Genomic DNA, 57,671 nt, shown 5'->3' with positions numbered 1-57,671 from the left:
GGGATGGCCGCAGAAGTGGGCGCGGGACTTGTGTATGCACATTTTATCCGTCCAGACGAAAACACCGGTGTGGAAGCAGCCCGGTCCTACCGCGAGCAGTTCCAGCCGAGTAAGTTAAGCGACAAGCCGCATGTCATTGTTGCGGTTTTTGTGGTTGTCGGCGAAACGGAAGAAGAAGCGGAAGAAATGGCACAAGCATTCGACTTGTGGTATTTGTCTTCCGGCAGCCGCAAACGGGCCGCATACTACATGCCTGCACCGGAAAAAGCCTGTCAAGTGGACTATTCAGATGAAGAAAAAGAACTGATCCGCGAGAATCGAAAAAAAGTGCTGATCGGAGACGCCGCCTCCGTCAAACAGCAGTTGGAAGAACTGCAAGCTCGGTACAATGCGGACGAACTCTTGATAGTGCCCAATGTTTATTCCATTGAAAAACGCAAACAAGCCATCCGACTACTGGCGGATGAAATGGAACTGGATTGAAACACATCGGAAACGTTTCGTATACGGAACGTTTCTTTTTTGTGGGTAGATTGGCCAGCCGCTTTTTAGTGAAAGTCATCAAAAATTCAGAGTTTTTTGCTTCAGGTACTCTCTATTGTGTTATACTGGTGAATAAATTATTAGAAACTGATGAATAAACCAGGAGAAAGAAGGAAATGAGATGGAAGCACAAGCGATGAAACACCGATCAGAAGTCACAGAAGCGCTCACGTGGGATTTGACTGCGTTGTTTGAGAACAAAAGAGAGTTTGAAGAAACAGTCCAAGAGCTGCAGGCCAAAGCAGACACCTTCACTCAACAATATGACGGCAACATCAAAGATGCGGCCAGCATGATTGAAGCGATCAAAGACTATGAACAAATCCGGAAATTGGCAACGTGGATCGGTCAATACGCTACCCTGCCGACAAACACGGACATCACCGATGGGGAAGCGATGGAACGGGCGCGTTACATACGGAATGTGCTGGCAGGCGTCAGTGCCAAACTCAGTTTCTTTGATTCCCAATTAACGGCAAACGAAGAAGCGGTGCTGGATGAAGTGGCTCAACAGGCACCGGAATACGCTGCGTTTATCCGCCGTGTCAAGAAACAAAAAGCTGTACAATTGGAACCGGAAGTGGAAAAAGCTCTTGCCCAATTAAGTCCGGTCTTCGGTGCGCCGCAGCAAATATTTGAGCAGGCCCGGTCCAATGACATGGATTTTGGCACGTTCACAGCCAACGGAAAAGAATACCCGTTGAGTTTTGTATTGTACGAAGAGGTTTATATGTACCATCCGGACACTGAAGTGCGTCGGGCGGCCTTCGACCAGTTCTCGCAAGTGTTGGAAAAATACCAGAATGTGGTGGCGTCCGCTTACTACACGCAAGTCCAAAAAGAAAAAACAATGGCCACAATGCGCGGGTTTGATTCCGTGTTTGATTATCTATTGATGGATCAAGAAGTGGACCGTGAGCTGTATGACCGGCAGATTGACACGTTGATGAACGACTTTGCGCCGGTGATGCGCAAGTTCATCACCCACGTCAAAGAACTCAACGGCTTGGACAAAATGACGTATGCTGATTTGAAAATCGACCTGGACCCGGAGTATTCTCCGACCATCACCATTGAAGAATCAAAAGACTTGGTCAAAGAAACCTTGCAGCCGTTGGGACAGGAATATGTCGACATGATTTTGCGTGCCTATCCCGAGCGCTGGATTGATTTCCCGCAAAACAAAGGCAAACGCTCAGGTGCATTTTGCTCCACGACATACGAGAAACACCCGTATATCTTGGTTTCATGGACCAATCAACTGTCGGACGCATACACCTTGCTGCACGAATTGGGGCATGCAGGGCAAGGGTTATTGTCCAACGCCAATCGCTCGCTTCTTGCATCCCGTCCATCGTTGTATTTGATCGAAGCGCCATCGACTTTCCACGAATTGCTGTTGACGGATTACTTGAAGAAACATACCGAAGATCCACGCATGGAGCGGTCGGTGTTGAGCAAAATGATTTCCAAAACGTATTTCCACAACTTCGTGACCCACTTGTTGGAAGCGGCCTATCAGCGGGAGGTCTACAAACTGGTGGATGCCGGGAAAGGATTTGATGCCGCCAAATTGAGTGAGATCAAACGCAGCGTCCTGGAACAGTTTTGGGGAGACGCAGTGGAAATCAATCCTGGAGCCGAGCTCACATGGATGCGTCAAATCCACTACTACATGGGTTTATATCCATACACGTATTCAGCAGGATTAACCATCGCCACACAGGCATTCTTGAAAATGAAAGAAGAAGGGCCGTCCATGGTGGACAACTGGCATGAGTTCCTTGCACTGGGAGGCGAATTGATTCCTGTCGAAGCTGCAAAAGTGGCCGGTGTGGATATTACGACAGATAAACCGTTGTCTGACACTATCCATTATTTGGATAAATCCGTTGATAAAATTATTGAGTTGAGCGCCCAAATTTCCTGAACCTATTGAAATAAAAAGACGCTGAAGAACCTATAGTTGCACGTGTATCCGTGCGGCTATAGGTTTTTTCTGAAAATAGTGTTGACGAAAGCGTTTTTCATATGCCATAACTTGAAGGTTAATATTCGAAAGGGGAAGAGAAATTAGGTAAAGGAAAAGTTTTTTACAGTTGGTGGATTGTGGCAGGCGCAGCGATTATTTTGGCTGTGATGGGTTCGGCTTCTGTAGCAGTGGCAAATCTTTATCAAGCTCCTGTAACGGCAGAATTTGGCATCAGCAACAGTCAGTTTGCCATCAGCCATTCCCTCGTTTTAGGTGTGGGGATTTTTTTGTCTCCATTTATTTCACAGAAGTTTGCCACAGGCAACTTTAACCGCATTTATGCAATCAGTGTGTTGGTTTATGCCCTGGCGTATATCGGGTATGCCTTCACATCAAATATTTATGTATTTTATCTTCTATCTTTGTTGGTTGGATATGGATACATGAGCACCACTTTCATCCCGACCACTATGTTGATCAACAAATGGTTCGTTAAAAAACGTGGACTGGCATTGAGTTTAGCCCTCACCGGATTGGGTATCGGCGGAGTGGTCTTCAGCCAATTAGTGACAACCCTCATCGAAAATGTCGGTTGGCGTATGACGTATGTGGTCTATGGGCTCATCATGTTGGCGGTTGTCCTGCCGATTGTATTGTTTGTATATAAAGTGAACCCTGAAGACATGCAATTGAAAGCATACGGGACAGCAACGGATGACCTTGGCCAAGCTCGTGAACGCAATGAAGACGATGAAGGCGAAATGCAGCAAGTCCAAGCGGTTCGTATGTCTGTCTCTGAGTCAATGAAGAAACCTTTCTTCGTACTGCTGGTCGCAGGGTCTGTCTTGGTGGGAATCACCAATAATGGTGGATTAGGCCAATTTCCACCTGTGTTGACCGAGTTGCACGGCGCAACCGTGGCAGCAATGATCATTTCTGTTTATTCTGCTGTCGGGATTGTTGGAAAATTGATCCTGGGGAATCTCAATGACCGCTTCGGCATTATTGTCAGTATCCTCTATTCCTGCATCCTGTTGGCTTTATCGTATGTCTTGATGATGTTTGCCGGAAATCTTGCGGTGGCATTTGTGTCCGCAGTTTTGTTTGGATTGGGGAACGCCATCGGAACGGTATTGCCGCCGTTGATGACGTCATCGGTGTATTCTGCAGAACAGTATCCAAAAGTTTACGGATACGTTCCAAGCGGCGTCCAGCTGGGGATGACCGTGGGATCACTGTTTGCAGCAGGGATTGCGGATTTGACGGGGTCTTACAATGTATCGTGGATAGCCATTGCCGCGTTGTGGTCGCATTCGCATGGGGAGGTTCTTACCGCAACGCGCGGGCTTACATCGCATAGACGAGTGCACGTTGGAAAGAGGCTGTTTGTCTGACAAGACTGACAGCTTCTTTTCCTGTAAAGAAGTCTGTATAGAGTATAGGAAGCAGCGCAAAGACAGGAAAACAGGAATAACTAAATCGGTTTCTAAACGACGCCAAAAGGAGTTTTTTATGGAAAAGAAAAAAATATTTTATGATTGGTGGATTGTTTTAGGGGCCATCATTGTCTTGGGAACAACGGGGCCGGCTGCGGTAGCGGTGGCCAACATCTTCCAATCCTCCGTGACAGCGGAGTTTGGCATCAGCAACAGCCAATTTGCTCTTACGAATTCCATCGTATTGGGAGTAGGCATCTTCTTGTCGCCGTTCATTTCGCAAAAACTGGCATACGGCAACTTCAAACGCACCTTTGTCATCGGTGTCCTTCTCTACGCTTTGGGGTATGCAGGGTATGGACTGGCTCCAAACATCTGGGTGATTTATTTCTTGTCATTGTTGATTGGTATAGGAAACACCGCTTGCATCATCATTCCAACAGGGATTTTGATCAACAACTGGTTTGTCAAAAAACGAGGGTTGGCGATGAGTCTTGCGCTGACCGGTTTAGGATTTGGCGGAGCCATCTTGAGCCCACTGTTGACCGGGTTGATTGAGTCCATCGGCTGGCGCCAAACGTATTTGGTTTACGGGACAGTCATGTTGGCGGTCGGATTGTTCGTGGTCATGTTCGTGTTTAAACCGCGTCCAGAAGACATTGGGTTAAAACCATACGGTGTGGAAGAGGCATCCGACCTTCCCGCAGGCGCCCAAAAGAGCGGAGAAAACCAAGAACAAACGCAAGGCGTTCCAATGTCTGTAAGCGAAACAATGACCAAGCCGTTCTTCATCTTGTTGATTGTCGGTGGAGTGTTTGCGGGTATCATGAACAATGGTGGATTCGGTCAGTTTCCGCCGGTGCTTCAAAATGTGCACGGTGCAGGAACCGCGGTGACCATCGTGTCTCTCTATTCGGCTATCGGTATTGCGGGAAAGGTTATTCTCGGCAATTGACAGACCGTTTCGGAGTCATTGTCAGTACCATTTATTGTGCCGTTTTGTTGGCGTTGGCCTACATTTCCATGTTGTTTGCCGGAAATGTGATGTTTGCGTTCGTCATGGCTCTCTTCTTTGGATTGGGCAACGCAGTCGGCACCGTCCTGCCGCCGCTTATCACTTCGTCCATTTATAAAGGGCGTCAGTGAGAAAACCTACGATTTCAATCGTAGGATGAATCACGTCTCGGACGCCCATCGTTATATTCCGTTAATTGATTTTCAATATATTTTTTAACATGATTCTTTGACACGTTCCCAAGAGTTCCAGCGTAATAAGAGTTTGTCCATAAATGACCTCCCCATAACTCTTTTTTTGTTTCCGGATAATCCAAAAACCACTTCCTAGCAGAACTACCCTTTAGTTTTTTTACAATTTCTGTGATTGAATATTTCGGCTTGAATGTAACCATTAAATGTACATGGTCCTCGACCACTTCTATTTGTTCAATTTCAAAATCATGATTTTTTGATATTTCTTTCATGATTGAAATCATGTGTTGTCTTTTTTCATCGGTTGTAAAAATTTCTTTTCTGTATTTCGTTACAAACACAAAATGATAATGCGTTTCATAAACATTTGTCTGTGTTTTAACCACCATATAAGTACCTCCTATTACTTATATACTAGCATTGTTTGTTTGTTTAATCAAACCATGTATGTTAATATATAACTAGACAAGGGAGGTGAAAAGACAATGTTAAAAGGAATTAAAATAAAGATATATCCGAATCAGGAACAGATTCAATTCCTCGAACAAAATATCGGCAATGCCCGTTTTGTCTGGAACCAAATGTTGAACATGTGGAACACACGCTACCAGAACAATCCGAATCTGCCGGCTTTGGGAAAATATGACTTAAGTTCACTTCTCCCAACAATGAAAAAAGAATATGAGTTTCTTAAAAAAAGCGAATCGACCAGTCTACAGTTCGTATGCGAAACGCTTCATGGTTCTTTTGTTGAGTTTTTCAAAAAAGCACGCAGACATCCACGTTTCAAATCGAAGAAAAAGGCAACACCATCTTTTACAGTCAAAAACAATAAGAATATCGAGTTGAAAAAGAACGCCATCAAACTTCCGAAGATTGGTTGGATGAAAGCTCGATGGTCCGATAATGTTTCGTTCGATAAAATAAAGCAAGTAACAATCACCCGTACCCCTTCTGGTTATTACAAAGCATCTGTCTTAGTTGAAAGCGAAAGCCAAGTATTAGATAAGATAGGTAAGCAAATAGGACTAGATATGGGGCAATCGGACTTAATGATTGGTTCAGACGGAACTCGTGTCGAAACGCGTACTTACAAGAAATATGAAAGAAAGTTAAAACAATGGCAACGAAAAGCATCTAGACGTCTGCGTTTGGCGAAAGAAAAAGGGACTCCATTAGAAGAAGCGAAGAACTACCAAAAATCTAAACGAATGGTTGCTAAATACCACGAAAAGATACGCAACTGTCGACAAGATTATCTCCATAAAGCGACAAAGAAAATCGTCATAGAGTATGATTTCATCGCGGTTGAAGATTTACGCATCAAAGGAATGCTTAATAAAAAGAACAGTAAGTTAAACAACCATGCGATAGCCAATCAGTCTTGGTATGAACTTCGAACGATGTTTGAATACAAATCCGATTGGTATGGAAAAACGTTTGTCAAGGTAGACCCGAAATACACGAGTCAGGACTGCTCGAACTGTCAAAAACGCACCGGTCCTAAAAATGACCTAAGTGTTCGCCAATGGGTTTGTCCGAACTGTAAAACAAAGCATGACCGTGATATTAATGCAGGGCGAAATATTCTAAATAAAGCATTAATTCAAGTGGGTTAGTCCTACAAAACAATTGGCTTGGGACGAGCCTTAGTAACATAGACACGTAAGACGACCTGGCGGTTACCCGCCCTTTTGGGATGGATAACGTCCTGTCGCAATGTTGTTCCTAGAAACCACCGAATTCATTCGGTGTGTAGTTCATTCCACAGAAAATTATCCGAAAGCGTACGGATACATTCAAGGCGGTCTGCAATTGGGCATGACGTTGGGATCGCTGGTGGCGGCTTCCATCGCTGACCTCACAGGAACCTACACTGTCTCTTGGATGGTGTTGACCGTGGCGTCTCTCTTGTTGGGATTTTCTTGGGTGTTCGCCAACAAAAATGCACAAAAATACATGCCAAACAAAACAGCTTATTCTACAAAATAAAGAAAAGCGGTGCCTCGCTTCGAGGCGCCGCTTTTTATTTGAAAGGAGCTTCTCATTGACAAAGAATGGGAGGGTCCGGATATCTTTGTTGGGGAGAAAGCTCCTCTTTGACAAAGAAGCAACAAAAAAGTTTTCTTTGTCAAAGAGAAGCGGGATCACCGACAAAGAAAATTGAAAAAGCGATTCTTTGTGGCAGAGCGCATCTTTTTATCCGAAGATGTCAAAAAAGGCAGCTGGATTTCATTCCAGTGCCTTTTTTCTTTATAAAGGAGTGCCGAACAATTGGGTGGCATACAACATTTCACCATCGTAATGCACGCCGATGCCCACTTCTTCAAATCCTTCGTGAACCATGTTTTTGTAGTGGCCTTCGCTTTCAACCCAACCGTTGAACAACAACTCCGCCATCTGTTCTTCGTCCAACGCATACGTCGCCATCCCCAAGTTTTCTCCTGCCAGACGGTACGTGTACTCGTATTCCGGTTCTTTCAAAACGGTAAAGGCTTCACTGCCGTCCGGGCGGGTATGGGAAAACAATTCTTCTGTTTCCCGCGCGCGTTGATCGGCGGCTTTTTTCAGTTGTTCATTGTACGTCAATTCGGGAAGACCTTGTTCCACGCGCAGTTCATTTAACAACTCAAAAATCCGTTGTTCCACCAACTCATAATCCACTTCTCCCGACTGATCGGAAGAAGAGTCTTCCGCGGTTTGAGATTCGTCCATCACGTCGAGCGTGTACATGGAAGAAATGTCGTCCGCATTGTAGATTTCTGTTCCGTTGGAGTTTGAACGCCACGATTCAGGGGCCGGTATGGCTTGTGTAATCGAGACAAGGGCATCGCCGGCCCAAGTTCCCGCTAAAATCTGGGTCTCTGCCAACCAAAAACCCGCAACGATGGACACCACAATGGTAATCAAATAACTAAATAGTTTTTTCATATGGGAAGCCTCACTTGTCAAAAAATAAATGCTGTTTGTAACAAATTAACAATCCAGAGGCGAGTATATCAAAGAAACGTTAAAATTTCTATAACCATTCTGTGAAAACCGGTCCCTCTCCTTAAGTTGGAGGGATAAAAATCGGGAAATCAGGAGCGAAAAATGTGAACAGGAAAAACATACCGGCAAATACCACGAAGAACGCGCCGGCTAAAATCAAATAGATCATTCGTGGTTCCACAACCCGGTAAACATGGATGGCCACCAACTGACCGATCGGTACCGCAATGAATAATGAGCCGATGTCAATGACCGGGGACTCGATATGAAACCCGCCTGTCCATGTATAGTACCAGGCGACGATGACGGCCATGCTCAAAAATCAGATACCGCAGCTGCCGTAAACCATTTGTAGCGGGAGAGATTTTTGCTGTTTTTGAAAAGAACATACCCGATTCCCCACCACAACAGCAACGGCCAAAAGACAAGTTTCAAGTGCTCCCAGATACTTTCATTGATGGGAGCGAACAAGCCAGCAGCCGGGAGTTCGCCCGACCATTCATACAGAAAATGTAATGGAACAGAAACGATACACACAAACGCAATGCCAATCCAATGATAAATCTTGGCAAAGCGCGCGTCTCTGTTAGAAAAATTCGTCAACATTTATGTCTACCTCCAATGCAACTTTGTTCTCATCTTATACAAAAAAAGAAGAGGAACCTAACAAAAAGCACTCGTAGATAATTGGTTTTGAATCCGCTTTCTTGTATAATGAAGACGTAGGAGTTATCGGAACAGTCCACTGCAACGGGAGAAAGCGGACAGACAAAGGAGGAGAACCGCATGGCGAAAGAAAATAACACATACGACAAGAAGCCATATGTTGTTGATTTGAACGCGATGATCGAAAAAAACAAACATTACCGGACCACCATTTGGACCGGAGAGAACATGCAGTTGATCGCGATGTCCATCGCTCCACATGAAGAAGCGGGGCTGGAAGTGCACCGGCAGGCGGATCAGTTTATTTTGATTGAAGAAGGTATGGGATTGTGCCGGATGGGAGCGGAAAAAGACGAAATCAGTTTTGAACGGACCTTGATGAAAGACACAGCCATTTTTATTCCGATGAACACATGGCATAATATCATCAATACCGGAGATACCCCTTTGGACCTGTACACCATTTATTCAGGACCAGAATATGATCCGGGTACGATTCATAAAACAAAAGCAGAAGCTTTGGAAGAGCCGCTGCCGAAAGACACAGATAAAGAATGAATCGACCGCCGCTCATACTCTCTCAGACACCTCAAAAGAGAGTATGAGCGTTTTTTGCTGTAAAATCTGATTGACTGGCAGGGGAAAGAAGATTATAATATTCTGGACGCGTTGTAAACCGTTACACACCGCTTGCGGTGCTTTTTTTGTATCTAAAATGAAAAGAATGGAAGGAGACGGGAAAGCGATGACCGAAAACAAAATGGGAACACTCCCGATAAACAAACTCATCCTATCTATGTCGTTGCCGATGATGATTTCGATGGTGATTCAGTCTTTATATAACATTGTGGACAGTATGTTTGTGGCCCAGCTGGGTGAAGAAGCGCTGACGGCTGTTTCACTTGCCTTTCCGATTCAGAATTTGATGATTGCCGTCATGGTCGGTACAGGAGTGGGGATGAATGCACTGCTTTCCCGTAATCTCGGTGAAAAGAAATTTGTTGAAGCCAATAAAACAGCGCTCAATGGAGTGTTTCTGGCGGTTGTCCACTACATATTGTTCCTCGTATTGTCCTTGACAATTGTTCGTCCATTCTTTCTGGCTCAAACCAGTGACCCGGAAATTGTCCGCAGCGGCATCAGCTATTTGTCCATTGTCATGGCTTTTTCTCTCGGTCAATTTTTCCAAGTGACGTATGAACGGCTGCTGCAGTCGACCGGACGCACAATTTACTCAATGTGGACGCAAGGATTGGGCGCGGTCATCAATATTGTCCTCGACCCGATTTTGATTTTCGGATGGTTTGGGCTGCCGCGGATGGGGGTGGCCGGTGCCGCCTGGGCTACGGTCATCGGACAAGGTGTGGCTGCCGGTCTGGCGATGTACCTCAATGCGAAAAAGAACCCCGACCTACAGATGGATTTCCGCGGATTCCGCCCGCAAAAGTCCATCATCCGGGAAATCTATTCCGTAGGGGTCCCGTCCATTGTGATGACGTCCATTTCATCGGTGACGACGTTCTCCCTGAACATGATTCTCATCCAATTCAGTTCGACGGCGACAGCGGTATTCGGTGTCTATTACAAACTGCAAAGTTTCGTGTTTATGCCGGTTTTCGGATTGACGAACGGGATCATTCCGATTCTTTCGTACAATTACGGTGCCAAAAAGAAACAGCGGATACTGGAAGCAATGAAGTTGTCCATCATATACGCGATGGGAGTCATGCTGATGGGATTGGTGATTTTCCAAGTGTTCCCGGTTCAGCTGTTGTCCTTGTTCAACGCGTCGTCTGAGATGATGGCCATCGGCGTTCCGGCCATCCGAACCATCAGCCTCTGTTTTGTCCTGGCCGGCTTCAACATCCTGGCGAGCACGATCTACCAGGCTTTTGGAAAAGGGATGTTGAGTTTGTCGGTGTCCGTCACCCGTCAATTGGTGGTGTTGGTTCCTCTGGCGTATCTCTTCTCACTCACCGGGAACATCCAGGCGGTTTGGTGGTCGTATCCGGCAGCCGAACTGGTCGCAACCGCACTCTGTGTGTACTTCATCCGGATGCTCCATAAACGCGTCATCAGCCAGCTTCCTGAGGAGTTGAATGTGGAAATGCCTGTCACGATCAAAAAATAAATTTTCTTATCCGTCTTGCCTGCCCGTCAGGCCAGACGGATTTTTTGATGCCTCAAACAGAAGGGGTGCCGGGTGAAGGAAGAAAAACTTGTGGGAATACGCTATACTGAAAAGGAAAAACAAAAGAAAGGATGTTACATGATGACTGACAAAAAAGAAATCCGCGCTGAAAAAGCGCCCGCGGCTATCGGCCCGTATTCACAGGCCGTCAAAGCGGGGCGCACCGTTTATGTTTCGGGGCAGCTGCCGATTGACGCACAAGCAGGAAAGATCACCGGGGAGACCATCCGGGAACAAACCACCCAATCCTTGAAAAACCTCGAGTTTATTTTGAAGGAAGCGGGAATGGACTTGTCAAACGTGGTGAAAACAACGGTTTTGTTGAATGACATAAATGATTTTGCAGGAATGAACGAGGTGTACAGCACCTTTTTTGCCGAACCGTATCCCGCACGCGCGGCATACCAGGTGGCAGCTCTGCCGGCAGGAGCATTGGTGGAAATCGAAGCCGTCGCCGTTGAATAAACCAACCGAACAGGAGGAAACAGTGTGAATTACGACTTTGAAACACGTGTCAACCGCAAAAACACCGGGGCGGCTAAGTGGGAACAGATGTATGGATGGAATCCGGATGTTTCGGATGACGTCATTCCGTTGTCGGTGGCCGATATGGAGTTTAAGAATCCTCCGGAAGTCATGGAAGGGTTGAAGGCTTACTTGGACGAGGCTGTCCTGGGCTACACCATCCCATATGCCTCTTTTTTGGATGCGGTGGTGGAATGGCAGGAGAAGCGGCACGGCTGGCAGGTCGAAAAAGATTGGCTCGTCCACACGCCCGGAGTGGTGACCGCTATCTACAGCGTCATCCGCTCATTGACGAAACCGGGAGACGGTGTCATCGTTTTCCGTCCGGTCTACTATCCGTTTGGTCAAGCCATCTCTGACAACAAGCGGGAAGAAGTCAACGTGCCACTGCTCAATGACAACGGCTATTACACCATTGACTTTGAAGCGTTCGAACAGGCAGCGGCAGAACCTGAAAACAAACTGTTGATTTTCTGCAGCCCGCATAATCCGGTCGGCAGAGTGTGGACCGAAGAAGAATTGGAAAAGCTGGCAGAAATTTGCGTGAAACATGGCTTGTATGTCGTGTCCGATGAAGTGTGGTACGACTTGATCATGCCGGGATACGAGCACACCGTTCTGGCAACGGTAAACGAAGAGTTGTCCAAGCGGTTAATCACCTGCACGGCACCGTCCAAAACCTTTAACCTGGCCGGATTGGCAACCTCCAACATTTTTATTCAAGATGAAGGTCTGCGGGAAACGTTTGTCCAATCCCTGCAGGAAGTGCGCAACGACATGATTGGGGCGCTGGGGTATAAAGGCTGTGAATTGGCCTACACCAAATCAGAAGCCTGGCTGGATGAATTGCTGGTCGTGCTCGACCGGAACCAACGATTGGTCCACGAATTTTTCAAGAAAGAATACCCGAAAATCAAAGCGCCAAAAATTGAAGGAACGTATGTGCAGTGGTTGGATTTCAGAGAATTGGGTATGACGGACGAGGAATTAGAAGAATTCCTCCACATGGAAGCAGAGTTTTTCACCGATGAAGGCTACATTTTCGGAAAAGAAGGCAGCGGGTATGAACGCATTAATATCGCTCTTCCGACAGATGCCTTGGAAGAAGCGCTTGAACGCCTCGTGGCTGCGTTGAAGAAACGGGAGGCTCGCTAGGAAATCATCCGCCGGTTTTTCTCGGAAGAAATAAACTGTGTTATACTGGAAGAACCTTTCTAAAGCAAGCCATTTCAAGGAGGAAACAGGATGATCACCACCGCACAACTCACTGAACAGATTGTGGAAAAAGCAAACGCATTGGAACAAGAGACCATCGAACGCCGCGGCTATTTACACGAACGGCCGGAACTCAGCGGCGAAGAGGTGGAAACATCCAAGTACTTAAAAAATGAAACAGCCAAACTGGGCTTGGAAATTGAAGAAGTGCCGGGAAGCACCGGATTCACGGCCTTATTGGATACCGGGAAACCCGGAAAAACTTTGGGAATCCGGACGGACATCGACGCATTGCCGATTGAGGAGCAGCCGCGCAATCTGTCCAAAAAAAGAGCCTACATTTCCCAAAACCCAGGTGTGATGCATGCCTGTGGTCACGACGGCCATATGTCGATTGTATTGACCACCATAAAAATCTTGTCGGACTTGAAGGACCAACTCAGCGGAAAAATCTACTTCATTTTCGAAGAAGGCGAAGAAATCAATTCGGGCATCGATGCGATGGTGGACCACTTGAGGGATAAAGGGTTGGATGCCGTCTACGGCAACCACTTGGCTTCGTTTATGGAAACGGGGAAAATTTGTGTGGACGCCGGACCGCGTATGGCGGGGTCGACACGTGTAGATTTTTCGGTGCATGGAAAAGGCGGCCACGGCTCGCGTCCCGATTTGTCCGTCAACCCGATTTTTGCGGCCACTCAAATATTGAACGGCCTGACCAACGCGTGGGCCAACCAAGTGGATGTCACCAAAACGGTCACGTTGGGACTGACTAAATTCCAAGCCGGTTCCACGTGGAATGTGATTCCTGACAAAGTGGATATTGAAGGGTCTTTGCGGTACTTCGATGTTCCTGAAGGGGAAAAGTCGATGGAAATCGTCAAGTCGGTGGCGGAACACACTGCCAAAGCCCACGGATGCACCGTCACATTTGGGGAAAACTTTAAACCGTTGGCGCAGCCGGTCATCAATGACAACCGCTTGGCGGAAATCGCTCAAAACAGTATCCAGGAGGCGCTGCCGGGATCCTTGGTGGAAGGCGTGCAATGGTTTGCTTCGGAATCTTTCTCGGCCTACGCTAAACTTGCGCCCATCTGCTTCTCGTTTGTGGGTGTCGGTAACGAGACTTACGGAAGCGGCGCAGAACACCACAACGAATACTTCGACGTGGACGATGCGGCATTGATTTACGGTGTGATCGCAGCTGCGAAGTTTGCGGTCGACTTCTTGAATGAAACAAATTAACTTTCTCTCCCCGTGAATGCACGGGGAGCTTTTTGTGTGCGGGCAGAAAAATATTTCTTTGGATAAATCCCTTCCAATTGACCGTTGCGAGGAAAATCACGATAATGGGAGGAAAGAAGGGGTGGGGGGATTATGCAGGAAAATAAGATGGGAACCATGCCGGTCAATCGATTGATTCTCACTGTGTCTTTCCCTTTGATGATTTCTATGTTGGTTCAATCATTGTACAATATTATCGACAGCATTTTTGTGGCGCAAATCAGCGAAAAAGCGCTGACGGCGGTGACCTTGGCGTTTCCCATTCAACATTTGATGATTGCCGTGCAAGTGGGCTCTGGTGTAGGGATGAACGCTCTACTGTCCAGACGGCTTGGCGAAAAGAGGTTTGCAGATGCCAATGATGCCGCCATCCACGGCGTGTTTTTATCGCTGATTCATTACTTGGTTTTTTTGGTTTTCGGATTGACGGTTGTGGTACCCTTTTTTGAATCACAAACCAACGACCCGGAAATCCTGCGGCATGGGATAGAGTATCTGACCATTGTCATGTGTTTTTCGATGGGAAAGTTTTTCCAGTTCACGTTTGAACGGATGCTGCAGGCTACCGGGCGAACATTTTATACCATGATCACGCAGGGAGCCGGCGCACTGTTCAATATTGTCCTGGACCCCATTTTGATTTTTGGCTTGTTCGGGATGCCCCAGCTGGGTGTCAGAGGGGCGGCCATAGCCACTGTTATCGCCCAGATTTCCGCAGCGTCGCTGGCGTTTTATTTCAATCGCAAAAAGAATACAGAAGTCACGCTTCGTTTCCGCAAATTCCGTCCCAAATGGGAAACCGTTAAAGGCATTTACTCTGTCGGGATTCCGTCCATGGTCATGAGTTCTGTGATGTCGGTGACCACATTTGCATTAAACAACATCTTGCTTCAATTTTCTGCCAGCGCGACGGCGGTCTACGGAGCATACACCCGCTTGCAAAGTTTTGTGTTTATGCCGATTTTCGGATTGAATAACGGCATGATTCCTGTTGTGGCGTACAATTATGGGGCGCAGAACAAAAACCGTTTGATTCAAATCCTTCGTGTCTGCTCGATTTATGCCACAGGGATCATGACAGCGGGGCTCCTGATTTTCCAATTGTTTCCGGAGTCGTTGCTCAAGTTGTTCAATGCATCGGGAGACATGTTGGCGATTGGAGTTCCGGCAGTGCGCATCATCAGCCTGGGGTATGTGTTTGCCGGCTTCAGCATCGTCATGACAGCCGCTTTCCAGGCATTTGGAAAAGGCATGACCAGTCTGATGGTATCGCTGATACGACAGCTGATTGTGCTGGTTCCGTTGGCATATCTCTTCTCGCTGACAGGGAACGTGTCGATGGTGTGGTGGGCGTATCCCGCGTCAGAACTGACTTCAGTTGTGCTGTGTGCGTATTTCATTCGGTCTCTCTATTACAAAATCATTGAACCAATGCCGGAAGAAACCCAAAAGAAATCACGGGAACCCCAACGCATTTACGACAAAAATTAAGATTTCATCCATTGATTCGCCTGCTTCACGGATCGATGGATTTTTTTATGCAAGAAACCGGTTCGTTTTTCGACGGAAAGTGCTATACTGGTCATTAGAAACAGATGAAAAAATACGAAGAAAAAGAGGAGCGATTACCAGGATGCAAGAAGAACTAAAAAAACGTTCAGAAGTGCAAGAACAGCTGACATGGGATTTAAGCGCGTTGTATCAGACACGCGAAGAGTTCCAACAGGCGGTCGACCAATTGAAACAAGATGTCGAGCAATTTTCCAAGAAATACGAAGGAAACTTGTCATCCACGTCCATCGTTTTGGGAGCATTGACCGAATTTGAATCCATCATGACCGTTTTCCAACGGACCAACCAATACGCCTATTTGCCGGCAAGCACGGACTTGACCAATTCCGATTACATAGAATTGTCCCGGTACATGCAAAACGTATCGGCTGAATTGGCCACCCAACTGTCTTTTTTCGATACCGAATTGATGTCAGTGGACACAAACACATTGGATGAAGCGGCTCAAAGTGAACCAAGACTGGCTCCATATATCCGCCACATCAAGAAGAACAAAGATATCCGCTTGGACCCGGCGGTGGAAAAAGCATTGGCACAATTGAGCCCGGTTCTTTCTGCACCAGAATCCATTTACGACCAGGCAAAATTGGCGGACATGGACTTTGGTACCTTCACAGTGGACGGAAAAGATTATCCATTGAGCTTTGTGTTGTATGAAGACTATTACGCGTTCCACCCGGATGCAGACATCCGCCGCGCAGCTTTCGACAAATTTTCCGCTGTACTCCGTCAATACCAAAACGTGGTCGCGACAACGTATTACACTCAAATCCAATACGAGAAAACGATGGCCACAATGCGCGGTTTCGACTCTGTCATCGATTACTTGTTGTACGGGCAGGAAGTGGACCAAGAACTTTATAACCGGCAGATCGACATCATCATGTCCGACTTGGCGCCGGTGATGCGCAAATACGCCGCTCACTTGAAAGAAGTGCACAGCTTGGACAAAATCACGTACGCCGATTTGAAAATCGACTTGGACACCGACTATTCCATGCCGGTGACCATTGAAGAATCCAAAGACATCGTGGCGGATGCGGTAAGCAGCTTGGGAGACGACTACACCGACCGCATCATGAAAGCTTATCCGGAACGCTGGGTGGATTTCGTGCAAAACGTTGGAAAATCAACCGGCGGATTCTGCTCGACCACTTATGACACGCATCCGTACATCTTGATGTCCTGGACCAATCAGTTGTCTGATGTATATACCTTGATTCATGAACTCGGCCACGCCGGACAGGGTATTTTGACCAACGAGAACAACTCGATTTTGGGGTCCAACCCGTCCTTGTATTTGATCGAAGCGCCCTCCACGTTCAATGAATTGCTGTTGACGGACTACTTGCAGCGCAAGAGCGACGATCCGCGCCAAGAACGATTCGCATTGACGAAGATGATTTCCAATACCTATTTCCACAACTTCGTGACCCACCTGCTCGAAGCAGCGTACCAGCGCGAAGTGTACCGCTTGGTGGATGCAGGCAAAGGGTTCGATGCCGCGAAATTAAGTGAACTTAAACGGGGTGTGTTGGAACAGTTTTGGGGAGAAGACGTGGAAATCAATCCAGGAGCCGAGCTCACTTGGATGCGCCAACCGCATTATTACATGGGCTTGTATCCGTACACGTATTCAGCCGGATTGACGATTGCCACCCAGGCATTTTTGAAACTGAAAGAAGAAGGCCAGCCGATGGTCGAAAATTGGTTGGAATTCCTGAAACTCGGCGACCAAAAAGAACCGGTCGAAGCCGCTGCAGTTGCGGGAGTGGACATCACCACATCCAAACCATTGGATGACACCATCCACTACTTGGACGAAACCGTAGACCGCATCATCGCATTGACTGAACAAATATAAAAAGAAGGCATCCGCTTTGTTGAGAGCGGATGCCTTTTTCCATTTATGAATCTGAATCGTTGAAATGGAGAGGCATAGAGATTGATAAACAGTGTTTATCAATGGGAAAAGTAAGAAAAAAGAGGAAGTTAAATCGATAAACCGCGTTTATCAATCTAAAAGGGGAAACAGAAGGGCGTTCGCATCTATACACAGTAAAAGCCGCTTGTCCTGCGACAAACGGCTTCACATTTATTTTCTGTTTTTCAATGTCAAATAACTTTGGTAGGCGCCGTTGAAGATGCCGAAGAGAATGCCGACAATCGGAAACACAATCCAGGCGGTACCCCATGCATCAAAAACAAAGCCGGCGATAAGGTAAAACACGGTTGCCAGAGGGAACACGATACTGGCGATGACATCGGATAACTTTTCCGCACGGATTTTTTCCGGTGCGTATTCCCCGATCCCCAGCAGCTTTTGATAGGTGGAATAGAGGATGCCGTAGAAGATAAACAAGAAAACGCCAAGAGCGATAAAGCTCAACAGGAACACCACCGAGAGCAAGTTGTTTCGGCCCAAAAAGGCGATTGACAAGAGCAGGGTGATGGGGGCTAAAATACAGAGGACGACGCCTGTGGTAATGGCTTTGGCGAATTTTGATTTGAAGCGGTCGAACTCTTTCGTCACACGCACCCGGGTAGGAGGTTCCAATTGAATAATTTTTTTGTCCAGATCGAACTGTTCTTCCTTGAAGCCCACTAAAATAAACAAGGCCACGCCAATTGCAATCAAGACAAGCAAAGGGACAATCGATAAAATTTGCCTCATCGTTTCCGGCCATTCCCGGATGATAGGGAAGGTCTCGGACATCTGTTGAAACAGCAGCATCGTTGCCGGAGCCATGATGCTGAGAAACACTCCACTGGCGATGCCGGCCGCGAACCGGAGACGGTGAGACAAAAACGCGTCCGCTTCTTCGTCTGTCAGAAGCAAGGTATCTTCGTCATAAACGACGTCTTTTTCGTAACCATACTCGTCAATGATTTCATCGATGTTGCCAAATTCCGTCAATACAGTCCCGATTGCTTCATTTTCCGGCACTCCTTGGGCGGTCAATTCTGTGTATTTTTCTTCCATATTGGCGAGAATTTCTTCTTTCAATCTTTCCATGTCACTTGTGCGGGGAAGCTGGGCAAATACCGATTCAACATATTCACGAATGGTGTCCATTCTGTTTCTCCTCCTCTTTGGTAAACCGATCAATGATGTGTTTCACTTGTTCCCACTCAACCAATTTCTTCATATAAACATCCAGCCCGTCAGCTGTAATTCGGTAATACGTCCGTGGTTTACCAAAAGTTTCTGAACTGGCATAGGAAGCGATCAACCCATTTTTTTCCAATCGATTGAACGCTGAGTACAGCGTTGTCTCTTTCATGACGTATAAGCCGCCGGAAGCGTCTTTGATTGACTGTGAAATACGATACCCATACGAGTCTTCCTTGGACAAGAGAGATAAAATAAGCAGATCGTTGAACCCTCGCATCACATCGCCTGAAATCATACAGCCACCTCATTACTTCATCTGTCGTAGTAATTAAAGTATAGCAAGATTACTACGGCAGGTAAAGTAATATATCTCTGTTAAAAATTTGTTCTTTCCTTTATTATAATGCGGATCCGCCTCTAAAAGGTAGGGAAAACAATGAATTTATCCAATTCGATACGAATGATTTATGCAAAATTTACAATAAACCAAGCTGATATTTTTTGATGTAAACGGTATACTGAGCATAAAGATACAGGAGGAGGAAGAAAGATGTCTCAACGACTTGTGACCGGCGAACAAATGAAAGTGATCGACCAGTACACAATTGAGGAAGTAGGAATCCCTTCCATGGTGTTGATGGAACGGGCGGCATTGGCAGCGAGTGAGTATGTCCTGGAAAACACTTCTGCCTCCGCACGCATATTGGCAGTATGCGGAACCGGGAATAACGGAGCGGATGGCATAGCTGTAGGAAGAATGCTCTTTTTGAAGGAACGCCCGGTGGATATTTTATTGGTGGGAGACGAACAAACCGCTTCAAAAGAGACCAAGCAACAGCTGGCCATCGCCCGAAATATAGGTGTGAACGTCTTTATGGATGCGTTGAACGTTGAGTGGACGCAGTATACGGTTCTGGTGGATGCGCTGTTTGGCATCGGATTGAATCGGGAAGTGAAGGGGTCGTACAAAAGACTAATCGACCAAATCAACCGGGAGAAAGCGGAAGTGTTTTCGGTGGATATCGCATCCGGTCTATCGGGAAATACCGGGGAGGTGATGGGGGCAGCGGTACAGGCAGACCATACGGTGACATTCGGTTGGAAAAAAACGGGAATGGAAACGGAAGCCGGGAAAAGGGTGTCGGGAAAAGTGGTCATCGCAGATATCGGTTACCCGGCATTTGTACTGGAAAGAGTGACACATCAATAAATTCAGAGAAAAAGGTGACAAAATGAAAATAACAAACCGTGCACGGGAATTGTTTCAAAACATCGGCCCGACAGTGATGCGTTTTCCGCTGGCGTTCCTTTACTTTATAGCGGGGACAGGGTTAAATGCTATCGCTATCGGAGAGTCTTTTCGGGATGCGGATATCGGCCGGTTCATCACCACTTGTTACGTCGGCGCGTTGGCGGCGGTGGTTGCGCAAATCATCTATGAGCGGTTTTATTCTGCCGCGCAGAAGCGGTGGCTGCTCTACGGAGGTGCCGTGCTCTTCTCCATCTTGTATTACTTTTTGGTTGCAGCAGGCGGTCTGGAGGAATTGCCGGACATCATCCGGACGTCGTTGATTTTCTTTGCTTTATGGATCACATTTGTTTGGGTTCCTTCCATTCGCAGCCGGACAGGATTCCATCACTCATTGTTGGCGGCGCTCCGGGCGGGGTTTTTGGCCTTTTTATTCACGTTGGTCTTGATAATTGGTATTTCGTTGTTGTTGGGAGCTGTTGATACGCTGCTGTTTGAGCTTCCGCTCAACACGTACCTCCATTTCCAAAACCCTATCTATTCCTTTATCGGTCCGTTGTTGTTCTTGATCTGGACGCCGGTATACCCGGGAAAATGGTTGGAAAGCCGGCCGCGGGAAGAACAAGAGACGGAGTATGCGGAAATGGAAAAAGCCATCACGCCGCCGCGAAGCCTGGAATGGTTGATTTCATACATTGTCATCCCGTTGATTGCTGTGTTCACCGTTATTTTAATTGCGTATTTATTGTTGAATATTACCGGAGATTTTTGGACAGACAATTTATTGGAGCCGATGCTTGTCGCATACACCACGATAGGGATTCTAGTGTACTTGCTGGCCAGCACATTAGACAATGCATTTGCGAACATGTTCATCCGTTGGTACCCGAAAGTGCTGGTGCCGTTGGTTTTCTTTCAAACGATTGCTTCTTTCTTGCGGATGCGGGAAATCGGATTGACCCACGGTAGGTATTTTGTCCTTATGACAGGCATTTTCACCATTATTTCAGGTATCATTTTCATCCGCTTTTTCTCCAAAAGAAACACGTGGATTGGTGGTTTGCTGTTGGTCTTTCTCTTAATGTCCATCACGCCGCCGGTCGATGCGTTCACCGTAAGCCGGAGTTATTACGTCCACCAGTTGGAAAACGCTCTGGAGCGGAATAACATGCTGCAAAACGGCCAAATCACAGCGGCGGATGAAGCAGCGGTTTCGGATGAAGACAAAGAGACGATTACACGTTCCTACCAATACTTGAATCGAATGAATGAATTGGACCGAGTGGAGGGCATCGAAGCCAGCAGCGGAAGCAACTTTGATTTCGTGAATTTATTTGGATTTGAACCGGTGTCTCACGCTGCCGATGATGTGGACGACATCCCAGACTACAGACGCGCATCGGTGTTTGGAGTCACAGACCAAATGTTTTTCAACGTGGAAGAGTTTGACCAAGTCATGCGCTACTACTTCAATGATGAACCACGGAACGTATTGACTCCGCCGAGTGAGTTTGCAAAAGATGGGGAACGGTATACACTCAGCACGGAAGAAAGGGACGGACGTGGGGTGTTACTGGTCAGAAACAACGATACGGATGTATTGTTGGAGCTGGACCTTCAGCGAGCATTCGAAGAAGTGTTGGCAGGCGCATCCATTAACAATGACATCACTATGGAAGAAGCGACATTCAGAGAAGAAACAGAAGAAGCGGTGTTGGAAATCCACCTGCTTCAATTAAACCACTATTCCGATACTCCGGAAAAATACGATGGAGAAATCGTCATCAAAGTGGGAATCAAATAGCAAACCAAAAAACGCACGCCCGGTCATTGAACCGGCGTGCGTTTTTTGGTTTATATAGAAACGGTTTTTACATATCAAAAAGTGTATGAAAATTTCGGACATCACAGGATGTGTCATCATTTGATCCCGCAAGGCCGTGTAAGGCAAGTGATGGTCCATCGCCAATTTTACCGTGTTGACCAACTCGTGTCCCTGGTCACCAAACAGCGTGACACCCAGTATTTCTTTGGTGTCGTTGTCAATCACCGCTTTATACAGACCGCGGTCGTCGTTGATGACACCGGAACGTACGGTCTTGGCGACTGCGGCTGTATTGACGGTGACATTGTATCCTTCTTCTTTGGCTTCAGCTTCTGTTAAACCGACCCGCGCAAAGGAAGGGTCAACGAAGATGGCATAAGGCACGTTTTTCCGCTGCGCCAATGTTTTCTCGCCATTTCCTGTGACATCGTTGTAAACAATCTCAGCGTCTTTTTTTGTAATATAGGTAAATTGTTCCTGGCCTTTGACATCGCCGAGGGCATAAATCCCATTAACCGTCGTTCGCAGATGATCGTCGACCTTGATGCCGCCATTAACTTCAGGCTGGAAGTGTGCGGTTTGCGTCCGGTGACCACCAAGAGAGCATCGAATGAATACTGGTTGCCGCTGTCCGTTTCTGCAATGACTGTTTCTCCGTTTGTGCCGACAAAAATGGAGATGCTTTTTTCTTCCAACGCTTTTTTGACTTCTTCTGCCACTTCCGGTTCCTCTTTTTCCACAAATGCCTCACCCGATTCAAACACAGTCACTTTTGAACCGTATGTTGCATAAATGGAAGCAAATTCCAGACCGATGTTTCCGCCGCCGATGATGCCGAGGGTGGCCGGTAGTTGTTTTTGCTTCTGCAAAGTGATGCTGGTATGCACGTTTCGTGCGTCTTTCAGCCCATCAATCGGTGGAAATACAGGTTCAGAACCTGTACTGATGAAGATGTGATCAGCAGTCAACTCCACCGTTTCCTCACTTGTTTCGACGGTTATCCGATGGTTGTCCACAAAGGAAGCCGGTCCTGTGTAAAGAGTGATGTGTTCGTTTTCCACCATATGTTTTTCATCAGCCCGGCGTTTCTTTTCAACCACTTAGTTGCGCCGTTCCACTGCGTCGGCATAAATGCGGCCTTCTTGGGCGTCGTGTTCCAGCACTTTGGTGGGGATGCAGCCGATGTTGATGCAGGAGCCACCGTAATTGTTTGCGTCTTTTTCCACCATGGCCACTTTCCAGCCTTCGCCCGCCAATTTCAAGGACAAGGAATGCGCACCTTGTCCGTATCCGATAAATATTGCGTCATATTTCATAGCATAACTCCTTTCCATCTTTAGTTTTACCATAAGGTATTTCAATCAAAAACGCAGAGGACATGGTTGCAATGAAAAATAACGCGTGTCATGAATGTGTCGTTTGTGTCAGAAAAAGTCATCCTGTAGTGGTTCTGTAAAATAAGTCTCCGAAAAATACAAAACGAATAAGGAGAGATAACAAAACGTTGAAAAGCCTTTTTTATTAAAATGCCCGTGGTATGATAACAATCGTAATCGAAAGAAAGACAAGAATGTAGCAGGTAGACGTCACTCACTCAGTCGTATAGACATGCACAACATTATATATACAAAAAAGGAGCACACATTTTCATGAATATCAAAAAACAATTGTTTACTGCAGGTGCAACATTGGCAATGGCAGGATTTGTAGCAATGGCAAACCCAACGGAAGCTTCTGCACAAGAATACTCCGCAGCAAACTGGTCTCCACGTACAGTCACTCAAATTCAAGCGGAAATTGATGATCAAGGTGCAGACGGTTCGAAATACACTTTCCAATGGGGAGACACACTTTCCGGCGTTGCATCCGCATCCGGTATTTCAGTAAACAAATTGATGAAAATCAACGACATCAACAATGCAGATCTGATTTTCGCAGGCAACAGCATTCACTTATCCGCTGACCAATCTGTCGTGACCGTTGAGAAAAACAACGAAGTCGTCAGCTACGACGTCAGCCAAGATGAAGTGGTTGAAGTAGAAACACCAAAAGAAGTCAAAGAATCATTGAAAAAAGACAAAGCAGAAAAACCGGTTGAAAAAGAAGAGGCGCCGGCTGAAGTTGCAGAAACAAAAGCACCGGCAGCAGAAACTTCTGAAAATACACAAGCAGAAAACACCTCTGCTCAATCTGGTAAAACAATGGTCGTGGAAGCCACTGCATACTCCACAAACCAACCAAGTCTTGGAGACATCACGTACAGCGGAATCAACTTGCGTGAGAATCCAAATGTCATCGCGGTTGACCCGAATGTCATCCCACTTGGATCTAAAGTGTACATTCCAGGATACGGTACATTTGTTGCGGGCGACACAGGAAGTGCCATCAAAGGCAACCGTATCGACGTCCACATCACTGATTTGAACCAAGCAACCGCATTTGGAAGAAAAACAATGGAAATCCAAATCATTGAATAATCCATTCAATCAACACACGGACAGGCGTCGCTTGTCCGTGTGTTTTTATGGAATCTTCCACAAATGAATGGGAAAGAAAAATTCTTTGTGAAAAAGAGGCGCTGTCTCCGACAGAGAAAACGGAAAAAAGGAATTCTTTGTCGAAGAAAGGGATTCTCACTGACAAAGAATGATTAAAATATACTTCTTTGTCAGTGAGAAAAAATATTGGGGAATCGGGGCGAATTTATCCTGTAAAAGCAAAACGTTTCCGAAGAGAAGCCAGTTTTGTTATCCTTCGTATGTAAACCAATGAATCCTATTTTATATGGAGGTTTTATGAATGAAAGAGATGAAATGGGTTAAACTCGGCATAGCAACGGCGTCTTCGTTGTTGTTGGCGGCATGTGGAGGCGGAACGGAGCAGACACCGCCTGCTGAACAACCGGCTGACACAACGACTCAAGACACAACTGCTCCAGAAACCGAAGACACCACTCAAGACACGTCTCAAGAAGGCGGAACAGTTGGAAATAATCAGCCAAACACTACTCAGCAAGGCATCGACACTATGACGTTTGATACAAGTTTGGATGACGCCATTCAAACATTTAATGAAGAATTCAACAATCCCAACATCGAGTCGATTTACTTTGACGAAGAAGATGGACGTTACACGTATGACTTTGAAGGGTTCGACGACACAAACGAATACAGCATGGAAATTGACGCCCAAAGCGGTGAAGTGTTGAACCGTGAACAGGAAAGTGAAAACGACGATGACAATGATGACATCTTGAACTTGGAAGGCATTATCATGCCGGAAGAAGCGATGTCCACCGCGGTGGAAGAAGCCGGATCCGGCCATGTGGAAGAGTGGGAGCTGGATGTGGAGAACGGCACAACCATTTATGAAATAGATATGGAAGGAACGGATGGGGCATTTGATGACGATGACATTCGGGTGAATGCTCAAACCGGTGAAATCATCAACCAATAAGAACAAAGCAGAAAAAAACCGCCTCTCTTGGAGGCGGTTTTTTTGATGAAACGAACTTATCTTTTTGACGACATTTAACGATAAAATAAAGATAAGTTTTTTTCTCAGAATGTATCGAAGCGAAGTGCTATGAGTTCTGTTGGATAACGATTTTTGGTAGTGTTTACTTAGGATAATAGGTACGAGAGGAGGAGAGTTGGGATGCGGAAAGCCAAATGGTTGAAAGTAGGAATTCTTTCTCTGACCTCAGTGATGTTTCTAGCTGCCTGTGGAGACAACACAGAAACTCCGCCTGCTGATGAGCCAACTGTCGAGCAACCGGAAGAAGATCCAATGATGGATGACACAAGTGACATGCCGATGGATGAAGACACCAGCGTGAACATGCCGGGAACCAATCCTGGAGGTGGAGACGAAAACCCTGTAAACGAAGATGGTTGACGTTTGCAAAATACTATGAAATCAAAAAAGCAGCCCGGCCGTTTCTGACCGGGTTGCTTTTTTAATATACTTCAGATAAAACACTGTTTTTCTTTGAATCGATTTGCCCATTTTCCACATAGACACGTGGAACCCGTTTGCCCAGTGCGCAGTAAATTTCGTAATGGGTGGTGTGGGCGAGGGCGCCAATTTCATAAGGAGAAGGTTCGCCTTTAGTGTGGTCCCCGATGTAAATCAACTCGTCGCCTTCTTTGACATTCGGCACATCCGTGACATCGAACATGGTTTGGTCCATGCACACCCGTCCCGCGATACGCACAGGGACTCCGTTGATGGTAAGGATGGTCTCATTGGATAAAATGCGCGGCATGCCGTCTGCATATCCGATTGGAACCGTGGCGATGACCCGCTCGCTATCGGGAATGTACGTACGGCCGTAGCCGACTGACTGGCCGGCTGGAATGGTTTTGACATGTGCCACAACGCTCTTGACCTTGAGTGCCTGTTTCAACGGCAGAAGGCCTTCAAATTTTTGATCCGGCGCCAGACCCAAAATGCCCATGCCCACACGGACCATATCCAGCTTCATTTCCGGAAAGACCAATGTGGCGGCCGTGTTGCTGCAGTGCCGGATGGGGATGGTGACTCCTTGTGTTTCCAAGTGCTCAATAACATCCAAAAAGGATTGGTATTGGTGATGGGTGAACGCCGGTTCTTCCACGTTCTCTGCATCAGCAAAGTGGGTATACACTCCTTCCAGCTCGACCGAATCGGAGGAACGAAGGAGTTCTGCCACTTCCCAAGCCTCTTCTTTTGACTGAACTCCGACGCGTGACATGCCGGTATCGACTTTTAAGTGTACGAATGCTTTTTGGTTCAACCGTTCCGCAGCGTCGATGACCGCTTGTGCGATGTTTTTAGTGAATACTGTAAGTGTAATGTGATTGTTGACGGCGGCTTCGACCGCATCTTGTTCAATCGGACTCAATTGCAGAATGGGAGCGGTGATGCCGGAGCGGCGAAGCTCCAATGCTTCATCCAAAACAGCAACGGCTAAGTAATCGGCTCCCGCTTCCACGGAGGCTCGTCCCACTTGAACGGCACCATGCCCGTACCCGTCGGCTTTGATGACAGCCATCAGTTTCGTGTCCGTTCCAATCCGTTTTTTGAATAAACGTGTGTTTTCTTTTATATGATCCAGGTTGACTTCTGCCCAGGTGCTACGGTAACTTCCATAGTTCATGATTTTCCTCCTGCCTGATACATATCTTATAGCGTATGATACCACAATTTTTTTGCAGATAAAAAGAGCGGATAAATAAACGCTCAAAAGAGTGGCAAATAGTGCGTTTTTGACAAGAAATGTTCATGAAAAAAATGTTGTAAATTTCATGAAAAAGATATAAAGTAAAAAGAGTTAAATTCCTTTTTTGCAAGTTCGAAACTCGTCGATGCGCAGAAAGGGAATTTTTTCTGCCATCAAGGAGAAAAAACATGTTGTAAAAAGGAGCTTGAGTATGTGGTTTACATTTGCATTAATTAGTGTGTTGGCGTGGGGAACAGCCGATTTGTTTTATAAAAAAGGCAACCAGCCCGGAGACCCGACCAGTCATTGGAAGACGGTCATTATGGTGGGGTTGGCCATGGGACTGCACGCATTTTACGTGCTGGCGACTTCCAGTGAGCCGTATCACCCCATCAATATCATCCGCTATTTGCCGGTATCCGCGATGTACATCTTGTCTATGACCGTTGGCTACGCGGGACTGCGGTATATTGAACTGTCCATTTCGTCTCCAATTCAAAACTCTTCCGGAGCGGTTTCCGCCTTGTTGACGTTTTTGATTTTGGGGCAGACAATGACGCCGGTTCAATTTTTCGCAGTGGTGCTGATTTCAATCGGCATCATCCTGCTCGGTGTGTTCGAACGGCAATTGGCGTTGGAAGAACGGATGCTCAACAAAGAAAAAGTCGAGCGGAAATACCGTATCGGCGCATTGGCTCTGGTTCTGCCAATTTTGTATGCCGTCATCGATGCGCTCGGTACATTCCTGGACGGGTACATGCTCAATACACAGATGACCGAACAACAGGCAAATGTGTCCTATGAATTGACATTTTTCATTTGTGCCATTCTGGCTTACGTGTATGTTCGTTTTATCCGTAAAGAGAAACTGACTTTGAGAGGGCAGGCAGACAATGCGGCGGCCGCTGTTTTTGAAACGCTCGGACAGTTTTTTTACGTGTATGCGATGGCCTCCAACGCGGTGGTCGTAGCTCCGTTGATTTCCTCTTACAGCATGGTGTCCGTCGTATTGTCCCGCATTTTCTTGAAAGAGAAACTCTCTGCCAAACAATACGGTGTCATTGCGATGATTATGGTAGGGATATTCATTTTAGGATTCGAATAAACAACAAGCTTTGTTGTTGTTCGCGCAGCGCCGACAAGTAGGGAATCATGGAACCGATGGCGCTGCCGATGATAAAGTAAAGAAGCATTTGAATAAGAAGAAACCAACGATTGAACCGTTCATTGGATTTAGACTCCGCGTCTTCTTGAGTCATGGTGCGGGACAAAAGGAAATAACCCAATCCGGCGACAATGCCGATGGGAGACAACAGACCTTGTGTCAAGGCCGGGCGCAGCAGACCAAGAAGAAGACCAACGATGGCCGCAAACAATAACAAACCGCGGCGTGCCCATTTGCTTGGCATGAACCTCACTCCTTTGTGGAGAATTGGAAACAACTTAAGTGTAGCACACCGCAGAGACGCAGGCAGTTGAATAAACTTAAAAATAGAAGGAGGCCCCACTATGTGGCACTTTAAAAAATTTGACGAATTGACAACAAGAGAATTGCACAGTCTGTATATGGAACGAATGAAAGTGTTTATCGTCGAACAACAATCGCCTTTTTTGGACGCCGATGAAAATGACTTGATCAGTACGCACATTTTCAAGGTTGTAGACGGAAAAGTTGTTGCCAATGCCCGTATTTTTGAAACCGAAGAAGGGGCCATCCATATCGGAAGAATCCTTGTCCGTGAAGAATACCGGGGAAAAGGATTGTCCCGCGAACTGCTTGACACTGCATTAAATTATATCGATGAAACGTATCCGGAACATGTAATCGAAATGAACGCAGAAGTCTACATCAAAAAATTGTACGCGTCTTACGGCTTTCGTGAAGTGGCCGAACCGGAGATTCGTTCCGGCATCGCGCATGTGTGGATGAAACGTGAACCGGCGGCCGCATTGGCCCTGGCGGAGTAATCTAGTTTGACAAATAAATTTCCTTGCAGTAATCTGTAAGAGAAATGACCATTCAAATAAAGTGAGGGTAAGCCAAAAGACGATGCGCAACTAAACCTATTTCCAAAAAACAATGCAGACCGAAATACCTGCCTGTAAGAGGCTTGTTTCGTTGTGTCTGCGTGACGTTTGATGAAATGGGAGCAATGTTTGCGCAAAGTCGGTTTGCCTGTCACAAGGCTTCTTTGCCATGCGAAAGCTCCCATGTCTGGGAGCTTTTTTTGTGCTCCTGTATATGGAAGGAGACCATTGTAATGACTGTATTGGAAATAAACCAACTAAAGAAGACAATCGGCAGCCGCGAGTTGTTTCGTATGTCCCATCTGCAAGTGCAAGAAGGGCAGCGGATCGGGCTGGTCGGGAAAAACGGAGAAGGCAAGACGACGCTTCTGCGCGTATTGAATGGCGAGGAAATGCCGGACGAAGGCACCGTATCGGTCCAAGGCACTTCCGCTTTGCTCCCACAGCTGAAGCGGACGGACACCGTCAAAAGCGGGGGAGAGATCACGGCGGAATATATCACCGAAGCGATCGAGGCGCAACCCAAGCTGCTGTTGGCGGATGAACCGACGACCAATCTGGACACAAGCCATGTGGAGTGGGTGGAAAAAGAACTGAAACGATTCAATGGCGCGTTGATTGTGGTCTCCCATGACCGGCAGCTGTTGGATGCTGTTTGTGACACCATCTGGGAACTGGAAAGCGGCAATATCACGGTTTACACGGGAAATTATTCCCAATATATCGAGCAGAAACAACGGGAACGCCAGCACCAGCAGACCGAATACGAAAAATACAAACACAAAGAACGCCAGTTGACGAACGCGTTGGAACAGAAAAAACAAAAAGCCGCCAAAGCGACGAAGGCACCTAAAAAGGTCTCGCCATCGGAAGCCCGCATCACAGGATCTAAACCGTATTTCGCCAAAAAACAGAAGAAATTGAACCAAGGAGCCAAAGCCATCCAAACGCGGTTGGAAAAGTTGGAAGAAGTGAAAAAGCCAAAAGACCATGCACCGGTGAAGATGGACTTGCCGAATGAGCGGGCGTTTAAGGACAAAATCATCTTGCGGGTGGAAGGGTTGGAAGGCAAGATTGGAGACAAGCGGTTGTGGAAACCCGCGACGTTTTTTGTCAAAGGCGGTGACAAAATCAGCATCATCGGACCAAACGGCAGCGGCAAGACGACGTTGTTGAAGCGGATCCTGGAAGCAGATGAAGCAGGGGTATACCGATCCCCCGCGATGAAAATCGGGTACTTTGCTCAGAACTTGAGTGTGTTGGAGCCTGAGAAGACTATTTTGGAGAACGTATCCCAAGATTCGCATCAATCGGAAACGTTGATTCGGACAGTGTTGGCGCGTCTGCATTTTTACCAAGAAGATGTCTACAAGTCCGTATCGGTATTGAGCGGCGGGGAACGGGTGAAGGTGTCGCTGGCCAAATTGTTTGTCAGCGACAGCAACACGCTTGTACTGGACGAACCAACCAATTATTTGGATGTGTACGCTCTGGAAGCCTTGGAAGACTTGTTGAGAGAGTATGAGGGGACTGTTTTGATTGTGTCTCATGACAGACGGTTTGTGTCCGCAATTGCCACACGGATTCTTTCATTGAAAGAGGGAGAATTGACTTTATTCGACGGAGACTATGAAGCCTTTCAAACTCGTGATCAGAAAAAAGAACGCGATACAACCGAAGACCGGTTGTTGATGGTGGAAACAGCCATTGCAGACGTGTTAAGCCGGTTAAGCCTCAATCCCACAGAAGAACTCGACAAAGAATTCCAACGGCTCCTGAAAGAAAAACAAGCGCTTCAATCGAATTGATAAGAACAGAAAAAGACCGTTCGGCACATCGGCTGAACGGTCTTTTTGCTTTTGATTGAATTATAGAGTGACAGGTGCTCCTGGTCCCAACGGCAAGCCGAAGAAGTACCAAATTACCAACAGAGCGGTCCAAGAAATCAAGAACGCAATGGTGTATGGGAGCATTGTAGAAATCAATGTGCCCAAGCCGCTGTCTTTTTCGTACCGTTTCATGAACACCAAAATCATGGCGAAATAACTCATGAGCGGTGAAATAACGTTGGAAGAAGAGTCAGCGATACGGTAAGCCATTTGGGTCATTTCAGGTGAAAGCCCCAAGTTGAAGAACATTGGGACAAAGACCGGTCCCATGATGGCCCATTTCGCAGAAGCGGATCCCATAAACAAGTTGATGAAACTTGTGAACAAGATGAACGCAATGATCAAAGGAATGCCTGTAAATCCGATAGCTTCCAAGAAATCCGCACCGGCAGAAGCCAGCAGCAAGCCCAAGTTTGTGTAAGAGAAGTAATTGATGAACTGCGCTGCAAAGAAGGCCAATACAATGTAACCGCCCATAGAGCGCATGGATTCAGTCATACTTTCCACAAAGTCATGAGACGTGCGGATTTTGTTGGTTGCGCGTCCATAGAAATAACCCGGAATCGCAAACACAAGGAAAATAAAGAAAATCAATCCGCTGCTCAAAAAGCTTTGAAGCGTCATTTCTCCGGTTTCCGGATCCAAGTCACGCAGCGGTGCACTTTCTGGAATCATTAAGAACATCATCAATGCCAAGAAGAGAAGCAAGGCGATTCCAGCGTGTTTCAACCCTTTGTTTTCTTCCTCTGTCAAAGGTTCGTCGGTCGGCTTGTAAGCCCCGGTGTACTCACCCAAGTTGGGTTCAACAATTTTTTCAGTGACTAAGGTTCCGACAAGTGCCAATAAGAACGTGGACACTATGATGAAGTACCAGTTTCCTGTAACCGACACTTCGTAAGGAATCCCAACACTTGCAAGTGCCTCATTGGTGATTCCTGACAGCAATGCATCTGTCGGTCCAAAAACCAAGTTCGCAGAAAAACCAGCCGAAACCCCTGCGAAAGCAGATGCCAAACCGGCAATCGGGTGACGTCCCGCACCAGCAAATACAATGGCACCAAGCGGGATAACAACGACGTAACCAGCATCAGAAGCAATGTTTGAGATGATACCGGCAAAAACGACCACTGCCGTCAACAAACGTGCAGGAACTTTTGTGATCATTTTTTTCAAAGCAGATCCGATTAAACCAGACCACTCAGCTACCCCGACCCCGAGCATAGCGACCAGTACGGTACCCAACGGTGCAAACCCCGTAAAGTTGGATGTTGCACTGTTGAAGATGTAGAGCAACCCGTCTCCATTTAATAGAGAATTTGCTGTGGCAGTAACTTCTTCTCCGACATTTGCATCAAAATATTGAACAGAAAATCCGCTGCGGGCGACGATTTCAGAAATAAGAATGATCGCCAATGCCAAAATGACAAAAATGATAACAGGATGCGGCAACTTGTTTCCGACACGTTCAATTCCCCCAAGGAATCCCTTGTTCTTTCCTTTGGAACTATCCATGTTTCTCCTCCTAATGACAAAAAAGTTCACACCAAACAAAACAGCCGGTTATTCTACGTATACGTAGAAAACAGAAGCTGTTTTGTTTTGGTGAGTTAATTATCTTTACCTATATTACTAGAAATTTTCATAGAGTACAAATGAATTTCTCACTAATGGTCACCCAGAAATTTTGAGAAGAAAAAGAGTGTCTGTTGCTTCCGGCAACGATGACGTTTATGATGAAGAAAGCAAACCGGCATGATAGAAGAGGGGGCGTACCATGAAAAAAACGAGTTGTTCCAAACGTTCATAGCGCACCAAGATCTTGAACGAGCGGTTCAAATGAAAGCTTACATGAGAAACCAGTTTGAATTTTTGGGTATTCCTGCCGGTCCGCGCCGGAAATTAAGTGCACCGTTTTTTAAGGAAGCACGCAAAGAAAAACGGTTGATTGGGAGTTTCTGAAGGAGTGCTGGCAGAAGGCTGAACGGGAATTCCAATATGTCGGCACGGACTACCTCCATTTGAAAAAACAGTCGCTGACACCCGAGGATATTCCAGTCATCAAAGAACTGGCGCTGACCAAACCGTGGTGGGACACGATTGATTCCGTCGACAAAACGATAGGGCACATCGCCTTGTACTATCCGGAAGTCAACGAGACACTCGTGGAATGGAGTGTCTCAGACAGTATCTGGCTGCGGCGGATTGCCATCGACCACCAGCGCCTCCGCAAAGAGCAGACCGATACGGAGTTGTTGGAAAAAATCATTGAAGCCAATTTGGAAGACACGGAGTTTTCATCAACAAAGCCATCGGTTGGAGTTTGCGTGATTACAGCAAGACAGATCCGAACTGGGTGAGGGATTTTGTGAATCGTCACCGCGATCGAATGCCTCCGCTGAGCATCCGGGAAGCAAGCAAATATTTGGAGAAGAGGTGAAAAAATGGACGGAAAAAAACGAACCAACATTAAAGTCGGTGCACTGGTGGACATTGTTTTGAAAAAAGATCAACGCACTGGAAAACTGACCCGCGGCCATGTCAAACGAATTTTGACAAACAGCGCCAATCATCCTCATGGAATCAAAGTGATGCTGGAAGAAGGCGACCAAGTGGGACGTGTAAAAAACATTGTGTCAGAGACAGACCACAAGCAATAAAAATTCTTATTGGCGCAGAAAGTGTCTCTTTTTGGTATGATAAAAACAAAAAGGAGCTGCTGGGATGGAGAAGCATCGAGTATATGAAATCATTCAAATCGGCCAATTGAAAGACCGTCCGAGCCGTGCTTATGATCTTCTTGTGGCCACCGCAATTTTACTGAATTTGGGCATCGCATTGTTTGAAACGTTTGATATCTCTACTTTGATGGACGATGTGCTATTTCTTATTGAAATAGCAACGGTTCTGGTCTTTACGGTCGACTATGGGTTGAGGCTGTGGACAGCCGAGCACCGGTACCCCGGACTGGATGAGTCTGAATCGATCAGGAAATACGTTTTTTCGCTTGGCGGCATCATCGACTTTTTGTCGTTCTTTCCATTTTATCTGCCGTTTATTTTTCCGGAAGGAGTCGTCGCTTTCCGCATGTTCCGTGTTGCCCGCATTTTCCGTTTGTTCCGCGTCAACCAGTACTCTGATGCCATGAATATTGTGACAGAGGTGTTGAGCCGACGCCGGAATCAGCTGCTGTCTTCGGTTTTCATTCTCCTCATTCTAATGACAGGAGCGTCCATCTTAATGTACAACGTGGAGCATGCCGCACAACCGGACGTGTTTGCCAATGCGTTTTCAGGATTCTGGTGGGCGGCCTCCACATTGACCACCGTTGGGTACGGGGATATTTACCCATTGACGCTGGCCGGAAAGATATTAGGAGTCATCATCACCTTTTTGGGTGTGGGAATTGTAGCAATTCCAACTGGGATCATTTCAGCAGGATTCGTGGAACATTTAAACGAAGAAGACGGCTCTTCATCCCAAAAGACCTTTGAGTATTGTCCTTATTGCGGGGAAAAACTGCCTCATGACGGTCACTGAAAACTGAGAGCCCACATCCATCTTTTCAGAATGGAATTGCGTTAAATAAAAGAAGGCAAGGAGGCACCATATGTCAGGAAAAAAATATAGCCGCCCGCATCAAGTCAGAAGTTACGAATGCGACCAAACGCAAAAAATGACGCTCCCCATGCTCCTCAACATCCTGATGGAAGTGTCCGGCGAGCAGTCGCATCTGCTTGAACGCGGAGAAGAAGACATGATGAAACGAGGGTTGGGTTGGATTATCCTCCAATACACGATGGACATCAAGCGCATGCCACGCATGGGAGAGACCGTCGAAGTGGAAACCCAGGCCGTACAGTATAATAAAATTTTTACATACCGCCATTTCACTGTGTATGATAAAAAAGGAGAAGCTTTGGTGAAGGTGCAAACGACCTTTGCCGCCATTGATTTGGAGAAACGCAAGATGGCACGAATCACGGAAGACCTAATCGCCCCTTATGAAGCGCCGTTCGAGAAACGGTTGGTGCGTGTTGCGAAACCGGAGCCAGTCGATGACGACCACGCTCATACCACGCCGTATCGGGTGCGTTTCTTTGACATCGACAGCAACCGCCATGTCAACAATTCAAGGTATGTGGATTGGTCTCTGGATGCATTGGGACAGGACTTTTTAACCACTCATGAAATGACCCATGCGAACATTAAATTCGATAAAGAAGTTCTCTACGGCCAAATGATTGACAGTGTCTGCAGTGTGAGAGAAGAACACGGTACAGTCGTTACTTCCCACCGTATTCAACGAGAAGGCACCACCCACTGTGCAGCGCATTTTTATTGGAAAAAAATGGAGGAATAAAAGACGATGGTCACCATCGCAGATATCGCAAAACAAGCCGGTGTGGCAAAAAGCACAGTCTCCCGTTATTTGAATGGAGGATCGGTCAGTGAAAAAACACGAAGAAAAATCCAACAAATCATCGAAGAAACCGGGTATGAACCCAATACATTCGCACGCAGCTTAAAGGCTCACAACACGAATATGATCGGCGTCATCATCCCGCGTTTGAGCTCTTCTTCATCCAGCGAAGTGTTGACTGGAATCGACCACGCGGCGAGAAAAATGGGTTATCAGCTCATCATCACGAACGCCGATTTGAAGCCTCAACGAGAAATTGAAAACATTTATACACTCGCCAAACAAAAAGTTGCCGGCATCATTTTTATGGCGAGGGAAATTTCAACTGAACACCAAAAGGCAATCGAATCCATTGAAATCCCGGTATTGGTGCTGGGGCAGGAAGTGGAAGGCATTCACACCATCGTCCACGCTGACTACAAAGCTGGGTATTCGATGGGAGAATATGCGTTGAAAGCAGGACACCGCTCCTTCTTGTACTTCGGCGTGCCGGAAGAAGACAAATCCGTTGGGATGGACCGCAAGCAGGGATTTCTAGATGCGGTATCTCAAGAAAAGGTGTCGGTAGAGGTAGTGGAAACGAGTTTTTCCATGGAAAAGGCCTACCGAGATGTCTTGCGAGTGTTGCCGAAGTTGAAAGCCACTTATGTCGCCTGCGCCACAGATATGATGGCGATGGCGGTGTTGAAGGCAGCGAAGGAAATCGGGTTTTCCATTCCTGAATCATTCTCCCTTTCAGGATTTGGCGGATACGACACAGTCGCCTATTTGTCCCCTTCTTTGACCACAGTTGTGTACCCGTTTCAACAACTCGGAGAACTGGCGGTCAGCCACATTGATAAATTGCTTAAAGGACAGCCGGTCCCTGAACATACGGAGATGGAGAATGAACTCTCTGTGCGGGAATCGACTAGAACAATGAAATAGCTGAAGCCACTCTCGAACTTCCTGCCCATTGAGCAGGAAGTTTTTTGTTTTAAAACGATTGCATTCGTGTGACAACCACTGGACAATTAATTCGTTTTCATATACACTCAAAGCAAGGGTAGAACCGGTTCCAAAAAATGGAACCTCAACATACATTATGGAGGGATTATGATGGCTGACAACAAAGAAATTGCATCGCAGTTGATCGACGCAATCGGCGGCAGAGAGAATATCCAATCTGTCGCACACTGCGCCACCCGTTTGAGAGTCATGGTGAATGACAAAGACAAAATTGATAACGAGCAAGTGGAGAACATCGATAAAGTCAAAGGCGCATTCTACAACTCTGGACAGTATCAAGTCATTTTTGGAACCGGAACGGTAAACAAAATTTACAGCGAAGTGGTCGGACTCGGAGCGCAGGAAAGTTCCAAGGGCGAAATGAAAGAAGAAGCCAAAAAGCAAGGAACGGCTTTCCAACGTGCCATCCGCACGTTTGGGGATGTATTCGTTCCAATCATTCCAGTGCTGGTCGCAACCGGGTTATTCATGGGACTGCGTGGCTTGCTGACACAGCCGGAAATTCTTGCTATATTTGGATTGACGCCTGAAAGCATCAATGCCAACTTCCTTCTTTACACAGAAGTACTGACCGATACGGCGTTCGCTTTCTTACCAGCATTGGTGGCCTGGTCGGCATTCCGTGTGTTCGGAGGCTCACCGGTAATCGGGATTGTACTGGGATTGATGCTGGTAAACCCGGCACTTCCAAACGCTTATGCAGTAGCCTCGGGAGACGCTACGCCACTAACCATGTTCGGAATCATTCCGGTGGTCGGATACCAAGGAACCGTGCTTCCAGCGTTCATTGCCGGATTTGTCGGAGCGAAATTTGAACGCTTTATCCGCAAGTATGTTCCAGAAACGTTGGATTTATTATTGACGCCATTTTTGACTCTTTTGGTGATGAGTATCCTGGCCTTGTTCGTCATTGGACCGATTTTCCACTCGCTTGAAGAAGTCATCTTGGATGTCGTGATTTGGTTGTTGGGGCTGCCGTTGGGAATCGCAGGATTGGTAATCGGTGGGTTGAACCAACTGCTGGTCATCACCGGTGTCCACCACATTTTCAACTTCTTGGAAATCCAATTGTTGGCAAACACTGGGGTGAACCCGTATAACGCCATTATCACTCACAGTGTGGCGGCTCAAGGTGGAGCGACACTTGCAGTGGCAGTGAAAACCAACTCGAAAAAACTGAAAGCACTGGCTTTTCCATCCGCGCTCTCCGCTTTCTTGGGCATCACAGAGCCGGCTATCTTCGGGGTGAACCTACGTTACTTCAAACCGTTCCTCTTCGGACTGGTCGGTGGAGCTGCCGGTGGATTTGTGGCAGACTTGCTTAATATGGAAGCCACCGGGATGGCAGTGACGGTAATCCCGGGCGCTCTCTTGTACTTGAACCAACAAATCATTTGGTACGTCATCACACATGTCATCTCTATCGGCACAGCTTTCGCCTTGACGTATTTCTTCGGGTACTCAGACAAGATGCGCAAAGAATTGGAAACCGAATAGAAAGGACGGCGTATGACACGGCAAATGCACACACACAATGTTGATGTAACTTATCATATCCGGCCGCCTCATGGATTGTTGAATGATCCCAACGGCTTGATTTATTTCAATGGATTGTACCATGTGTTTTTCCAGTGGAATCAAAAAGGCACCACCCACAAAAACAAAAGCTGGGGACATGCGGTGTCCGAGGATTTGACGAGCTGGCGGTATTTGCCGCCTGCTCTCGAACCAACGGCTTGGTTTGACAAAGACGGCTGTTACTCCGGAAGTGCGGTGGAAGCAGACGGTCGCATGTATTTGTTTTACACAGGAAATGTCCGCGGTGAAAACGGGGAGCGAGAAAGCTACCAATGTCTGGCGGTATCGGAAGACGGGGAAACTTTTGAGAAAAAAGGACCGTTGTTCGAACAGCCTGCCGGGTATACCGCGCACATCCGTGACCCGAAAGTATGGAAAGAAGACGACACTTGGTGGATGCTGCTGGGAGCCCAAACGGAGACACTGGAAGGGACCGCCATCTTGTATCGATCCGACAATCTGTTGGACTGGACGTATGCAGGGGAACTGATGGAACGTACGGAGCCGTTCGGCTATATGTGGGAATGCCCGGACTTGCTTCGCTTGGACGAACGGGATGTGTTTGTCTTTTCCCCGCAAGGATTGGAACCGGAAGGAGATTTTTACCAGAATATTTTCCAAACCGGTTACTTGTCGGGCACCTTCACAAAGAAAGGGACCTTCCAATCGGATGCTTACGGGTTCAAAGAACTGGACCGCGGGTTTGAATTTTATGCGCCGCAGTCCTTCGTGGACAACCAAGGTAGAACCCTCTTATTCGGCTGGATGGGTGCGATGGAACCAGAAGTGGAACAAGCGGTTCCGACCATCCAAGACGGGTGGGTCCACCATCTATCTTTGCCGCGTGAAATCAGCTGGGAGAATGAGCGGTTGATTCAACGCCCGGCGGAAGAACTGAAACAGCTGCGGAAAGAAGCGGTCCCGCTCACGGAAGTTCTTGATCAATCAGGAAAAGCATCCCTACCGTCGCTGCAGAGCGAACTGGTGCTGGAATGGCAGGAAGCGGACAATTTCGAATTGACGCTCCGCGGAGAAGTCACCCTCTTCTTTAATAAAGAGAAGCAGCGGGTGACGGTGGAACGGACCAATTGGCTGACCAAAGAAAGTGAAACAAGAAGCGTGGCCTTGAACGAGGCGCTTACGGATATGCGAATTTTCTTGGAAGCTTCATCTTTGGAGCTGTTCATAAACGGCGGCCGAGAAGTGTTCTCATTGCGCTATTTCACCGAAACAGAAAACTCAGAACTGACATGGAAGAGCACGCGTCCTGTTCAAGCGACCGCCTATCCACTAGACACAGCAACCAGCCTGCGCTTTTAAGCGGCTGGTTGTTTTTCTTTTCTATAGAAGCGATTAAGAGTGAATGAAACAAATAGAGAACACACTGTTGCATTTGTCTAACAACTCGATGTCAGTCTTAAGACGTATTCTATCCTAATGCCCGAAGATGGTATACTGACAAGGAAGATAAAGCCGATTGAAGAGGAGTTAGACGAATGAACAAATGGTTTAGTAAGATGGTAAAAACAACCATTGCAGCTTCAACGCTGGGGATGGCAGCAGTCGGAACGGCTGAATCCGTTGACGCACAAATTAACACATCTGTCGTGGATGAGGCTTGGGGAAAGCCGACGTTTGTTTACGGCGGCGGACTTTCAGAAGCGCAAATCAGTGAAACTGCGGACTTGTTCGGCATTGATGATCGTGCAAATGTGGAAGAGATGCCGGCGACCGGCGAAGACTTGCAAACGTACTTAGGATACGGTTCAGGCAGCACCTCAAGCATGATTTCATCTGTGTTGGTTCAGCGTGAAGGCGAAGGAGAAGGCGTGGAAGTGATGGTTGAAACGCCTGAGAACATCACCAAAATCACCGAAGAACAGTACATGAACGCGGCCATCACAGCTGGAGTGGAAGACGCGACCATCATGGTTGGGAGCATCCGGCCGGTGACCGGCGAAAGCGCGTTGACAGGTGTGTACAAAGCCTTTGATGCAAATGGAGAAACATTGGAGAAGGAACGCATGGAAGTCGCACAGCAAGAATTGGAAACGACCAGCGACATTTCGGAAGAGCTGGATGAAGAACAATCCGTACAGCTGGATCAAGCGATGGTGGATATCAAACGCGAACTGGCGGAATTAAAAGAGCAGGTCGGCGAACTGGCCACCAGAGAAGACATCGAACGCATCATCAATGAGGCGTTGGAGAAAAACAGTCTGCAAAACATTGTGTCCCAAGAACAAGTGAATCAGCTGGTCATTTTGTTTGAAAATTACCAGCAAACAAGTGCCATCGACTCCCAAGCGGTGAAAGCCCAGCTGGAGAATTTGGCAGGCGACTTGCAAGACCGTCTGGGAGCGGCTTGGCAGTCAGCGGAAGAAAGCGGCCTGACTGACCGGATTGCGCAGTTCTTTTCAGAATTGTGGCAAACCTTGGTTGGTTTGTTCAACTAAACATGTAAGCCACCAAAAAAACAGTCTGCAGTTTGATCTGCAGACTGTTTTTGTGTTCATTCTTCTGTTCCGAATTGTTCTTCAAACATGCGGTTGCGTTCTTCAAAGCTGATTTCGCGGTGTACTTGGTGCAAGAGCCATTGGTAACCGAAAGGATCGAGGAAGATGGCGTTCGATACACCCATTTCCGGAATTTCTGTTATTCCCACGATTTCCTTGCAGCCTAAGCGGATGGCTTTGGAATACGTTTCTTTAATGTCAGGTACGATTACATTAAACCACATCGTCACCGGATGCTCCGGCTTCGGTGCGACCATTTGGTAATCGGGATTTTCATCCAGCATATGAATCCGCATGCCGTGCAACGTGAAAATCGCTTCGTTGGTGCCGGGCGCGAAATTCGTCACTTCCACCCGTTCAGTTTCAAAGATTTCTTCATACAACTCCAGTGCTTTCAAACTGTCTTTTACAACCATATTCATTTCTACTCCAACCATTCCAAATCCTCCTTTTATTCAAAACAGTTCGCCATTTCTTTCGGGTCTTTCGTTTGTTCCAGCAGGATTAACAGCTTGATGCGGGCTTTCGGTCCGCTGAGTCCGGGCGCAAAAATCACGCCGGCTTGTTTTAATTGTCTGCCGCCGCCTTCATAATCGTAAATGTCCTGTGCGATGCCATTGAATGCGCGTGAGACCAGGACGACAGGGAGGTCGTTTTCTAAGAATTTCTTCAATGACGGCAAGACCGCCGGTGGTAAATTCCCGGCACCCAGCGCTTCAATCACCAACCCGTCCGGTTTCATTTGAAACACCGCCTCAAGAAGCTGACTTTCCATACCGGCGTATGCCTTCAACAATGGAACCGTATGGCGGATGGTATCGACGGGAAAATGCTCCCGCTCCACCAGTTTTTGAAAGAAGTGGACGTGGTTTTTAGCTAAAATCCCAATCGGGCCAAATGTCGGTGTACGAAAGGTGGCGACATTGGTTGTATGGGTTTTGGTGACGTGGCGGGCAGCGTGGATCTCTTCATTCATCACTACCAACACGCCTTTGTCCGCGGCTTCTTCGGACATCGCCGTCCAGACCGCCGCCTGCAGATTTAAGAGCCCGTCTGCGCCGATACTGTCTGCCGGACGCATCGCACCAGTCAACACAACGGGAATCGATGCATGCAGTGTCAAATCCAAAAAGTAGGCCGTTTCTTCCAACGTATCGGTGCCGTGGGTCAAGACGATGCCGTCTGCTTCATCGGCCTCTACGGCGCGTTCGATCCGTTCTTTCATCGCGGTCATTTCCTTGAGGGTGATGTGCGGAGAAGGAAGTTGGAACAAATCTTCCGCTTTGACGTGCACCGCTTCTCCAAACAAGTGCCGGTAGTGATGCAGCGGGTTTTCCGAACTCGGGCGGACATCGCCCGTAGTTTGGTCGGTGCTCATGGAAATCGTCCCGCCTGTATGCAGCAACAATATTCGTTTCATTTTATGCCTCCAACAAAAATCCGTCTGTTAATTAAAAAAGGGGTTGAACCGTTTCTCGCGGCCGATGGTCGTTTCTCCGCCGTGTCCTGGGAGTACTTTCATATCCTCCGGCAACGTCAACAAATGTTTTTCAATGCCTTGCAAGAGCTGCTCGGGATCACTGCCGGGAAGGTCGGACCGTCCTACGGTACCTCTGAACAAGGCGTCGCCGGTTACGACAAAGTTGTCCTCATAAAAGACGAAACTGACCCCTCCTGGGGAATGTCCCGGTGTGGGCACAACAGTGAAACGGAAACCTTCGATGTCGTATTCTTCAAACAAGTTGAATTCCACATCTGCCGGACGTGCCACCACTGGATGCGGATGACGGGCAGAGAGATTCAATTCCGGATCGCCCAGCCAATCCTGTTCTTCTTCGCTTACATAAACGGGAATTTCATAGTCTGTGCGAATATCTTCCAATGCTCCGATGTGATCGTAATGCGTATGCGTCAACAACACCGCCACCGGTCGGACACCCAATTCTTCCAACTGGTCTTTGATTTTGCTTGTTTCATCGCCAGGGTCTACCACCAACGCATTCGTTCCTTTATAAAGGATATAACAATTTTCTGGAATCCATCCAGTCTCGATTCTGCGGATATTGATCATTTCATTTCCCTCCAGTGCTTCTTCCTTTTCAGTATAACGGACTTTCGTGGAGGAACAAAATAGAAAAATAGAGCGGCTGTTAATTATAACTATTGCAAAATGATAACAAATTCAATTAAATGAGCTTACTGTTTGCAAAATTTTTGTGTCAGAGTTACCATAAGTGTGGAAACAAAATCAAAGGAGGAATTGTTTTATGGCAGACACAGAAGTAAAAGATTTTTTGAATAAGCTGGTCGCTACACAGGGGTTGTTTTACATTCGACTCCATCAATTTCACTGGTACATCAAAGGACCGCATTTCTTCACACTGCACGAAAAATTTGAAGAATTGTATGACGAAGTGACGGAAAACTTGGATGAAGTCGCCGAGCGCTTGATTGCTATTGGAGGCGAACCGTATTCCACCTTGGGTGAATTCAAAGAGCATTCCATCCTCGAAGAACGCGTGGAAGACAAAAATCTTTCGGAAGACGACATGGTTAAAGCGGTCATCAAAGACTACCAGACGATGCGCGCCTCTCTTGAAGAAGGCATCGAACTCACGGATGAAAAAGGGGATTTCGTTTCCAACGACATGTTAATCGACATCAAAGAAGACGTCGACAAAACACTGTGGATGCTGCAGGCATTCATCGGGAACAACCCACTGGATGACATCAAATAAACCAACCCCATTCACAAGAGGCTGGGACAAAAGTCCCAGCCTCTTGTGCGTTTCCGAATAGGCTAGCGAAAATGCGCTCCAAAATGCAGACCCGACGTCCACTTCACGAATAATGCTCGAGGGGCTTCGCCCCTCATCCGCTTATTCGCTCCAGTTGCCATAGCCGTTGCCGCTTTAGCGGCTTACGGATATGGTATGCGTTAGAAGGTTCGGGTCTAAACGCATTTTGTCCCGCTCTCTTGTTTTTTGCTCCCGGGAGAGATGTTTGAGATAATGGACGAGAAAAACTTGTGAGGAGTGAAGGTATGGGAAAAAAAGGAATTTTGGCTCTACATGAATTGACCGAAGAACAAAAAGAAACCATTCAAAAAATAGCACCGGACTATGAATTGGTGGAAACAAAAGAAGACGAACTCGTTTCCGACTTTCCGTTGGAAGCCATCGAAGTGGTGTATGGGTGGGGCGCACTGGGAGAACAAGTGGCGTTTAAAGAAGGATCTCGTTTGAATTGGGTCCAGACGGCTTCTGCCGGAGTCGATTATCTGCCTTTGGAACAATTGGAGGAAAGAGAAGTAGCCCTGACCAATGCGAGTGGCATCCACAGCACAGCGATTTCAGAATCCATCTTCGCGATGCTTTTGAACCACACGCGTGGCATCGGTCACGCATTACTTAAACAGCAAGAAAAGAAATGGGACCCGGTTGAAAGCTTGGTGGAGTTGAAGAACCGGACGATGATGATTGTCGGTACCGGACACATTGGGAAAGAAACCGGCCGGATTGCCAAAGCATTCGGCATGAAGACCATCGGCATCAACCGCAGCGGACGCGAAGTTGACTACATGGATGAGCTGTTTACGCAGGACGACCTGTCGCAGCATCTCAAAAAAGCCGATGTCGTCGTGAACATCCTGCCGCTCACCGAACAGACGGAACACTTTTTTAACCGCGACTTGTTTAAAGAGATGAAAAACAGCGCCATTTTCATCAACGTGGGACGGGGCGGAACGGTCCGCACAACGGATTTGATCGACGCGTTGGATAACGGAGAGCTGGCACACGCCGCTTTGGACGTGTTTGAAGAAGAACCGCTTCCGGAAGACGATCCGCTATGGGACCGTGAAGATGTCTTGATCACCCCGCACTTTTCCGGAGTGCTGGAGGATTACGAAGCTAGTTTGTTCCCAATTTTTGAGGAAAACTTAAAAGCGTTTGTTGAAGGAAAGGAACTGCCGCGCAATGTGGTGGACTATAAAAAAGGATACTGAACGCGCAAAGGAGGAAAAGCTCGTTGGTAAATAAAAATAGCGTATTCATCATGGGAAGTTATGTGACCGATCTGACAGCGCGGGCGGATCGGCTGCCGCAGCCGGGAGAGACTGTGTTAGGGAAATCGTTCCGGACCGGTGCCGGAGGAAAAGGCAGCAATCAGGCAGCCGCTGCAGCCCGTCTCGGGTCGGAAGTGTCCTTGGTCACCAAGCTGGGGGATGATGCCTTCGGGAAACTGGCGCTGGACCATTTTCAAACAGAAGGCATCGACACCACCCACATTGCCATCGACAAGGAGCGGGCCACCGGATCGGCCCTTATTACGGTTGACGACGAGAGTGAAAACATGATTGTCGTGACGCCGAGTGCATGCGCCAACATCCATAAAGAAGAGATTGAAAAAGCAGAATCCAAATTGGCGGAATCGGCAGTGGTGTTGACTCAGCTGGAAACCAACCTGGATGCAGTGGACACCACCTTGCAATTGGCGGAAAAACATGGTGTGCCGGTCATCTTGAATCCGGCGCCGTTTCAACCGATTCCGGATGACTGGTTGAAAAAAGTCACGTACTTAACTCCCAATGAAACAGAAGCCGCACAGTTGACCGGTATGCCGGTTGATTCTGTCGAAAGTGCCACAGCGGCAGCGCAAACATTGCATCAACTGGGCGCTGACAACGTATTGATCACACTTGGGAAAAAAGGCTGCCTTCTCTATAATGCAGAACAAAAAGGGAAGGTGTACGACGGTTTTCCGGTCCACGCGGTGGACACCACCGGCGCAGGCGATGCGTTCAACGGCGGTCTGGCTTATGCACTGGCAAACGAGTATGGGTTGGAGGACGCCATCCGGTTTGCGAATGCCGTTGGCGCCTGCGCCGTCACCAAAGAAGGCACTGCTCAAGCGATGCCGACATTGGAAGAAGTCATGCAATTTTTAGACAGCGAAAAGGAGGCGGTTAAATGAACATTGTTGTGTTGGAAGGTTATACCACCAATCCGGGAGACTTGAGTTGGAAAGAATTGGAAGAACTGGGCGAGGTGACGCTGTATGACCGAACCTCCTTGGAAGACGAAGCGGAAGCGATTGAGCGGATTGGAGAGGCGGAACTTGTCTTTACCAATAAAGTTCCCATCACACAAACCGTTTTGGAGGCGTGTGCCAACATCCGTTTTATCGGGGTTTTGGCGACCGGATACAATGTCGTGGATATTGAAGCCGCCCGCGAACGCGGCATCACCGTCAGCAACGTCCCGGACTACAGCACCGATTCTGTCGCCCAACACACCTTTGCGCTGTTGCTTGAAATCACCAATCAAGTGGCGCACCACAGCCGGGAAGTCCACAACGGAAAGTGGGAACACCACGAAGATTGGACGTTCTACGATTATCCACTAATGGAACTGTCCGGAAAAACGATCGGCATCCTCGGATTCGGAAAAATCGGGCAGGCAGTCGGAAAACTCGCCCGGGCTTTTGGTATGAATGTACTGGCGTATAACCGCAGCGAGAGCGAAAGCGGCAGACAAATTGCAAACTACGTTTCAAAAGAAGAACTGTTGGCGCAGGCCGATGTCTTGTCCTTGCACCTGCCGTTGACGGAAAAGACAAAAGAAATAATCAATGCGGACGCTATCCGCCAAATGAAAGACGGCGTGATTTTGTTGAACACGGGAAGAGGACCGCTGATCAACGAACACGATGTTGCCGAAGCGTTGAATGAAGGAAAAATATATGCCGCCGGACTTGATGTGGTGAGCACCGAGTCTATCCAAAGCGACAATCCGCTCTTAAAAGCCCAAAATTGTTTCATCACCCCGCACATCGCCTGGGCCACCAAAGAAAGCCGCCAGCGCTTGATTGACATCAGCGTGGAAAACGCGCGGGCGTTTTTGAGAGGGCAGCCGGTGAATGAGGTGGGGTACTAAAAAATATAGATTTAGATAAGAAAAGGACGAAACATTTTTCATGTTTCGTCCTTTTCTTATCATTTCTAATGAGATTGAACAACTTGTTTTTGAAGAGGTACTTCTTGTACCTTATGATGCCAAGAAATAGCGGTTTCATTTATAACTTTATTTAATTCTTCTATATTTTTTCTTCCTTGAGTTTGTAACCAATCCCGTCCAGCTTGTTCACCTTCAGAGGCATATGGTTCAACTCCATCTTTCCAGGTTGCTCGCCCGCAAAGTACCCCATTGAAAGTGGAGCCAGCATCTCGAGCAAATTTCAATGTATCTTGAAACATCTGAGCTGAAACTCCTGCACTTAAAAAGATAAATGGCAAGTGAGTTGACTCACTTTGTTCTTTGTAATATTGAAGAGCTTCTTTTTGGGAATGAATCGCTTCTTCATTAGAAAAGCCTTCCACATAATTCATGTTGACAGGAACTTCCACTTTCAAAACGTCTACATTGTACTGTGGTTTAGAGAATTCTTTCATTGCTTCAATCACTTTACGAGGTTTCACTTTTGCGTATTCTTTACTTTTTACATCCTCTATACGAGCATCATATGTTAAAATTTCCAAGAAAAATGGAATGTCTTCTGCCAAGCATTCCGAACCTACACGCTCCATGTAAACATGCTTGAATTCATTAATTTCCTCAGCTTCATCCACATCGTAATACAATAAAAACTTCACCGCGTCTGCACCGGCTTCTTTCAAGCGTTTCACGGACCATTCTTCCAATAGATCAGGTAAACGCCCGGGCTCAGTTGCGTCATACCCAGTTTTTTCATAGGCAAGGAGTAGCCCGGCATTTTTATCGCGTTCTCCCGAAGCTGGAATGCCGTATTCAGGATCCAAAAGGATAGAACTGGCATATGGAGTCAATTCTTTAGAGATAAGTTTTTTAAATTCAATAATTCCTTCATCACCAATTTCTTTCGGGCTCGCGTTCGCAATCATTTTCTTTAAAGAACCGCGCTGATCGATTGCTAATGCAGAGATAACACCGTTCTCGTCTGATAGCCGTTCCAATGCTTGATATTTTCCTGCGCTGATTGTTAACATTTTTTTAGCTCCTTATTTGAGTTGTTAAAAGCAATGTGAAATAATCAATCAATTTTTTGAACGTGGACTTGGTCATAATACTTTTGAAAGTAATCTTTATTAACTGACCCAGTTTTGGCTTCCATAGTATTCAGCATACCTGTTGCCATACCGCTCTTTAAGACGGATTCAGGTGATTGGCCTTGGTGCAAAGCGATGGCAAAACCGGCGATTGTAGCATCTCCAGAACCGACTGGATTTACAACTTCAATTTTGGGTATTGTAACTTTATAAAAGGCGTTCTTGTTCTTAGCGAAAGCTCCTTCAGCTCCTAAAGAAACCACAATCCACTCCAAGCCATCAAACATTTTATGATTTAGAGCTTCTTTCAGTTCGCTTGTAGTTGTCACAGATTTACCCAATAATTCGCTGAGCTCTGTTTCATTGGGTTTAATCAGTAGAGGTTTATCCTCAGTTAAAAGGGATTCTTTTAAGTAATGTCCACTAGTGTCTAATAAAGCCTTTACATTCTTCTTTTTACAGAGTGAGAGGAGGGAGGCATAGTAATCGTGTGGCAGCCCCGTTGGAAGACTGCCCGAAATAGTTACTAGAGATACGTTTTCTAGTAACTGAATCAATTTTTTTTTGAAAGACACTCCTTCAAATTCATCTAAAACGGGTCCCGATTCCAGAATTTCTGTTTGTTTACCGTCATGTAGAATGGCGATGCAGTTTCGCGATTCTTTATCAATTTTTAGAAAATCATGTTGGATTCCTTCAGTATCTAAATTTTTCAAAATGTTATCTCCGATAGTGCCACCAATGATTCCGGTAGCTTTAACCGACTCATCCATTTGAGAGATGACACGTGTGACATTAAGACCTTTTCCTCCTGCAGTTTTGTTTACCGACTCGACTCTATTTACATCATCAATTTTAAAAGAATCGAGAGGGTAGGAAACGTCAACAGATGGATTCATTGTAATTGTTAGAATCAATTTAGTTCACCACCCTTTCAATAATAACTTTTTCATACGGTAATCGATACGTTATTGTAAATGGGTTAATCGTGATATTCGCCGTTTTCCCATTTCTCTAAAAACTCTTCGAACTTTTTATCTGTTTCTTGTAAATTAAAGTTATCGCTTTCAAGGTGTGCTATTTTTTCGATTAAAGCATCATTTTCTTGAGACTTTTCATATTCAGCTTCAATAAAGTTATCAATGCAAGCGAAAATGAGGTGTTCGCCAGTGATTTTTCCACCAAATCCGATTACGTTTGCATTTAATTTCTCTTTCGCATAACGGGAGGTAGTAATGTCCCGTACCAATGCAGCTCGAACTCCGTTTACTTTATTTGCACCGTTGGAGATTCCTACACCTGTGCCACAGATGACAACCCCTAAATCTGCTTCTCCTGATGCGACTGCTTCTCCTACCTTTTTTCCATAGATAGGGTAGTGGGTGCGTGTGAAGTCATACGTACCTACATCAATAACTTCATGTCCCTGCTTCTTTAAGTAATCTGAAACGGCAATTTTAGTGTCTGTTACGATATGGTCATTTCCTAGTGCAATAATCATCACGTATTCTCCTTTTGTATAATTGGATTTTTTATTAATAGAATTGAATGAAAAAGTCAGCACATAGCATCGAGCATATCCACACGAATTTGATGGCGTCCGCCGGAATACTCAGAGTTGAGGAAAACCGCGACAATATTTTTGGCCAATTGTTCGCCTACTATTCCTGATCCTAAAGTAATAATGGAAGAATTATTATGATCTCTTGTCATTTTTGCAGAGTGTTCATCTGAAACTTCAGCGGCAACAATCCCTTTTAACTTAGTTACAGCCATAAAGGAGCCTGCCCCTGTTTTATCGAATAAAATCCCGACAGCGCCTTCATTTTTTCTTACGCCGTTTGCAACGGCTAAGCTTGATTCAATAAAGTCTACTGCTCCTTCAGGAGTAGTGTCTGTTACTTCCACTTCACTCATTTCTTCTGCAAGGTACGTCTTGATTGTTTCTTTTAGTTCCAACCCGTCTTTATCTGATCCTAAAAATACCATCATGATAACTCTCTCCATTTCATATATGTTAGTTTATTACCCTGGTATATTGTTCCAATACTTGCTTTTGAACTGTTGTGAGGTTTTCATCGGTGATGATTGCGGTGGTTTTATCTAAATCGTAAAAGCTGAAAAAGTCCTCTTTTGCAATTTTGCTGTGATCAGCGACAATGTAAGTCTCTTGAGCATTGTCCATAATAATGCTTTGCGTGGTTCCTTCTTCTTCGTTTGAAGTAAACAGATTATTATGATTAATTCCATTAACGCCTATGAAAGCTTTTCTTACTCGTAATTTAGACAAAGCTTGGTTGGCGATGCTGCCTACGAAAGCTCCCGTACGTTCCCGGTAACTTCCGCCAATTAAAATTAAGTCATACATATTGCTTTGGTTAAACTTATTGAAAACGTGGATAGAATTTGTCACTACTCGCATTGGAGTTACTTGAAGATAATCATAAACCATTTCAATAGTTGTACCTGGACCTAAAAATATCGTGTCATCTGATTCAATTAATGAAGCAATTTGTTTAGCTATATATATTTTTTCAGAAGTGTTTATCTCTTGTTTTTCAGAATGGGAAAGTTCTTTTTTAGATAAGTTTTTAGGAAGCTTGGCACCCCCGTGAATTCTCTGGATTAATCCTTCTTCTTCTAATTCTTTGAGATCTCGGCGAATAGTCATTTCAGTTACGCCTAATTCAGTCGTTAAATCAGCTACTCCGATAATTCCATGCGTATTTACGAGCTTTTGAATTGTCTCGAGTCGTTGTTCTTTTAAAATCTCAAATAACCTCCTTTCGATTTATGTTTGGGAATGTTTGTTATTGTTTCTTTACATCAATTTATCACCTGTATAAACCAATGTCAACAGAAATATTTAATTATGAAAACGCTTGACAAGCTATTAAAGCAGTGATAACTTGTAATTAACAAAATAAAACATTTTGTAAAAAAAACAAACATTTTCATATGTTTTATAGGAGGAGACAAAATGATGAATAGAGTAGAAGCGAATATGGTAGGATTTGAAATTGTTGCTCACGCAGGGGATGCTCGATCAAGTTTATTAGAAGCAATAAGTGCAGCTGAAAAAGGGGAATTCGATAAAGCGGAACAATTAGTAGAGGAGGCGGGCGAAAGTATCAAAGAAGCTCACAATGCACAAACACAAATGTTGGCACAAGAAGCAGCAGGAGAAGAAGTGGAAGTAGGATTTATTATGGTACACGGACAGGACCACTTGATGACTACTTTATTATTGCGCGATATAGTAGGGCACTTAATCAATCTTTATAAGAAAGGATGAAACTAAATGAATAGTTTAGTTGCTCAAATCGAAAAAATGAAACCGTTTTTCGAAAAGGTTTCTAGAAATAAATATTTGAGAGCTGTTAAAGATGGTTTCATAGCGGCTATGCCGGTCGTGTTATTCTCAAGTATCTTTATGCTAATCGCCTATGTACCAAATATTTTCGGTTTTTATTGGAGCGAAACGGTAGAGGCCTTAATTGTCAAGCCGTATAACTACTCGATGGGGATTTTAGGATTGCTTGTAGCGGGAACAACCGCAAAATCTCTGACCGATTCCTTTAACCGAGACTTGCCCAAGAATAACCAAATCAATAACATCTCTACATTGTTAGCTTCTATTGTCGGCTTCTTGTTGCTGGCAGCTGATCCTGTTGAAGGAGGATTTGGCAGTGGGTACTTAGGAACTACAGGGCTCTTATCTGCTTTTGTTTCTGCGTTCATCGTAGTGAATGTCTATAACCTTTTCATCAAAAATAACATTACTATTAAAATGCCAAAGGAAGTTCCACCAAACATTTCGCAAACATTTAAAGACTTATTGCCATTTGCAGCTTCGGCAATGATTATTTACTTTGTCGATATTGTCGTGCGGAATGTGGCAGGCGCAAACTTTGCGCAAATGGTTATTGAATTATTCCAGCCGTTATTCTCAGCAGCGGATGGATATGTTGGACTTGCGATTATCTATGGGGCTATGTCGTTCTTTTGGTTTATTGGTATACATGGACCTTCTATCGTAGAACCTGCAATTTCGGCTATCATCTATCTCAACTTAGACGCCAATTTACAAATGTTTCAAGCTGGAGAACAAGCAACACATGCTTTAACACCAGGTATTCAATATTTTGTTGCAACACTTGGGGGAACAGGCGCAACATTCGTAGTCCCATACATGTTTATGTTTATGGCAAAATCCAAACAGAATAAGGCGATTGGGAAAGCTTCATTTATTCCAACTTCTTTCGGAGTGAATGAACCAATTTTATTTGGTGGGCCGTTAGTGCTTAATCCAGTTTTCTTTATTCCGTTCATACTTGCGCCAATTATGAACGTATGGGTGTTTAAGTTCTTTGTTGATTTCCTCGGTATGAATAGTTTCATGTACTTTTTGCCGTGGACAACACCTGGACCTATTGGATTGGTTCTTGGAACTGCATTTCATCCACTATCGTTTGTTTTGGCAGCTTTGCTATTAGTGATGGATGTATTAATCTACTACCCATTCTTTAAAGTGTATGACAAACAACAAGTCGAAAGAGAACAAGAAGAAGTCATTTCTAATGAAGAGTTAACTGCTCCAGAATTCGATGGGGATGTAGCAATCCAAGCATCCGAAAGCACGATCAAGGATGAAAAAAATGTGTTGGTGTTGTGTGCTGGAGGCGGAACAAGTGGACTTTTGGCTAACGCGTTGGAAAACGGTGCGAAAGAATACAATGTCCCTGTAACGGCTGCGGCAGGTTCATACGGTACACACAATGATATTATGAAAGATTTCGATTTAATCGTATTGGCTCCTCAAGTGGCTTCGAATTATGAAGACATTAAAAAAGATGCGGATCGTTTAGGAGTCAAGTTGGTCAAGACGAAAGGGAAGGAATACATTTCCCTCACCAATAACCCTAAAGGAGCATTGGACTTTGTTTTAAGTACGTTAAATTCAGAGGGCGAAGAAGCATCTGATACTACTCAATTATCTCAGGAGGGAATTTAGTGTTGAAATTACCAGAAGATTTTATTTTTGGAGGAGCAACGGCTGCATATCAAGCTGAAGGAGCGACAGCTAAAGACGGGAAGGGGAGAGTGGCTTGGGACACTTTCTTAGAAGAAAATTATTGGTTTAATGCTGAGCCGGCCAGTGATTTTTACAATCGTTATCCTGTCGACTTAAAGTTAGCAGAGGAATTTGGAGTGAATGGAATCAGGATTTCGATAGCATGGTCCCGTATTTTTCCAAATGGTCATGGAGAAGTCAATGAAAAAGGGGTGGAGTTCTACCACAAGGTGATTGATGAAGCACAAAAACGTGGAGTGGAACCCTTTATAACATTGCATCACTTTGATACTCCTGAGGCTTTGCACAAAGAAGGAGACTTTCTCAATCGGGAAAATATTGAGCATTTTGTGAATTACGCAAAATTTTGCTTTGAAGAATACGGTGGAAAAGTCAAATATTGGACCACTTTCAACGAAATTGGGCCTATAGGAGACGGGCAATATCTGGTAGGTAAGTTCCCACCGGGGATTAAATATGATTTCGGGAAAGTATTTCAATCCCACCACAATATGATGTTGGCTCATGCAAAAACTGTGAAACTATTTAAAGAGAATGGTTATCCAGGAGAGATTGGTATTGTGCATGCATTGCAAACAAAATATCCTCACGATCCAAATAACCCTGCAGATGTTCGGGCTGCCGAACTGGAGGATATCATCCACAACAAATTTATCTTAGACGCTACTTTCAAGGGTGAGTATTCCAAAGGGACTATGGAAGGTGTAAACCATATTTTTGATGCTAATGGCGGCTCACTGACGATAAGTGACGAAGATATGGATATTCTATACGAAGCAAAAGATCTAAACGACTTCTTAGGAATTAATCACTATATGAGCGACTGGATGCGAGGATACGATGGTGAAACTGAAATCTTCCATAACAGCACTGGAGATGAAGGAACTTCAGCTTACCGAATCAAAGGAGTAGGCGAAAAAGTATTTGATGTAGATGTTCCACGTACAGACTGGGATTGGATGATTTATCCTCAAGGATTATACGATCAGATTATGCGTGTGATGGAAGAATATCCTAACTATAAAAAAATATATGTAACGGAAAATGGTATGGCCTATAAAGACGAATTTAACGATGGGGAAATTGATGATCAACCAAGAATCGATTATATCGAAGGGTATTTAAAAGCTATTCATCAAGCGATTGAAGATGGGGCGAACGTACAGGGATATTTTGTTTGGTCGCTAATGGACGTGTTTTCTTGGTCGAATGGTTACAATAAGCGCTATGGATTATTCTATGTCGATTTTGAAACCCAAGAAAGATACCCTAAAAAAAGTGCGTATTGGTATAAGGAACTAGCTAAGACAGGAGAATTAAAGGGTTAAGGAGAAAAGGCAACTTGGTGTTGAAAGACATTAGGTTGCCTTTCTTTTAAATGAGTAGTACAGAGAGCTTCACATTATCAATTCTTCTAGAGAAGGGGTTACACAAATGACGGTGAAAAACAATTTTCCTACAGATTTCCTTTGGGGAAGTGCAGCTGCTGCTTATCACTTTGAAGGGGCAACAAATCAAGACGGTAAAGGGCCTGCTGTTTTTGATGTAGTTCCAAGCACTCAAGATAAACGAACGAAACAACCAGAATCAGGAAACTTAAAGCATGAAGCAATCGATTTTTATAATCGGTACGAAGAAGATGTAGAGTTGTTTGCGGAACTTGGATTAAAATCTTTTCGAACATCTGTCAACTGGACGCGTATATATCCTAATGGAATTGAAGAAGAGCCAAATGAAGCGGGGTTGAAGTTTTATGACAACTTATTTGATAAGCTGCTCGATAATGGAATCGAACCCATCGTGACAATCACCCATAGTGGGGAGATGCCCCTTTATTTAGCCGATAATTATAATGGGTTCGCAAATAAAGAAGTGATCGCTTTCTATGAAAAATATGTACGAACGATTGTAGAAAGATACCAACATAAAGTAAAATACTGGCTGACCTTTAATGAAGTAAATGGCACTCCGGATATGCCTTTTTTCTACGCAGGTGTATCTCAACCAAAAGAAACAATCACAGAACAAGAAATGCATCAAATCATTTTTAATATTTTTCTAGCAAATGCACGGGCAATAAAAATCATAAAAGAAATTAACCCTGAATTACAAGTTGGCTGTACAACCATACAAGGGCCCTATTATCCAATGACTGCAAAACCTGAAGATTTCTTTAAATCCTACATCGATAACCGTGACCGATTAGCTTATACAGATGTGCACGTATTTGGCGAGTACCCAAGATACAAACTTAAAATGTTCGAAGAAAAAGGGATTAATCTGGATGCCACTGAAGAAGAGTGGAAAGACATAAAAGAGAATACTGTCGATTATTTGGCGTATAGTTATTATTTAAGTGGGGTTTCTGATGCTGGTGCTGTCTCAAAAGAAGAGGACGATGACGGTGTTCGAAAAGCAGTAAATGTTATCAGCAATGAAGAAAATCCTTATTTGGAACATAATGAATGGGGATGGTCGATTGATCCGGTGGGTCTTCGTACCATGCTGAATATTCATTGGGATCGCTATGGATTGCCGCAATTCATAGTAGAAAACGGTCATTCTCAGATTGAAGACTTAGAAAAAGATGCAGACGGTAACTTAACTGTTGTGGATGATTACCGAATAAAAACTTTGAAAGAGCATCTGCTACAATTAAATGAGGCTATTGGAGATGGCGTAGATGTGATAGGTTACACGAACTGGGCAGTTATGGATTTCGTTAGTGGAACAACTGGAACAATGGAAAAAAGATGGGGTTTTATTTATGTTGACCGCCATGATGATTTCTCGGGGACTATGAAACGATACAAGAAAAAAAGCTTTGATTGGTACAATAAAGTAATTGAAACAAACGGCGAGTATTTATTTCAATGATGACTAAAAAGGGCTTGTGCTTAAAATTTTAGTGACGTGAAGATGAGGTTAAATCTGTGGTCTTTTTGTGGTTTAGAGCATTTGAATAAAGTGTTGCCTCACGCAGCTTCGTTTTTTGTTACAATAAGTGTGAGACTATAAATGGAAGGGTTGAATTGTGTGCTGATTAAATTGCTCGAACCACTTAGAGTGCCGAATGAATTGATTGAAGAATTGGCCCAGCCAATTAAAGAACGAGGGCATGAGTTTGTTTATTATGAGGAGAAAACGACCGATGCCAAGGAGTTGGCTGAACGCAGCAAAGATGCGGATGTGGTCATGATCGCCAACAATCCATACCCTGCAGAAGCCATCGAGCAGGCGGATCAGTTGAAATTCATCAACGTGGCATTCACTGGAGTTGACCATGTGGACGGGGAAGCTGCGAAAGAAAAAGGCGTGAAAATCGCCAACGCAGCTGGGTATTCCGATCAGTCCGTGGCTGAATTGGTCATCGGACTGACACTGGATGTGTACCGCTCGATTTCACAAGGCAATGCGGATATCCGGAAAGAAGACTTCCCAGGCATGATTCAAGGAAGAGAAATTAAAGGCAAAACGGTCGGCATCATCGGGACAGGAAATATCGGGATGCAGACTGCTCGTTTGTTCAAAGCCTTTGGCGCCAACTTGATCGGCTACAATAATTCTGAGAAAGAAGAAGCGAAAGAACTGGGACTGGAGTACGTGTCGTTGGACGAATTGCTGAAAACCAGTGACATTGTGACGGTTCACTTGCCGCTGAATGAAGAAACGGAAGGCTTTTTGTCGAAAGAGAAGCTGAGTTTGATGAAAGAGTCTGCCGTGTTGATCAACTGCGCACGCGGACCGATTATTGACAACGACGGCTTGGCAGAGTTGTTGAATGAAGGCAAAATTGCAGGCGCTGGTCTGGATGTGTTCGATATGGAACCGCCGATTCCTTCAGATTATCCGATTCTGCAGGCAAAAAATGCCGTGTTGACTCCGCACGTGGCATATTTGACGGACGAAGCGATGGTAGAACGGGCGAAAATTGCCTTCGACAATACATTGGCGTTCCTGGAGGGGAACCCGCAAAATATTGTGCAAGAATAAGGAAATACAGTAAGAGGTCGGGCGATATGCCCGACCTCTTTTGCGTCTGTCGATTTCTATTAATGAAGTGAGCGTAAATTTATCCCTCACTCCATTAATAGAATAGCCTAATCAATAGAGCAGAGCCAAAAAAATACCCCAGATCATGAATTGAAGGGTCCAATTGATGGAGTAAGCCGAAACTTCAACGCCACTTCATGAATTGGATCTTTTCTGGCCGCTCATCTGGCTGCCTCATCTTCAATTACATATCCGAATAGTACAATTTGTATTCAATATCTTGCGGGTAGTTGCCGAATTCCTTACCGAAAATGGTGAGCCCGCCGACATGGTCGGCGTGTTTGTCCACTTCAAAGCGGATTTTGGTGAGGGTCTTGTCAAAATTGATATGACTTAAGTTGATGTCTGAAATGGGTTCGCCGTCTACCAATGTTTCATACGGCGTCACTCTCAAGGTGCGGAACAACCCGTACTGACTGTTTTGCCGCGGCCACCATTGAGGAGTCAGTTTCCCTCTGACATCAGAGAAGTTTCCTGGAACCGTCCATGTCCCCACATGCGTATCATTGATGTAAAACGATATGTCAGACGGCCAGTTGTGGCTGTGCTGCCACTATCCGGACACACCTTACGGGATGGAGCGGGTGGCATTGTATGAAATAGAGGCGGCCGGGAGAGACGATACAGCTTTCCGAGTGAGTGTGCTGAATCTTTAATGCTGTATATACTAAGCAATGAGGAGGCTGGGACAAAAGCCACTAAATAAAAACGACGAGAAATTAGATTAACTAATTTTCTCGTCGTTTTTGCTATATATAATTAGGCATACAAAAAGCACCCTGATATAATATTAGTAACGACACTAAACATTAAAGGGGTGCTTTTTATGTACGTACAATATAACATGAATCAAACTTCACTTCCATTAGAATTATCTACTTGTATTGATCCCAACCATATTGTTTTTTCTATCTATAACTTTGTCGATTCATTAGACGATCATTACTTTAAAATTTTTGAGACTCAGGACGGTCGTCCTGCCTATCACCCAAAACCACTCATCA

General features: G+C 45.7%; 57 protein-coding genes and 3 pseudogenes (1 of these 60 running past the window's edge). 40 read left to right on the top strand and 20 right to left on the bottom strand.

All coding sequences use genetic code 11. The annotated features are described in order from the left end of the window. From G470_RS0100875 to G470_RS13700, 5 genes are all read left to right on the top strand, one after another. Positions 1–483: the 3' end of an LLM class flavin-dependent oxidoreductase gene (locus G470_RS0100875; protein ID WP_028273176.1), read on the top strand. The gene continues 525 nt to the left of window position 1, outside the view; 483 of the gene's 1,008 nt are visible here — the last part of the coding sequence; the start codon falls outside the window, past its left edge; the stop codon is at positions 481–483. Positions 484–664: 181 nt separating this feature from the next. Then, positions 665–2,473: an oligoendopeptidase F gene (gene pepF / locus G470_RS0100870; protein ID WP_028273175.1), complete on the top strand. Its 1,809-nt coding sequence runs from the start codon at positions 665–667 to the stop codon at positions 2,471–2,473. A 179-nt stretch (positions 2,474–2,652) separates the two neighbouring features. Further along, the gene (locus G470_RS12275) at positions 2,653–3,909 is read left to right on the top strand and encodes an MFS transporter (RefSeq protein WP_051258341.1); all 1,257 of its coding nucleotides are present in this window, start codon (positions 2,653–2,655) and stop codon (positions 3,907–3,909) included. 118 nt (positions 3,910–4,027) lie between these two features. Beyond that, positions 4,028–4,906, top strand: a complete 879-nt coding sequence (locus G470_RS12270) for an MFS transporter (RefSeq protein WP_051258340.1) — start codon at positions 4,028–4,030, stop codon at positions 4,904–4,906. After that, complete coding sequence (locus G470_RS13700) at positions 4,903–5,097, top strand: hypothetical protein (protein ID WP_051258339.1); 195 nt, start codon at positions 4,903–4,905, stop codon at positions 5,095–5,097. Before G470_RS12270 ends, G470_RS13700 begins: the two co-directional genes overlap by 4 nt. Before the next feature lie 14 nt (positions 5,098–5,111). Here G470_RS13700 and tnpA read toward each other — a convergent pair whose 3' ends face one another. Next, positions 5,112–5,549 carry an IS200/IS605 family transposase gene (gene tnpA, locus G470_RS0100855; protein WP_028273174.1) on the bottom strand — a complete coding sequence of 146 codons (438 nt, stop codon included), beginning with the start codon at positions 5,547–5,549 and terminating at the stop codon, positions 5,112–5,114. Between the two features lie 96 nt (positions 5,550–5,645). On the opposite strand from tnpA, the gene G470_RS0100850 reads away from it, so the two are divergent. After that, positions 5,646–6,779 (top strand): RNA-guided endonuclease TnpB family protein, encoded by a 1,134-nt coding sequence (locus G470_RS0100850; RefSeq protein ID WP_028273173.1) that lies wholly within the window; start codon positions 5,646–5,648, stop codon positions 6,777–6,779. A 100-nt stretch (positions 6,780–6,879) separates the two neighbouring features. After that, positions 6,880–7,152 (top strand): hypothetical protein, encoded by a 273-nt coding sequence (locus G470_RS0100845; protein ID WP_028273172.1) that lies wholly within the window; start codon positions 6,880–6,882, stop codon positions 7,150–7,152. A 261-nt stretch (positions 7,153–7,413) separates the two neighbouring features. On the opposite strand, the gene G470_RS0100835 is transcribed toward G470_RS0100845, so the two are convergent. From G470_RS0100835 to G470_RS14970, 3 genes are all read right to left on the bottom strand, one after another. Beyond that, positions 7,414–8,091, bottom strand: a complete 678-nt coding sequence (locus tag G470_RS0100835; RefSeq protein ID WP_028273171.1) for a CAP domain-containing protein — start codon at positions 8,089–8,091, stop codon at positions 7,414–7,416. A gap of 121 nt (positions 8,092–8,212) precedes the next feature. Next, positions 8,213–8,464, bottom strand: a complete 252-nt coding sequence (locus G470_RS14975; protein WP_051258338.1) for a DUF6512 family protein — start codon at positions 8,462–8,464, stop codon at positions 8,213–8,215. Positions 8,465–8,466: 2 nt separating this feature from the next. Next, positions 8,467–8,757 carry a DUF6512 family protein gene (locus G470_RS14970; protein WP_051258337.1) on the bottom strand — a complete coding sequence of 97 codons (291 nt, stop codon included), beginning with the start codon at positions 8,755–8,757 and terminating at the stop codon, positions 8,467–8,469. Between the two features lie 180 nt (positions 8,758–8,937). Here G470_RS14970 and G470_RS0100825 point away from each other — a divergent pair, with 180 nt between their 5' ends. From G470_RS0100825 to pepF (G470_RS0100795), 7 genes are all read left to right on the top strand, one after another. Beyond that, on the top strand, positions 8,938–9,375 hold the full coding sequence (locus G470_RS0100825) for a cupin domain-containing protein (RefSeq protein WP_028273170.1): 438 nt from the start codon (positions 8,938–8,940) through the stop codon (positions 9,373–9,375). 187 nt (positions 9,376–9,562) lie between these two features. Next, entirely contained in the window at positions 9,563–10,948 is a 1,386-nt protein-coding gene (locus G470_RS12260; protein WP_156907880.1) for an MATE family efflux transporter, read from the top strand. A 141-nt stretch (positions 10,949–11,089) separates the two neighbouring features. Next, on the top strand, positions 11,090–11,473 hold the full coding sequence (locus tag G470_RS0100815) for a RidA family protein (RefSeq protein WP_028273169.1): 384 nt from the start codon (positions 11,090–11,092) through the stop codon (positions 11,471–11,473). 24 nt (positions 11,474–11,497) lie between these two features. Then, positions 11,498–12,688 (top strand): MalY/PatB family protein, encoded by a 1,191-nt coding sequence (locus G470_RS0100810; RefSeq protein WP_028273168.1) that lies wholly within the window; start codon positions 11,498–11,500, stop codon positions 12,686–12,688. Between the two features lie 90 nt (positions 12,689–12,778). Further along, entirely contained in the window at positions 12,779–13,993 is a 1,215-nt protein-coding gene (locus G470_RS0100805) for an amidohydrolase (RefSeq protein ID WP_035444791.1), read from the top strand. Between the two features lie 132 nt (positions 13,994–14,125). Then, on the top strand, positions 14,126–15,523 hold the full coding sequence (locus tag G470_RS12255) for an MATE family efflux transporter (protein WP_051258335.1): 1,398 nt from the start codon (positions 14,126–14,128) through the stop codon (positions 15,521–15,523). A gap of 142 nt (positions 15,524–15,665) precedes the next feature. After that, the gene (pepF, locus tag G470_RS0100795; protein ID WP_028273166.1) at positions 15,666–17,468 is read left to right on the top strand and encodes an oligoendopeptidase F; all 1,803 of its coding nucleotides are present in this window, start codon (positions 15,666–15,668) and stop codon (positions 17,466–17,468) included. Between the two features lie 231 nt (positions 17,469–17,699). Here the strand turns inward: pepF (G470_RS0100795) and G470_RS0100790 are convergent, their stop codons facing one another. Both G470_RS0100790 and G470_RS0100785 read right to left on the bottom strand, forming a co-directional pair. Continuing rightward, positions 17,700–18,680, bottom strand: a complete 981-nt coding sequence (locus G470_RS0100790) for a permease prefix domain 1-containing protein (RefSeq protein WP_028273165.1) — start codon at positions 18,678–18,680, stop codon at positions 17,700–17,702. After that, positions 18,664–19,014, bottom strand: a complete 351-nt coding sequence (locus G470_RS0100785; RefSeq protein WP_028273164.1) for a PadR family transcriptional regulator — start codon at positions 19,012–19,014, stop codon at positions 18,664–18,666. Before G470_RS0100785 ends, G470_RS0100790 begins: the two co-directional genes overlap by 17 nt. 255 nt (positions 19,015–19,269) lie before the next feature. Between G470_RS0100785 and G470_RS0100780 the strand changes: the two genes are divergently transcribed. Continuing rightward, positions 19,270–19,929 carry an NAD(P)H-hydrate epimerase gene (locus G470_RS0100780; protein ID WP_028273163.1) on the top strand — a complete coding sequence of 220 codons (660 nt, stop codon included), beginning with the start codon at positions 19,270–19,272 and terminating at the stop codon, positions 19,927–19,929. A gap of 22 nt (positions 19,930–19,951) precedes the next feature. Then, a complete protein-coding gene (locus G470_RS0100775; protein ID WP_028273162.1) occupies positions 19,952–21,772 on the top strand; it encodes a DUF4153 domain-containing protein in 1,821 nt (606 codons plus the stop codon). On the opposite strand, the gene G470_RS14775 is transcribed toward G470_RS0100775, so the two are convergent. After that, complete coding sequence (locus G470_RS14775) at positions 21,704–22,195, bottom strand: hypothetical protein (protein ID WP_240470616.1); 492 nt, start codon at positions 22,193–22,195, stop codon at positions 21,704–21,706. The two genes, G470_RS0100775 and G470_RS14775, sit on opposite strands and share 69 nt — an antisense overlap. After that, positions 22,129–23,109, bottom strand: a pseudogene (locus G470_RS14770) (FAD-dependent oxidoreductase). Before G470_RS14770 ends, G470_RS14775 begins: the two are co-directional and overlap by 67 nt. 333 nt (positions 23,110–23,442) lie before the next feature. Between G470_RS14770 and G470_RS0100765 the strand changes: the two are divergent. The 3 genes from G470_RS0100765 (at position 23,443) to G470_RS0100750 (ending at position 25,690) form a co-directional block, all read left to right on the top strand. Beyond that, positions 23,443–24,270 (top strand): 3D domain-containing protein, encoded by an 828-nt coding sequence (locus G470_RS0100765; RefSeq protein ID WP_035444789.1) that lies wholly within the window; start codon positions 23,443–23,445, stop codon positions 24,268–24,270. Positions 24,271–24,592: 322 nt separating this feature from the next. Continuing rightward, complete coding sequence (locus G470_RS0100755) at positions 24,593–25,249, top strand: PepSY domain-containing protein (RefSeq protein ID WP_028273160.1); 657 nt, start codon at positions 24,593–24,595, stop codon at positions 25,247–25,249. 201 nt (positions 25,250–25,450) lie between these two features. Then, a complete protein-coding gene (locus G470_RS0100750) occupies positions 25,451–25,690 on the top strand; it encodes a hypothetical protein (protein ID WP_028273159.1) in 240 nt (79 codons plus the stop codon). Between the two features lie 61 nt (positions 25,691–25,751). Here G470_RS0100750 and alr read toward each other — a convergent pair whose 3' ends face one another. Then, positions 25,752–26,933 (bottom strand): alanine racemase, encoded by a 1,182-nt coding sequence (alr, locus tag G470_RS0100745; RefSeq protein WP_028273158.1) that lies wholly within the window; start codon positions 26,931–26,933, stop codon positions 25,752–25,754. 274 nt (positions 26,934–27,207) lie between these two features. Here alr and G470_RS0100740 point away from each other — a divergent pair, with 274 nt between their 5' ends. Continuing rightward, complete coding sequence (locus G470_RS0100740; RefSeq protein ID WP_028273157.1) at positions 27,208–28,101, top strand: EamA family transporter; 894 nt, start codon at positions 27,208–27,210, stop codon at positions 28,099–28,101. Here the strand turns inward: G470_RS0100740 and G470_RS0100735 are convergent. Then, entirely contained in the window at positions 28,082–28,405 is a 324-nt protein-coding gene (locus G470_RS0100735; RefSeq protein ID WP_028273156.1) for a hypothetical protein, read from the bottom strand. The genes G470_RS0100740 and G470_RS0100735 overlap by 20 nt on opposite strands. A 100-nt stretch (positions 28,406–28,505) precedes the next feature. Here G470_RS0100735 and G470_RS0100730 point away from each other — a divergent pair, with 100 nt between their 5' ends. Together G470_RS0100730 and G470_RS0100725 are read left to right on the top strand one after the other, a co-directional pair. Next, entirely contained in the window at positions 28,506–28,964 is a 459-nt protein-coding gene (locus tag G470_RS0100730; protein WP_028273155.1) for a GNAT family N-acetyltransferase, read from the top strand. A gap of 293 nt (positions 28,965–29,257) precedes the next feature. Continuing rightward, on the top strand, positions 29,258–30,832 hold the full coding sequence (locus G470_RS0100725; RefSeq protein ID WP_028273154.1) for a Vga family ABC-F type ribosomal protection protein: 1,575 nt from the start codon (positions 29,258–29,260) through the stop codon (positions 30,830–30,832). A gap of 60 nt (positions 30,833–30,892) precedes the next feature. Here G470_RS0100725 and G470_RS0100720 read toward each other — a convergent pair whose 3' ends face one another. Next, positions 30,893–32,425 carry an AbgT family transporter gene (locus tag G470_RS0100720; protein ID WP_028273153.1) on the bottom strand — a complete coding sequence of 511 codons (1,533 nt, stop codon included), beginning with the start codon at positions 32,423–32,425 and terminating at the stop codon, positions 30,893–30,895. A gap of 240 nt (positions 32,426–32,665) precedes the next feature. Here G470_RS0100720 and G470_RS12245 point away from each other — a divergent pair. From G470_RS12245 to G470_RS0100680, 8 genes and pseudogenes are all read left to right on the top strand, one after another. Beyond that, positions 32,666–33,350: pseudogene (locus tag G470_RS12245) on the top strand (DNA alkylation repair protein). A gap of 4 nt (positions 33,351–33,354) precedes the next feature. Further along, complete coding sequence (locus G470_RS0100710) at positions 33,355–33,570, top strand: YwbE family protein (RefSeq protein WP_028273152.1); 216 nt, start codon at positions 33,355–33,357, stop codon at positions 33,568–33,570. A 64-nt stretch (positions 33,571–33,634) separates the two neighbouring features. Continuing rightward, on the top strand, positions 33,635–34,450 hold the full coding sequence (locus G470_RS0100705; RefSeq protein WP_028273151.1) for an ion transporter: 816 nt from the start codon (positions 33,635–33,637) through the stop codon (positions 34,448–34,450). 70 nt (positions 34,451–34,520) lie between these two features. Then, complete coding sequence (locus tag G470_RS14630; protein ID WP_035444786.1) at positions 34,521–35,273, top strand: acyl-[acyl-carrier-protein] thioesterase; 753 nt, start codon at positions 34,521–34,523, stop codon at positions 35,271–35,273. A gap of 6 nt (positions 35,274–35,279) precedes the next feature. Beyond that, on the top strand, positions 35,280–36,260 hold the full coding sequence (locus tag G470_RS14625) for a LacI family DNA-binding transcriptional regulator (RefSeq protein ID WP_028273150.1): 981 nt from the start codon (positions 35,280–35,282) through the stop codon (positions 36,258–36,260). A gap of 171 nt (positions 36,261–36,431) precedes the next feature. After that, positions 36,432–37,811: pseudogene (locus G470_RS0100690) on the top strand (sucrose-specific PTS transporter subunit IIBC); the annotation flags it as partial. A 39-nt stretch (positions 37,812–37,850) separates the two neighbouring features. After that, positions 37,851–39,239, top strand: a complete 1,389-nt coding sequence (locus G470_RS0100685) for a glycoside hydrolase family 32 protein (RefSeq protein WP_028273148.1) — start codon at positions 37,851–37,853, stop codon at positions 39,237–39,239. 176 nt (positions 39,240–39,415) lie between these two features. After that, positions 39,416–40,375, top strand: coding sequence for a DUF1002 domain-containing protein (locus tag G470_RS0100680; RefSeq protein ID WP_028273147.1), 960 nt, complete (start codon positions 39,416–39,418; stop codon positions 40,373–40,375). A 56-nt stretch (positions 40,376–40,431) separates the two neighbouring features. Here the strand turns inward: G470_RS0100680 and G470_RS0100675 are convergent, their stop codons facing one another. The 3 genes from G470_RS0100675 to G470_RS0100665 are packed head-to-tail and all read right to left on the bottom strand — an operon-like array spanning position 40,432 to position 42,506. Beyond that, entirely contained in the window at positions 40,432–40,872 is a 441-nt protein-coding gene (locus tag G470_RS0100675; RefSeq protein WP_028273146.1) for a VOC family protein, read from the bottom strand. Positions 40,873–40,886: 14 nt separating this feature from the next. Beyond that, positions 40,887–41,855 carry an asparaginase gene (locus G470_RS0100670; RefSeq protein ID WP_028273145.1) on the bottom strand — a complete coding sequence of 323 codons (969 nt, stop codon included), beginning with the start codon at positions 41,853–41,855 and terminating at the stop codon, positions 40,887–40,889. A gap of 27 nt (positions 41,856–41,882) precedes the next feature. Further along, complete coding sequence (locus tag G470_RS0100665) at positions 41,883–42,506, bottom strand: MBL fold metallo-hydrolase (RefSeq protein WP_028273144.1); 624 nt, start codon at positions 42,504–42,506, stop codon at positions 41,883–41,885. Positions 42,507–42,702: 196 nt separating this feature from the next. On the opposite strand from G470_RS0100665, the gene G470_RS0100660 reads away from it, so the two are divergent. The 4 genes from G470_RS0100660 (at position 42,703) to G470_RS0100645 (ending at position 46,371) form a co-directional block, all read left to right on the top strand. Continuing rightward, complete coding sequence (locus tag G470_RS0100660; RefSeq protein WP_028273143.1) at positions 42,703–43,173, top strand: Dps family protein; 471 nt, start codon at positions 42,703–42,705, stop codon at positions 43,171–43,173. A gap of 305 nt (positions 43,174–43,478) precedes the next feature. Beyond that, positions 43,479–44,441 carry a phosphoglycerate dehydrogenase gene (locus G470_RS0100655; protein WP_028273142.1) on the top strand — a complete coding sequence of 321 codons (963 nt, stop codon included), beginning with the start codon at positions 43,479–43,481 and terminating at the stop codon, positions 44,439–44,441. Positions 44,442–44,464: 23 nt separating this feature from the next. After that, positions 44,465–45,409 carry a ribokinase gene (rbsK, locus tag G470_RS0100650; RefSeq protein ID WP_205617860.1) on the top strand — a complete coding sequence of 315 codons (945 nt, stop codon included), beginning with the start codon at positions 44,465–44,467 and terminating at the stop codon, positions 45,407–45,409. Then, entirely contained in the window at positions 45,406–46,371 is a 966-nt protein-coding gene (locus G470_RS0100645) for a D-2-hydroxyacid dehydrogenase (protein ID WP_028273140.1), read from the top strand. Before rbsK ends, G470_RS0100645 begins: the two co-directional genes overlap by 4 nt. Before the next feature lie 65 nt (positions 46,372–46,436). Here the strand turns inward: G470_RS0100645 and lacD are convergent, their stop codons facing one another. The 5 genes from lacD to G470_RS0100620 form a co-directional block, all read right to left on the bottom strand. Then, a complete protein-coding gene (lacD, locus tag G470_RS0100640) occupies positions 46,437–47,459 on the bottom strand; it encodes a tagatose-bisphosphate aldolase (RefSeq protein WP_028273139.1) in 1,023 nt (340 codons plus the stop codon). A gap of 44 nt (positions 47,460–47,503) precedes the next feature. Further along, a complete protein-coding gene (locus G470_RS0100635; protein WP_028273138.1) occupies positions 47,504–48,436 on the bottom strand; it encodes a hexose kinase in 933 nt (310 codons plus the stop codon). A 65-nt stretch (positions 48,437–48,501) separates the two neighbouring features. Continuing rightward, the gene (gene lacB / locus G470_RS0100630) at positions 48,502–49,020 is read right to left on the bottom strand and encodes a galactose-6-phosphate isomerase subunit LacB (RefSeq protein ID WP_028273137.1); all 519 of its coding nucleotides are present in this window, start codon (positions 49,018–49,020) and stop codon (positions 48,502–48,504) included. Positions 49,021–49,076: 56 nt separating this feature from the next. Further along, complete coding sequence (gene lacA, locus G470_RS0100625; protein ID WP_028273136.1) at positions 49,077–49,511, bottom strand: galactose-6-phosphate isomerase subunit LacA; 435 nt, start codon at positions 49,509–49,511, stop codon at positions 49,077–49,079. A 25-nt stretch (positions 49,512–49,536) separates the two neighbouring features. Beyond that, entirely contained in the window at positions 49,537–50,262 is a 726-nt protein-coding gene (locus G470_RS0100620) for a DeoR/GlpR family DNA-binding transcription regulator (protein ID WP_276202772.1), read from the bottom strand. A gap of 240 nt (positions 50,263–50,502) precedes the next feature. Here G470_RS0100620 and G470_RS0100615 point away from each other — a divergent pair, with 240 nt between their 5' ends. From G470_RS0100615 to G470_RS0100595, 5 genes are all read left to right on the top strand, one after another. Beyond that, positions 50,503–50,814 carry a PTS sugar transporter subunit IIA gene (locus G470_RS0100615; RefSeq protein WP_028273134.1) on the top strand — a complete coding sequence of 104 codons (312 nt, stop codon included), beginning with the start codon at positions 50,503–50,505 and terminating at the stop codon, positions 50,812–50,814. 6 nt (positions 50,815–50,820) lie between these two features. Beyond that, positions 50,821–52,533, top strand: coding sequence for a lactose-specific PTS transporter subunit EIIC (locus G470_RS12235; protein WP_051258334.1), 1,713 nt, complete (start codon positions 50,821–50,823; stop codon positions 52,531–52,533). Continuing rightward, entirely contained in the window at positions 52,533–53,942 is a 1,410-nt protein-coding gene (gene lacG / locus G470_RS0100605) for a 6-phospho-beta-galactosidase (protein ID WP_028273133.1), read from the top strand. The genes G470_RS12235 and lacG overlap by 1 nt, the downstream gene beginning before the upstream one ends. 106 nt (positions 53,943–54,048) lie before the next feature. Further along, a complete protein-coding gene (locus G470_RS0100600; RefSeq protein WP_028273132.1) occupies positions 54,049–55,491 on the top strand; it encodes a glycoside hydrolase family 1 protein in 1,443 nt (480 codons plus the stop codon). Between the two features lie 159 nt (positions 55,492–55,650). After that, positions 55,651–56,607 (top strand): 2-hydroxyacid dehydrogenase, encoded by a 957-nt coding sequence (locus tag G470_RS0100595; protein WP_028273131.1) that lies wholly within the window; start codon positions 55,651–55,653, stop codon positions 56,605–56,607. A 244-nt stretch (positions 56,608–56,851) separates the two neighbouring features. On the opposite strand, the gene G470_RS12230 is transcribed toward G470_RS0100595, so the two are convergent. After that, entirely contained in the window at positions 56,852–57,163 is a 312-nt protein-coding gene (locus G470_RS12230) for a hypothetical protein (protein ID WP_051258333.1), read from the bottom strand. Between the two features lie 25 nt (positions 57,164–57,188). Between G470_RS12230 and G470_RS14965 the strand changes: the two genes are divergently transcribed. Further along, on the top strand, positions 57,189–57,323 hold the full coding sequence (locus G470_RS14965; RefSeq protein WP_276202771.1) for a hypothetical protein: 135 nt from the start codon (positions 57,189–57,191) through the stop codon (positions 57,321–57,323). Positions 57,324–57,671: the final 348 nt, after the last annotated feature.

The organism is Atopococcus tabaci DSM 17538 (assembly GCF_000429585.1).
GTDB lineage: Bacteria > Bacillota > Bacilli > Lactobacillales > Carnobacteriaceae_A > Atopococcus > Atopococcus tabaci.
The sequence above is the reverse complement of the archived record's forward strand: the minus strand, read 5'-3'. Positions and strand labels throughout refer to the sequence as shown.

Excerpts from the sequence above, each read along its gene's own strand:
- pepF (WP_028273175.1), top strand. The coding sequence starts at position 665 with ATGGAAGCACAAGCGATGAAACACCGATCAGAAGTCACAGAAGCGCTC.
- G470_RS12270 (WP_051258340.1), top strand. The coding sequence starts at position 4,028 with ATGGAAAAGAAAAAAATATTTTATGATTGGTGGATTGTTTTAGGGGCC.
- tnpA (WP_028273174.1), bottom strand. The coding sequence starts at position 5,549 with ATGGTGGTTAAAACACAGACAAATGTTTATGAAACGCATTATCATTTT.
- G470_RS0100850 (WP_028273173.1), top strand. The coding sequence starts at position 5,646 with ATGTTAAAAGGAATTAAAATAAAGATATATCCGAATCAGGAACAGATT.
- G470_RS0100845 (WP_028273172.1), top strand. The coding sequence starts at position 6,880 with ATGTTGTTCCTAGAAACCACCGAATTCATTCGGTGTGTAGTTCATTCC.
- G470_RS0100835 (WP_028273171.1), bottom strand. The coding sequence starts at position 8,091 with ATGAAAAAACTATTTAGTTATTTGATTACCATTGTGGTGTCCATCGTT.
- G470_RS14975 (WP_051258338.1), bottom strand. The coding sequence starts at position 8,464 with ATGGCCGTCATCGTCGCCTGGTACTATACATGGACAGGCGGGTTTCAT.
- G470_RS14970 (WP_051258337.1), bottom strand. The coding sequence starts at position 8,757 with ATGTTGACGAATTTTTCTAACAGAGACGCGCGCTTTGCCAAGATTTAT.
- G470_RS0100825 (WP_028273170.1), top strand. The coding sequence starts at position 8,938 with ATGGCGAAAGAAAATAACACATACGACAAGAAGCCATATGTTGTTGAT.
- G470_RS12260 (WP_156907880.1), top strand. The coding sequence starts at position 9,563 with ATGACCGAAAACAAAATGGGAACACTCCCGATAAACAAACTCATCCTA.
- G470_RS0100815 (WP_028273169.1), top strand. The coding sequence starts at position 11,090 with ATGACTGACAAAAAAGAAATCCGCGCTGAAAAAGCGCCCGCGGCTATC.
- G470_RS0100805 (WP_035444791.1), top strand. The coding sequence starts at position 12,779 with ATGATCACCACCGCACAACTCACTGAACAGATTGTGGAAAAAGCAAAC.
- G470_RS12255 (WP_051258335.1), top strand. The coding sequence starts at position 14,126 with ATGCAGGAAAATAAGATGGGAACCATGCCGGTCAATCGATTGATTCTC.
- pepF (WP_028273166.1), top strand. The coding sequence starts at position 15,666 with ATGCAAGAAGAACTAAAAAAACGTTCAGAAGTGCAAGAACAGCTGACA.
- G470_RS0100790 (WP_028273165.1), bottom strand. The coding sequence starts at position 18,680 with ATGGACACCATTCGTGAATATGTTGAATCGGTATTTGCCCAGCTTCCC.
- G470_RS0100785 (WP_028273164.1), bottom strand. The coding sequence starts at position 19,014 with ATGATTTCAGGCGATGTGATGCGAGGGTTCAACGATCTGCTTATTTTA.
- G470_RS0100780 (WP_028273163.1), top strand. The coding sequence starts at position 19,270 with ATGTCTCAACGACTTGTGACCGGCGAACAAATGAAAGTGATCGACCAG.
- G470_RS0100775 (WP_028273162.1), top strand. The coding sequence starts at position 19,952 with ATGAAAATAACAAACCGTGCACGGGAATTGTTTCAAAACATCGGCCCG.
- G470_RS0100765 (WP_035444789.1), top strand. The coding sequence starts at position 23,443 with ATGAATATCAAAAAACAATTGTTTACTGCAGGTGCAACATTGGCAATG.
- G470_RS0100755 (WP_028273160.1), top strand. The coding sequence starts at position 24,593 with ATGAAAGAGATGAAATGGGTTAAACTCGGCATAGCAACGGCGTCTTCG.
- G470_RS0100750 (WP_028273159.1), top strand. The coding sequence starts at position 25,451 with ATGCGGAAAGCCAAATGGTTGAAAGTAGGAATTCTTTCTCTGACCTCA.
- alr (WP_028273158.1), bottom strand. The coding sequence starts at position 26,933 with ATGAACTATGGAAGTTACCGTAGCACCTGGGCAGAAGTCAACCTGGAT.
- G470_RS0100740 (WP_028273157.1), top strand. The coding sequence starts at position 27,208 with ATGTGGTTTACATTTGCATTAATTAGTGTGTTGGCGTGGGGAACAGCC.
- G470_RS0100735 (WP_028273156.1), bottom strand. The coding sequence starts at position 28,405 with ATGCCAAGCAAATGGGCACGCCGCGGTTTGTTATTGTTTGCGGCCATC.
- G470_RS0100730 (WP_028273155.1), top strand. The coding sequence starts at position 28,506 with ATGTGGCACTTTAAAAAATTTGACGAATTGACAACAAGAGAATTGCAC.
- G470_RS0100725 (WP_028273154.1), top strand. The coding sequence starts at position 29,258 with ATGACTGTATTGGAAATAAACCAACTAAAGAAGACAATCGGCAGCCGC.
- G470_RS0100720 (WP_028273153.1), bottom strand. The coding sequence starts at position 32,425 with ATGGATAGTTCCAAAGGAAAGAACAAGGGATTCCTTGGGGGAATTGAA.
- G470_RS0100710 (WP_028273152.1), top strand. The coding sequence starts at position 33,355 with ATGGACGGAAAAAAACGAACCAACATTAAAGTCGGTGCACTGGTGGAC.
- G470_RS0100705 (WP_028273151.1), top strand. The coding sequence starts at position 33,635 with ATGGAGAAGCATCGAGTATATGAAATCATTCAAATCGGCCAATTGAAA.
- G470_RS14630 (WP_035444786.1), top strand. The coding sequence starts at position 34,521 with ATGTCAGGAAAAAAATATAGCCGCCCGCATCAAGTCAGAAGTTACGAA.
- G470_RS14625 (WP_028273150.1), top strand. The coding sequence starts at position 35,280 with ATGGTCACCATCGCAGATATCGCAAAACAAGCCGGTGTGGCAAAAAGC.
- G470_RS0100685 (WP_028273148.1), top strand. The coding sequence starts at position 37,851 with ATGACACGGCAAATGCACACACACAATGTTGATGTAACTTATCATATC.
- G470_RS0100680 (WP_028273147.1), top strand. The coding sequence starts at position 39,416 with ATGAACAAATGGTTTAGTAAGATGGTAAAAACAACCATTGCAGCTTCA.
- G470_RS0100675 (WP_028273146.1), bottom strand. The coding sequence starts at position 40,872 with ATGGTTGGAGTAGAAATGAATATGGTTGTAAAAGACAGTTTGAAAGCA.
- G470_RS0100670 (WP_028273145.1), bottom strand. The coding sequence starts at position 41,855 with ATGAAACGAATATTGTTGCTGCATACAGGCGGGACGATTTCCATGAGC.
- G470_RS0100665 (WP_028273144.1), bottom strand. The coding sequence starts at position 42,506 with ATGATCAATATCCGCAGAATCGAGACTGGATGGATTCCAGAAAATTGT.
- G470_RS0100660 (WP_028273143.1), top strand. The coding sequence starts at position 42,703 with ATGGCAGACACAGAAGTAAAAGATTTTTTGAATAAGCTGGTCGCTACA.
- G470_RS0100655 (WP_028273142.1), top strand. The coding sequence starts at position 43,479 with ATGGGAAAAAAAGGAATTTTGGCTCTACATGAATTGACCGAAGAACAA.
- G470_RS0100645 (WP_028273140.1), top strand. The coding sequence starts at position 45,406 with ATGAACATTGTTGTGTTGGAAGGTTATACCACCAATCCGGGAGACTTG.
- lacD (WP_028273139.1), bottom strand. The coding sequence starts at position 47,459 with ATGTTAACAATCAGCGCAGGAAAATATCAAGCATTGGAACGGCTATCA.
- lacB (WP_028273137.1), bottom strand. The coding sequence starts at position 49,020 with ATGATTATTGCACTAGGAAATGACCATATCGTAACAGACACTAAAATT.
- lacA (WP_028273136.1), bottom strand. The coding sequence starts at position 49,511 with ATGATGGTATTTTTAGGATCAGATAAAGACGGGTTGGAACTAAAAGAA.
- G470_RS0100615 (WP_028273134.1), top strand. The coding sequence starts at position 50,503 with ATGAATAGAGTAGAAGCGAATATGGTAGGATTTGAAATTGTTGCTCAC.
- G470_RS12235 (WP_051258334.1), top strand. The coding sequence starts at position 50,821 with ATGAATAGTTTAGTTGCTCAAATCGAAAAAATGAAACCGTTTTTCGAA.
- G470_RS0100600 (WP_028273132.1), top strand. The coding sequence starts at position 54,049 with ATGACGGTGAAAAACAATTTTCCTACAGATTTCCTTTGGGGAAGTGCA.
- G470_RS14965 (WP_276202771.1), top strand. The coding sequence starts at position 57,189 with ATGTCAGACGGCCAGTTGTGGCTGTGCTGCCACTATCCGGACACACCT.